Origin of the sequence: Pseudomonas sp. MIL9, assembly GCF_016887925.1 — a bacterium.
Lineage (GTDB): Bacteria > Pseudomonadota > Gammaproteobacteria > Pseudomonadales > Pseudomonadaceae > Aquipseudomonas > Aquipseudomonas mohnii.
In genome coordinates this window covers 56,744-112,910 of sequence record NZ_JAFEHE010000005.1, presented here as the reverse complement: position 1 = coordinate 112,910, position 56,167 = coordinate 56,744, and the positions used below count along the sequence as shown (strand labels likewise).

Here is a 56,167-nt window from a genome sequence, read left to right as displayed (position 1 = left end):
AGAGTTGTCGAACAGGTCGACGAACAGGAAGGCGAAGATCACGCTGAACAGACCGATGTCCAGTGCGCCCTTGATGTCCAGTTGCAGGAAGGTCGGCGCCAGCGACGGGGGCATCGACATCACGCCGCCGAACGCGCTGAAACCCATCGCGATCGAAACAATGGTCACGACCAGAATGCCGATCAGCACGGCGCCACGCACGGCCAGTGCTTCGAGGGCGACGATCAGGGCAAAGCCGAGGGTGGCGAGGATCGGTGCCGGTTGTTTAAGGTCACCGAGGCCGACCATGGTCGCCGGGTTGCTGACTACGATGCCGGCTTTGTTCAGGGCGATCAACGCCAGGAACAGGCCGATGCCGGCGGCAATCGCCGAGCGCAATGGCAACGGGATGCTGTTGATGATCCATTCACGGATGCGGAAGATCGACAGCAGGAAGAAGCACACCGCCGAAATGAACACCGCGCCCAGCGCCACTTGCCAGGTGTGACCCATGTGCAGGACCACGGTGTAGGTGAAGAAGGCGTTCAGGCCCATGCCCGGCGCGAGGGCGATCGGGTAGTTGGCGATCAACCCCATGACTGTGGAGCCGATGGCGGCCGCCAGGCAGGTCGCGACAAATACCGCGCCCTTGTCCATGCCGGTCTCGCCGAGGATGCTCGGGTTGACGAACAGGATGTAGGCCATGGCTAAAAAGGTCGTGACGCCCGCCAGTATCTCGGTGCGTACGTTGGTGTTGTGTGCCTTGAGTTGAAACAGCCTTTCCAGCATGTCTGCTCCCCGTGGCGCGCCCGGCGCCGTGAATGTATCGACCTCAACAGCAAAGCACAGACCGCTGTTGGCGCCTGGGAATTTTCTGTGGGTCGGAAAAAGCCGCGCATCATACCAGCCGCGTAGGGTTATGGCTGCTTATGGCGGTGATCGTCGTCGATGTTTTGCGTTTAGCCCAAGTCAGCCATACTGCGCGCTGTTTTTGGGGAGGGGTATCGCGTGAAGAAGCGTCTGTTTATCGGCATTGGAATGTTGCTGGCCTTGTGCCTGGGGGCACAAACCGCCTCGGCGGCCTCGGCGCCACCCTTGACTCAGTTGAAAGTGCTCAAAGTCGAATCGCCGGCCTGCGGCTTTGAAGACATTGCTGAAGGACAGGAGCGGACGCGCTGCAACCACTCCGGCCCTCACATCATGATCTACGTGTTGGAAGTCGGTTACGGTCGCGGGGCGCATGTCGGACTGGACGGTTTTGATGTGAACGGCACCCGGACTCCAGTCTGTGCTTTCAATAATGGCAACCTGACGGACTGCACTGTCGGCATGAAAACCGTTGGTTATCTGTATGTCTTCGATATGGCGGGTAAGCAGGAAGGCACGTTCACCTTCAGCAACACCTCGATCAATGCCCCGGGCAACACCCTGTCGACGCAGCTCTACATCAAGTAAGGCGGGGTTCGAACAAGGGGCGGGAAAGCTGACTACGCTTTAAGGATCATTCCGTGGATTGCCCTTATGACCTTTAGAGCCTTGATTACCCTCGCCGAGGGCATCGATGACCTGCAAGCCGTGACCCTGGTCGACGTCCTGCGCCGTGCCAAAGTGGAAGTGGTGGTGGCCAGCATCGAGGGGCGACGCATGCTCACCTGCGCCCGCGGCACCCGTCTGACCTGCGATGCGATGCTGGTGGACCTGCTGGCCCAGCCATTCGACCTGATCGTCCTGCCCGGCGGTGCGGTGGGCGCGCAGCATCTGTCGAACCATCAACCCCTGCAACAATTGATCAAGGACCAGGCCGCGGCCGGTCGCTGGTTCGCGGGCATTGCCGAGGCCCCCGCGCTGGCGTTGCAGGCCTTCGGCGTGTTGCGCCAGCGGCGCATGACGTGCCTGCCTTCGGCCAGCCATCAACTGTCAGGCTGCACCTTCGTCGATCAACCGGTGGTGGTCGATGGCAACTGCATCACGGCCCAGGGCTCGGGCGCCGCCCTGCCATTCGCCCTGGCGCTGGTGGAACAACTCTGCGGCAAGGCCACGCGAGCGGCGGTGGCGTCGGAGTTGGTGGTTTAGCGTCAGACCTTCGCCTCTTCGTTCGGCACATGCATGCGATCGCGGCTGGCCAGGCTCGGGAACAGTTTGATCCACACCCCGGTCACCACCAGTGTGCCGATACCGCCCATGACCACCGCCGGTACGGTTCCGAACCAGTGGGCGGTCAGGCCGGATTCGAATTCTCCCAATTGATTCGAAGCACCGATGAACAATCCGTTCACGGCGCTGACCCGGCCGCGCATTTCGTCCGGGGTTTCCAGTTGCACGAAGGACGCGCGGATCACCATGCTGATCATGTCGGCCGCGCCCAGGACCACCAGCACGGCCAGCGAGAACCAGAACGATGTCGACAGGCCGAAGGCGATGGTTGCCACACCAAATATGCCCACGGCGGTGAACATCACTCGCCCGACATTGCGGTCGACGGCAAATCGCGCCAGCCACAGCGACATCATCAGCGCGCCCACTGCGGGTGCCGAGCGCAGCAGGCCCAGGCCCCACGGGCCGGTCAGCAGGATGTCCTTGGCGAAAACCGGCAGCAACGCCGTCGCGCCACCCAGCAGGACGGCGAACAGGTCAAGGGAGATGGCCCCCAGTATGTCGGGGCGACTGCGAATGAAGCGGATGCCGGCCAGCAGTGAATCGAGGGTCGCCTTGCCCTTGTTCAGCGGCGTTTGGCGGGCGGGCAGGTTGAGCATCAGCGAGCAGGCAATGAGGTAAAGGATCACCGTCGGGCCATAGACCCAGACACTGCCGAAGGCGTAGAGCAAGCCACCGAGGGCCGGGGCGACGATGGTCGCTGACTGCTGGGCCGACTGTGCGGCGGCGACGGCCCGGGGAAACAGGGCGCTGGGCACGATACTCGGCAGCAGGGCCTGGGTGGTCGGCATCTCGAAGGAGCGAGCGGCACCGAGCACGAACGCGAGGATGAAGATCATTTCCCGGGTGACATGGTCGGTTGCGCTGCCGATCGCCAGCGACAGGGCGATCAGTGCCTGAATGGACTGGCAGATCGCCGCGACCCTGCGCCGGTCGTAGCGGTCCGCCACATGCCCGGTGTGCAGCATGAACAGTACGCGCGGGGCGAACTCCACCAGCCCGACCAGGCCCAGATCGAGCACGTTGCCGGTCAGTTGGTACAGGTTCCAGCCAATGGCCACCGTGAGCATTTGAAAGCCGCTGGCCGTAAAGATCCGGGCCAGCCAGAACGCGATGAAAGGGCGGTGATGACGTAACAGCAAGGGCTCTTGGCTGGGCATCTGGAGGCAGATCTGGGTGTGGGAAAGGGAGAGATTATCATTAAGCTGTAACAGGAAGTTGCCATCTTGGAAGATTTCGTTAGCTAGACATCTATTCATCTGGCTCGTCTCGGTGAGGCAACTTGTCACGCGGCAAAAGACCACGCGGTTCATCCTCACAAATGGGACTACTCTTTCAACGTTGCTTGATCCAGATCAATACCCTCGACAGGCGTTGATCCAGTGACCCGAGCGCCAGACTCCCTGCGTTGTGATGCTGGTAAAAAAAAGAACGAATTTGAATTCGCCGCACTCCATACCCGTGGGAACCGTGGATGCAGGCTTGCGCCGGCAGCCGTACTACCTGACAGAGGAAGACTTATGTTCGGTTTAGAGGCACTTGATCTCGCCCGAATTCAGTTCGCGTTCACTATCTCGTTCCACATCCTGTTTCCTGCCATCACCATTGGCCTGGCGAGTTACCTGGCGGTGCTCGAAGGCCTGTGGCTGAAAACCCACAACGACACCTACCGCGATCTCTACCACTTCTGGTCGAAGATCTTTGCGGTCAACTTCGGCATGGGTGTGGTTTCAGGGCTGGTCATGGCGTATCAGTTCGGCACCAACTGGAGCCGTTTCTCGGACTTCGCCGGATCGGTGACGGGGCCGTTGCTGACGTACGAAGTCCTGACCGCATTCTTCCTCGAAGCCGGTTTCCTCGGCGTCATGCTGTTTGGCTGGAACAAGGTGGGCCGCGGCCTGCACTTCTTCGCCACGGTGATGGTCGCCATCGGCACCTTGATTTCGACCTTCTGGATTCTCGCGTCCAACAGCTGGATGCAGACCCCGCAAGGCTTCGAGATCATCAACGGCCAGGTCATTCCGACCGACTGGCTGGCGGTGATCTTCAACCCGTCGTTCCCGTATCGCCTGATGCACATGGCCACGGCGGCGTTCGTCGCAACGGCTTTCTTCGTCGGTTCCTCGGCGGCCTGGCATTTGCTGCGCGGCAAAGACAACCCGGCGATTCGCACCATGCTCTCGATGGCCATGTGGATGGCGCTGATCGTGGCGCCGATTCAGGCGGTCATCGGTGACTTCCACGGCCTCAACACGCTCGAGCATCAGCCGGCCAAAATCGCCGCGATCGAGGGCCACTGGGAAAACAAAGGTAACGAGGCGACACCGTTGATCCTGTTCGGCTGGCCGGACATGAAAGAAGAGAAAACCAAATTCGCCGTCGAGATTCCGTACCTTGGCAGCTTGATCCTGACCCACTCCCTGGACAAACAGGTGCCCGCCCTCAAGGAGTTCCCGCCTGAAGACCGGCCGAATTCGACCATCGTCTTCTGGTCGTTCCGGATCATGGTCGGCCTGGGTTTCCTGATGATCTTCACCGGGTTGTGGAGCCTTTGGCTGCGCAAGCGCGACACGCTCTATACCTCGCGGCCGTTCCTGTATCTGGCATTGTGGATGGGGCCCTCCGGCCTGATCGCGATTCTCGCCGGCTGGTTCACCACTGAAATCGGTCGCCAACCGTGGGTGGTCTACGGGCTGATGCGTACGGCGGATGCGTCGTCCAACCATAGCTTCATGCAGATGAGCATCACCCTGATCCTGTTCGTCGTGGTGTATTTCGCCCTGTTCGGTGCCGGTCTGGGCTACATGATGCGCCTGGTGCGCAAAGGGCCGAAGATCGACGAGGGCAAGGAAACCAACGAAGGTGGTCCTGGCCAGAAACGCACACCGGCACGTCCGCTGTCCGCAGCCGACGATGAACATGCCGATGCCGACCACACCACGACCAAGGAGATTTGAATCATGGGTATTGATCTTCCGCTGATCTGGGCCGTGATCATCATCTTCGGCATCATGATGTACGTGGTCATGGACGGATTCGACCTGGGGATCGGGATTCTCTTCCCGTTCATCCCCGGCAAAAGTGACCGCGACGTGATGATGAACACCGTCGCTCCGGTCTGGGACGGCAACGAAACCTGGCTGGTACTGGGGGGCGCAGCATTGTTCGGTGCGTTCCCGCTGGCTTACTCGGTGGTGCTCTCGGCGTTGTACCTGCCGCTGATGTTCATGCTGATCGGCCTGATTTTCCGTGGCGTGGCCTTCGAGTTCCGCTTCAAGGCCAAAGATGCCAAGCGCCACCTGTGGGACAAGGCGTTCATCGGTGGTTCGGTGGCGGCCACCTTCTTCCAGGGCGTGGCGCTGGGGGCGTTCATCGATGGTTTGCCGGTGGTCAATCGTCAGTTCGCCGGAGGGTCACTGGACTGGCTGACACCGTTCACGATGTTCTGCGGAGCTGCATTGGTGGTGGCTTATGCGCTGCTCGGTTGCACCTGGTTGATCATGAAGACCGAAGGCAAGCTGCAGGAGCAAATGCATGACCTGGCGCGCCCCCTGGCGTTCGTATTGCTGGCGGTGATCGGCATCGTCAGCATCTGGACGCCACTGGCCCATGCCGAGATTGCGGCGCGCTGGTTCACGTTGCCGAACCTGTTCTGGTTCCTGCCGGTGCCGATCCTGGTGCTGGTGACTTTGTACGGCCTGATCCGTGCGGTGGCCCGCAATGCGCACTACACGCCGTTCCTGCTGACGCTGGTGTTGATCTTCCTCGGTTACAGCGGCCTGGGTATCAGCCTGTGGCCGAACATCGTGCCGCCGTCGATCTCGATCTGGGACGCCGCGGCACCGCCACAGAGCCAGGGCTTCATGCTGGTGGGCACGCTGTTCATCATCCCGTTCATCCTCGGGTACACCTTCTGGAGCTATTACGTGTTCCGCGGCAAGGTCACCCATGAAGATGGTTACCACTAGGCCTTTGCTGCGCGGACTTGTGGGCGCGAGCTCGCTCGCGATGGCGCCATGACAGGCGCCACCCACCTTCATTGGAGGATCAGGCTATGAGCAACAAACATTCCCTGCACGACATCGAGCAGGCCGAAAAAAAGCCGCTGTGGCAGCGGCTCGGCTGGTTGGCCATGATCTGGGCGGGAAGCGTCGGTGCATTGTTCATCGTCGCCAGCCTGATGCGGATGTTCATGAACGCCGCCGGCCTGACCACACACTGAATACCTGACATCCCATCCCGCAGCCTTGCGGCGCGGATTTACAACCCTCCTGATGGAGGGTTTTTTTTGCCCTGATTATTTGCGGGCCTTGAGGATCACGAATTTCGGCGTGGCGGCGACTTGCTCGACCCCGCGGAACAACCGCGCGAGCTTGCTGTGATACCCCAGGTGACGGTTGCCGACGATGTATAGCGCGCCGCCAGTCACCAAGGCTTCCCGGGCCTGCTGGAACATCCGCCAGGCCAGGAAGTCGCCCACCACCTGCTGCTGGTGAAACGGTGGATTGCACAGCACCACGTCCAGCGATTGAGGTTCCTGCCCGGCCAGACCATCGCCCGCCCGCACGATCACATCGCGCTCGCCCAGTGCGGCGCTCCAGTTTTCGGCGGCCGATTGCACGGCCATGAACGACTCGTCGACCAGGGTGTAATGGGCCTCGGGGTTTTGCAGGGCGCTGGCGATCGCCAGAACGCCGTTACCGCAACCGAGGTCGGCTACCCGTGCGCTGCCGAGGTTCTTCGGCAGGTGTGGGAGAAACGCCCGCGTGCCGATGTCCAGGCCTTCACGGCAGAATACGTTGGCGTGGTTGAGCAATTCGATGGCCGGTGCATCGAGTCGATAGCGCGTCGGGTAGGGCGAGACTACGGGGGCTTTTGCTTCGGTCGTGGCGATCAGCAGCCGTGCTTTCTTCGCCGCCAGGGTCGCCTGCACCGGGCCGATGTAGCGCTCCAGCAGATCGCCGGCGGCACGCGGCAGGTGTTTGATCATCGCGCCCGCGATCACCTGGGTGCCCGGAGCCAACTGGCCTTGCAGGCGGATCAGTTGTTCTTCCAGTAGGGCCAGCGTCTTCGGCACCCGGATCAGCACCCGGTCAAAGGGACCCTTGAGCGTTTCACTGGCGGGTATGTGGGGCACGGCATCAAACGGCAGGCCATTGCGCGCCAGGTTTTTTTCCAGACCCTGAAAGGCCAGGAACGAGTCGCCGCTGCTGGTGACGCTGACTTTGCCCGCGAGGCTGGCTGCCAGTGCACCGAAACTGTCGTTGAGCACCAGAACCCGCGTCTCGGTCGAAGGCTGCTGTTCGGCCAGATGGTTGAGCAGGTACTCGTCTGCCGCGTCAAAGGCTTGCAGCGGTTCGTTCTGCTGTTCGGGTTGGCGGATCAGGTCGAGGCTGGCGAAGGGTGTTTCGAGCAAGGGCATGGGGCGGGGCTCTGGGTAATCAACGGGTATCCCGCGGCCCGGGGGCGTCTTGGCGGCGGGGCCGTCCGAGTGGACTGCGTCGTGGACAAATCACACGGCATCACTCAGGAGGGACCGCGAATGGTACGTTTTTTTGGGGTGGATTACTCGCAGGTTTTTCCAGTCAACCCGTTGCGTTTCTGTCGAGGTAGCCAGCCTTGGCGGCGGCGATGACAGCTGAAATCTTATTGCTTACTCCGAATTTTCGGATGGTTTCCTGAACATGGAAATTGATCGTTCGCGGGCTGAGATTAAGAATCCTGGCGCTTTCGTAGGCCGTTTTGCCATCCGCGGCCAGTTTCAACACGTCGATTTCCCGCAGCGACAATTGCGGGTTGGACGGTGTGGCAGGCCTTTTGGGTAGCGATCGTACAGCCAGTTTGTGCAGGTGATGCCCCATGAACACGGAAAAGCCCAGATTTTCGTACACCTCCCACGCACTGATCGGGCGGTGGCTGCGCACCAGGCTCAATATGCTGCACAGATCGGTTTCCTCGTCGTGAATCGCTTGCGACCAACCGTGTTGCAATCCCTGTTGCTCCAGCCCATCCCAGAGACATCGCGCGTTGCTGAACTGCTCTTCGCTCCACAGGATAGGCATTGCTGATTGGTGGCAGTGAGCTACTATTGGATCAATGGCAGCAAGCTTCTTTTTCTCATAGACGGAGTTCCAGTCTGAGGGGTAATTGTTTAATCGCACGGTATTGAAATTTTCGGTTTTCGAAGTGTAACTGGTTGAAAAGGCAAAAAAATTGAACCCTATATTTTTTGCAAACCTGAGCGATACACCGTAGGCGATTTCAAGTTCTGCGGAGGCTGCCAATTGTTCAAGTTGGGATTCCTTCCATCTCTCCATGATGTGGCTCCTGTCGTATTGGTAAATTGGATCCACTGTTTGGGTGTGTTTTGGATTGTAGGATGAATCTTACAATTGAATTGATAATATTTGGCTTTATTGTGCATTAAAAAATTAATGTTTTGGTTCTAATAGTGGTTGATTTAAACGTTTGTATTATATGTATTCTTTAAATTAATCCTGTAAGGCTCCTTTATTGCGCGTTATTTAATTTTTTACGGCAAGAGTACTTTTGCTCTAAAAGACACTACAAATAATAGGTGTTTATGGTGGGCGCTTTACGAGACACTGGGCTATCTGTTGAATGGAGCGTCCCCATGACCGCCAGTGAAGAGAAATTTACTCGCCAGACACTGCTCGACGTCCAGCCATTGACACCGAATCTGTTCACGCTGCGTGCCACTCGAGATCCCGGTTTTCGTTTTCGCGCAGGGCAATTTGCCCGGTTAGGCGTCACCCGGGCCGATGGCAGTACGGTTTGGCGTGCCTATTCCATGGTGTCGTCACCCTTTGACGAGTTTCTTGAGTTCTTTTCCATCGTGGTTCCGGGGGGCGAGTTCACCAGCGAGCTGAGTCGTCTGGGTGTTGGCGACACACTGCTCGTCGACCGCCAGGCCTTCGGTTACCTGACGCTTGATCGCTTCGTTGACGGGCGTGATCTGTGGTTGTTATCCACGGGTACGGGGCTGGCGCCATTTCTGTCGATCCTGCAGGACTTCGAGGTCTGGGAGAAATTCGAGCGGATCATCCTGGTCTACAGCGTCCGTGAAACCCGGGAGCTGGCTTATCAGGACCTTATCGCGGGGCTGGCACAGCGTGAGTATCTGTCGGAATTCGCGCACAAGCTGCAACTCATCAACACGGTGACTCGCGAGCAACATCCTGGCGCCTTGAACGGGCGCATTACCACGCTGATCGAAAATGGCGAGCTGGAGCGCGTTGCCGGGGTGGCCCTGACGCCCGAGCACTCACGGGTCATGCTTTGCGGCAATCCGCAGATGATCGATGACACGCGCAAATTGCTCAAACAGCGCGATATGCACTTGAGCCTCAGCCGGCGACCCGGTCAGGTGGCGGTGGAAAACTTCTGGTAATAAAACGGCGCCGCAAGGGCGCCGTCCGTATTTCGCTCAAGCATTCAAGGCCGGTTGTTCTGGGCCTTGAGCAGATCGCGGATCTCGCCCAGCAACACTTCTTCCTTGGTCGGAACCGGCGGCACGGTTGGCGCCACCGCCTCCTCGCGTTTCAGGTGGTTTATGGCTTTGACGCCCATGAAGATCGCGAAGGCGACAATGATGAAGTCGATCAGGCTCTGGATGAATTTACCGTAGGCCAGCACTACCGCCGGGGCGTTGCCTTCGGCGGCCTTGAGCGTAATGGCCAGGTCACTGAAGTCCACCCCACCGATCAACAGCCCGATTGGCGGCATGATCACATCGCCGACAAACGACGTGACAATCTTGCCGAAGGCGGCGCCGATGATGATGCCCACGGCCATGTCGACCACATTGCCCTTGACCGCGAAGGCCTTGAACTCACTTATCACGCCCATAGGTTATTTCCTTGTTACAGATGAGGTTGGTGAACGCAGTGTAAATCAGCAAGACGCATCTTGCTCGAAACACCTGCTTACAAGTACCGCCTGCTGTCGACCGGAGTATCGGGAAAAAGTTTGAAAATGCCACCCGCGCAGGGTGAGCGAGAAAGGGCTTGGAGGCTTTTTCGCGATCCTGTCGTTGTGCTGCTCTACTGTCGAAAACCAGGCGTGTGGTGAAGGTCAGCTGGAATGAAATGATAGTGGCAACATAAATAAAATTTCACTTTGGGTTGTTTGGATTTTGAGATTTCAGCGGGGAGGCGAGAGCAAGGACAAGATTTAAGGGCGTGCTTGGTCAGTCTTACTATTTATATTGATGGCGGATTTTGCGCTTACTGTACGTTGAGGCGGTAGTTGTAGTGGATGTGTACAGGTATATGTGGGGTGTTTGGTGTTAGTTGTAAGAAATTGTAAAAATATTTTTAATTGACCATATCGTTACATGTGCTAATCGATCATGACAAGTTGTCGGCGGTAACTCGGCGGACACCCGCGTCGCACTGATTTGCTCCACCTGGGTTATCATCGCGATTTTTGCCGGGAGTTCCGATGGCCAAGGCCAAGCGCATGTATGGCTGCACCGAGTGCGGCTCGACTTTTCCGAAGTGGGCTGGCCAGTGCGGCGAGTGCGGCGCCTGGAACACGCTGACTGAAACCATGGTGGAAAGCGGCGGGGCGGCAGCGCCCAGCGGTCGCACCGGCTGGACCGGCCAACAGGCGCAGATCAAGACCCTGGCCGAAGTCAGTGTCGAGGAGATTCCACGTTTTTCCACGGCGTCCAGTGAACTGGACCGGGTGCTGGGCGGTGGTCTGGTGGACGGTTCGGTGGTGCTGATCGGTGGTGATCCCGGTATCGGCAAGTCGACCATTCTGTTGCAAACCTTGTGCAACCTCGCCAAGAGCATGCCGGCGCTGTACGTCACCGGCGAAGAGTCCCAACAGCAAGTGGCCATGCGTGCCCGACGCCTCGGGTTGCCTCAGGATCAGTTGCGGGTCATGACCGAGACCTGTATCGAAACCATCATCGCCACGGCCCGGCAGGAAAAGCCCAAGGTGATGGTGATCGACTCGATCCAGACGATTTTCACCGAGCAATTGCAATCGGCACCGGGCGGCGTGTCTCAGGTCCGGGAAAGCGCGGCATTGCTGGTGCGTTATGCCAAGCAGAGCGGCACGGCGATTTTCCTGGTCGGTCATGTCACCAAGGAGGGGGCGCTGGCTGGTCCCCGTGTGTTGGAGCACATGGTCGACACGGTCCTGTATTTCGAAGGCGAATCCGATGGTCGTCTGCGCCTGCTGCGGGCAGTGAAAAACCGTTTCGGTGCGGTTAACGAACTGGGCGTGTTCGGCATGACCGACAAGGGCCTGAAAGAAGTCTCCAATCCCTCGGCGATTTTTCTGACCCGGGCTCAGGAAGAAGTCCCGGGCAGTGTGGTCATGGCGACGTGGGAAGGTACCCGACCGATGCTGGTGGAAGTCCAGGCGTTGGTGGACGACAGCCATCTGGCCAATCCACGCCGGGTAACCCTGGGTCTGGATCAGAATCGCCTGGCGATGTTACTGGCGGTGTTGCATCGTCATGGCGGTATTCCGACCCACGATCAGGACGTATTCCTCAACGTCGTCGGTGGTGTGAAAGTGTTGGAAACGGCTTCCGACCTGGCGTTGATGGCGGCGGTCATGTCCAGCTTGCGCAACCGGCCGTTGCCTCATGATCTGCTGGTGTTCGGTGAGGTGGGGCTGTCCGGCGAAGTGCGTCCGGTACCGAGCGGTCAGGAGCGTTTGAAAGAAGCCGCCAAACACGGCTTCAAGCGCGCCATCGTGCCCAAGGGCAATGCACCGAAAGAGGCTCCGCCGGGTTTGCAGATCATTGCCGTCACCCGTCTGGAGCAGGCGCTGGACGCCTTGTTCGAATAAGTTTGCGGGCCGGACTTGATCCCAGTGGGATGGTGTCGGGTCTTCAGATTTCGATCAGGGCACCCAGCTCTCGTTCAAGTTCAGCTGCGTCACCCAGGTTGAGCTCGATCAACCGCCGCAGGCTCGCAATCGATTCCAGGCTGATATGCCGGCAGACAAAGCCGAGCTGGCCTTTGTCTTCGTGGGTCAGTTCGACCTCCATGGCGATGTCGGTGTCATCGGACAGGTGAATGCCGACGGAAAAGTTCTGCTGCGGATTACCCAGCCACGCGGCAGGGCGTTCAATCAGCAAGCCCTTGAGTGACAGGTCGATCAGCTTTACCGTCCAGGTGTGTTCACCCTGACGGAGCTCGGTTCGGGCATCGAATCCAATACGTTTGAAACGGCGGCGGTCGGCAGGGTGGTCGCTCATGGCGTAATCCTCGATAGATTCGCTGACTATAGACCCGCCTTTCGCAAGACAGCCAGCAAGAGAGGCGCCAGACCAATATCGGGTATGCCCTTTGTCGTCAGGGGCGCTAAACTCGAGGTGGCTTTCTTTCTTGTCCACTCTGGCTGGAATAATAAAATGAAAAATAATAATAGCCCGCTACGCCATCTACCCTGGCTGGTGCTGGCAATCATAGGTGCGTGCGCCCTGGGTGTCGTGGCATTGCGCCGAGGCGAGGCGATCAACGCCTTGTGGATTGTGGTCGCTGCCGTGGCCATTTATCTGGTCGCGTATCGCTACTACAGTCTGTTCATCGCTAACAACGTGATGCAACTCGATGCGCGACGGGCCACTCCCGCCGTGCTCAATAACGACGGTCTGGATTACGTCCCCACCAATAAACATATCCTCTTCGGTCACCACTTCGCGGCCATTGCCGGCGCGGGTCCACTGGTTGGCCCAGTGCTGGCGGCGCAAATGGGCTACCTGCCCGGCACGCTGTGGCTGATCGCCGGTGTGGTACTGGCCGGTGCGGTGCAGGACTTCATGGTCCTGTTCATGTCCACCCGCCGCAACGGCCGCTCCCTGGGCGACATGGTCCGTGAAGAAATGGGCCGCATTCCCGGCACCATCGCGCTGTTCGGCTGCTTCCTGATCATGATCATCATCCTCGCCGTGCTGGCGCTGATCGTGGTCAAGGCCCTGGCCGAAAGTCCGTGGGGTATTTTCACGGTGATGGCGACCATCCCGATCGCGATGTTCATGGGCATCTACATGCGCTACATCCGCCCGGGCCGCATCGGTGAAATTTCGGTGATCGGCGTGGTATTGCTCCTGGGTTCGATCTGGCTGGGCGGGCAAATTGCTGCCGATCCGGTGTGGGCCAAGGCCTTTTCCTTCACCGGTATCCAGATCACCTGGATGTTGATCGGCTACGGCTTCGTCGCTGCCGTGCTGCCGGTGTGGCTGATCCTGGCACCGCGCGATTACCTGTCGACCTTCCTGAAAATCGGCACCATCGTCGCCCTGGCGATCGGCATCCTGATCACCATGCCCGAGCTGAAAATGCCGGCAGTGACCCAGTTCATCGACGGTACCGGGCCGGTGTGGAAGGGCGGGCTGTTCCCGTTCCTGTTCATCACCATCGCCTGTGGCGCGGTGTCCGGTTTCCACGCGCTGATCTCCTCCGGCACAACGCCGAAGCTGCTGGATAACGAAACCAACGCCCGCTATATCGGCTACGGCGGCATGCTGATGGAGTCTTTCGTGGCCATCATGGCCATGGTCGCTGCGTCGGTGATCGAGCCAGGCGTGTATTTCGCCATGAACAGCCCGGCCGCCGTGGTCGGCGGTGATGTCGTGGCCGTTGCGCAAGCCGTCAGCAGCTGGGGCTTTGCCATTACTCCGGAGGCCCTGCAAGCAGTGGCCAAGGACATCGGTGAAACCACCATCCTGGCCCGTGCCGGTGGTGCGCCGACCCTGGCCGTGGGGATCGCGCAGATCCTGCACAGCGTGCTGCCGGGTGAAAACACCATGGCATTCTGGTACCACTTCGCGATCCTGTTCGAGGCGCTGTTCATCCTGACCGCAGTCGACGCCGGCACCCGCGCCGGTCGCTTCATGCTGCAGGACCTGCTGGGCTCCTTCGTGCCAGCGCTGCGCCGCACGGAATCCTGGACCGCCAACCTGATCGCGACCGCCGGGTGCGTGGCAATGTGGGGCTGGCTGTTGTACCAGGGTGTGATCGATCCATTGGGTGGTATCAACACCTTGTGGCCGCTGTTCGGCATCTCCAACCAGATGCTGGCCGGTATCGCGCTGATGCTCGGCACCGTCGTGTTGATCAAGATGAAACGCCAGCGCTACATCTGGGTGACCTTGTTGCCTGCGGCCTGGCTGCTGGTCTGCACCACCACCGCCGGCTTCATCAAGCTGTTCGACGCCAACCCGGCGATCGGCTTCCTGTCCCTGGCGAAAAAATACAGCGATGCGCTGGCCAATGGTCAGATCCTCGCCCCGGCCAAGGACATCACGCAGATGCAGCACGTGATCTTCAATGCCTATACCAACGCAACACTGACCGCGCTGTTCCTGTTCGTGGTGTTCAGTATCCTGTTCTATGCGCTCAAGGTCGGCATTGCCGCCTGGGGTAAAAAAGAACGTACGGATAAAGAATCGCCATTCCAGGCGCTGCCGGATGCTTGATCGAGGATTGCAGCATGTTCAATGACCTGAGTCGCCTCGGTAAATACCTCGGTCAGGCCGCGCGCCTGATGGTCGGCATGCCCGACTACGACAACTACGTCGAGCACATGCAAACCAAGCACCCGGACAAACCGGTGATGAGCTACGAGGCGTTCTTCCGCGAACGCCAGGAAGCCCGTTACGGTGGCAAGGGTGGGCCGAAGTGCTGTTGATCCGGATGGCGGGTTAACGGCAAAACCTGTGGGAGCGAGCTTGCTCGCGATGGCGGACTGTCAATCAACAGTGATGTTGAATGTCAAACCGCTATCGCGAGCAAGCTCGCTCTCACTTTTGTTTTGTGTTGTTTATCAGTTTTGTGAAACAGGAGATCAATTTTGTCCTCTCCCATCCCCGTCACGATCCTCAGCGGCTTCCTCGGCGCCGGCAAGACCACGCTGTTGCGCCACCTGCTCAAAGCCGAGCACGGTCTGAAAATCGCGGTGATCGAAAACGAATTCAGCGATGCCGGCATCGATACCCAGCTGTTGGGCGACGAGCCGGTACAAGTGATGACGCTGTCCAACGGCTGCGTCTGCTGCACCATTCACACGGACCTGACCAAAGCGTTGTATCTGCTGCTCGAACGCCTGGACAGCGGCGATATCGCCTTCGACCGTCTGGTGATCGAATGCACGGGGCTGGCGGATCCGGCCCCGGTGGCGCAAACCTTCTTCATCGACGAAGAACTGCGCGAGCGCTACATCCTCGACGGCATCATCACCCTGGTCGACGCGGCACACGCCGAGCTGCACCTGACCCAGACCATTGCCCAGGCGCAGATCGGTTTCGCCGACCGTTTGCTGGTGAGCAAGCGCGACCTGGTGGACGAGCCGACCTTCACCGCGTTGAGCGAGCGCCTGACCCGGATCAATCGTCGCGCCCCGATTCGTGTGGTTGATCACGGCAAGATCGATCTGGCCGAGTTGCTCGACGTGCGCGGCTTCAATCTCAATGCCGACCTCGGGGGTGGCGTGAGTTTGCGGCCCGTGACCAAGGCGCCGTCCATCGACCGCATTTCCAGCCTGGTGCTGCGCACCGACAAACCGCTGGATATCGACAAGCTCAGCGAGTTCATGAACGAACTGCTGGAAGACCACGGCAAGCAATTGCTGCGCTACAAAGGCGTGTTGAACATCCTTGGCGAACCGCGACGCATGGTGTTTCAGGGCGTGCTGAAGCTGTACGGTTTTGACTGGGACACCGAATGGGCGGAGGGCGAAGTGCGCGAGAGTGTGATTGTGTTCATTGCCGATGATTTGCCGGAAGAGAACATCCGTGAGGGGTTTGCTCGGGTGGCGGCGCAGTAAGGGCCGCCCTGTTCACTGAGGCTGATGTCGCAATCGCCAACTGTAAATGAGATGCCCCGGTCAAGCGAATCACCGGGGCGGCTATCCGTGTAGTGGTTTTCGCTGCCGATCAGCGCGCGCAGGCGATTCAGAGCTTCTGGCTGAGGTCGCTGCAGAAGGTCTTTTTTCAAACATTGAAGGGCATTTCAGGAGGGGGCATGAGGTGCTTTTCTTTGAAGAATACTCAGGATGAAAGTTATCTTTGAACGCTCTTCGGTTTTGCCAAGGTAAATATACGGCGAGCCATTTAGTTTGAGTCCGCCCATGTAGTGTTTGTCTTTGATCTTGAGTGAAACGGCTGAATGAGTGTTGCGCAGATTATCCAGTGTAATAGGCTTGCCTTGTTGGTTGACAAGGGTAAAGACAGTCGGGTGATCAGCGTCGGAGTCAATGACTCCAAAAGTATCCAGCGCCTTTTCACTGATGATGTGATTGTAATACTCGCCTGTGTTTTTTATTGAAAGTATGTAGCCATCGGCCGTATGCCGGAAGTGTAGCGTTAATGGCTTCACCTCACCGATCTGCTCGTTGGGACGTATGCCGAGCCGCTTCGAGTGGTCCTGGGTCTGCGGCCTGCCGGTAAAGAAGCCGCCGCTGAAGTGTGTGATGGTGGCCAGCGCCGGTTTGCCATGGAGTTGTTCAAGTAGATTTACTTTGTGGTCAAACATTCTCAATATTGCGATGAAAGATTTTTCGGTGTCGCTATTCATGATGTAACCCGTTCATTAAGTTTGTTGGATGAAGCGGGTTTTAGGTTAAGTGGTTTTTGTGGGTTCTTGGAGTTGTGTGTGTTGCAAGGGTTTAAATTGGGCGGTGTTGGAATGAGCGGTCTGAGTTATTTGTGGGTCGTTTTATTGGTGCATTGCTTGTATTAATTCTGACAATAAAAAACCGGCCATCTCTGGCCGGTTCTTTTACTGCGGTCTAGCGGGGCTTATCAAGCACCGTATACCGGCAGCTTCTTGCAGATGGCTTTGACTTTCTCACGAACGGCGTCGATCACCGCTTCGTTGTTCAGGTCAGCCAGGATGTCGCAGATCCAGCCAGCCAGTTCCTTGCACTCTGCTTCCTTGAAGCCGCGAGTGGTCACGGCCGGAGTGCCGAAGCGCAGGCCGGAGGTGACGAACGGGGAGCGTGGGTCGTTTGGCACGGAGTTTTTGTTCACGGTGATGAACGCCTTGCCCAGCGCGGCGTCAGCGTCTTTACCGGAGATTTCCTGCTTGATCAGCGACAGCAGGAACAGGTGGTTTTCAGTACCGCCCGATACAACGTCAAAACCGCGTTCGATGAACACACCGGCCATGGCCTTGGCGTTTTTCACCACTTGTTGCTGGTAAACCTTGAACTCAGGCTGCAGCGCTTCCTTGAAGCAGATCGCCTTGGCTGCGATCACGTGCTCCAGCGGGCCACCCTGGGCGCCCGGGAACACGGCGGAGTTCAGCTTTTTCTCGATGTCGGCGTTGGCGCGAGCCAGGATCAGGCCGCCACGTGGACCGCGCAGGGTCTTGTGGGTGGTGGTGGTCACGACGTCAGCGAAAGGAACCGGGTTCGGGTAGACGCCAGCGGCGACCAGACCGGCCACGTGGGCCATGTCGACGAACAGGTAGGCGCCCACCTTGTCGGCGATTGCGCGGAAACGCGGGAAGTCCAGGATCTGCGAGTAGGCAGAGAAACCGGCCACGATCATTTTCGGCTTGTGCTCAACCGCCAGGCGCTCGACTTCGTCGTAGTCGATCAGGCCGTTGCCGTCGATGCCGTACTGGATGGCGTTGTACAGCTTGCCGGAGGACGAAACGCTGGCACCGTGGGTCAGGTGACCACCGTGGGCCAGGCTCATGCCCAGGATGGTGTCGCCAGCCGACAGCAGGGCCAGGTAAACAGCGGCGTTGGCCTGGGAGCCAGCGTGTGGCTGGACGTTGGCGTAATCGGCACCGAACAGCTCTTTTGCGCGGTCGATGGCCAGTTGCTCGACCACGTCGACGTACTCGCAGCCACCGTAGTAGCGCTTGCCCGGGTAGCCTTCGGCGTACTTGTTGGTCAGTACCGAGCCTTGAGCTTCCATCACCGCAGGGCTGGTGTAGTTTTCCGAAGCGATCAGCTCAATGTGCTCTTCCTGGCGCTGAGCTTCTTGCTCCATGGCGGCAAAGAGATCGGCGTCGTACTTGGCAATAGTCAAATCACGGCTGAACATGGCGGTCCTCAAGGATCGGGGGCGGAAAAGGGGGGCATTCTAACCCAATGGGTTTTAGATGGCATATGAAACGACATCATGTCGCAGACAAGTGGTGTTCATGCGGGGATCGGCGGTGATCATGCCTGCCTCTTCGCGAGCAGGCTCGCTCCCACAGGGTTTAGCGTTGTGCGCGAACACCGAAAATCCACTGTGGGAACGAGCCTGCTCGCGATAGGGACAGCAGCAGCACCGAAAAACTTCAGTCAAACATGAACAACGCATCATTGCTGAACTGCGATGCAAACTTGTTGGCCGGCATCGGGCGGCCGAACAGGTAGCCTTGAACCTCATCGCAACCGTGTTCGCGCAGGAAATCCAGTTGTTCCTGGGTTTCCACGCCCTCGGCGATCACTGCCAGGTTGAGACTGTGGGCCATGGCGATGATCGCGCGGGCAATCTGTGCATCCTGTTCACCCGAGGGCAGGCCGTCGACGAAGGTTCGGTCGATTTTCAGTACGTCGATCGGGAACTGCTTGAGGTAGTTGAGCGATGAATACCCGGTGCCGAAGTCGTCGACCGCAATGCTCAGGCCGAGGTTCTTCAGGCCGTCGAGGATCTGCATCGCCTCGCAGACTTCGCGCATCAGGATACTCTCGGTCAACTCCAGTTCCAGGCAGGCCGGCGGCAGGCCGGTTTCCTTGAGAATGGTGGCGATCCGCGTACCGAGCTGACCATCCGAGAACTGCCGGGCGGAAATGTTCACCGAGACCTTCGGCACGCGCACCTTGGTCTGGTGCCAGTTTTTCAGCTGGCGACAAGCCTCGCTGATCACCCAGTCGCCGACATCCACCACCAAACCGAGTTCTTCGAGCACCGGAATGAAGTCCCCCGGCGGCACCAGGCCACGTCGTGGATGGCGCCAGCGCAGCAGGGCTTCGGTGCCGGTCAAGCGTTTGCCGTCGCCACTGAATTGTGGCTGGTAATACAGCACGAATTCGTTTTGCTCCAGGGCGTGGCGCAAGTCGCTTTCCAGCTCCAGTCGCTCCAGGGCACTGGCGTTCATGTCCGCCTGGTAGAACTGGAAGTTGTTCTTGCCTCTTTCCTTGGCGTGGTACATCGCGGTGTCGGCGTTCTTCATCAACTGGCTGAGTTCGTTACCGTCCTGCGGGCTGAGGGCGATCCCGATACTGGCGGTCACGAAGAATTCGCGGCCTTCGAGTACAAAGGGTTTCACCAGGCTGGCGAGTATCTGCTCTGCCACATGAATCGCCCGGTTCAAGGCGATTTGGCGGTTGGCTCGCGGTTGCAGGAGCAAAGTGAACTCGTCGCCACCCATGCGCGCCACGGTGTCGTCATCGTCGACGCAACCGAGCAGGCGCGTGGCCATGTCCTTGAGCATGCGATCACCGGCGGCATGGCCCAGGGAGTCGTTGATCGGCTTGAAGCGGTCCAGGTCGAGGAACATCAGCACCACCCAGGACTTTTGCCGTTCCGCCGCTTGCAATGCGGTGTGCAGACGGTCCTGGAACAATGTGCGGTTGGGCAGGTGCGTCAGGGCGTCGTAATAGGCGAGGCGGTGAATCCGCTGCTCGCTGGCCTTGCGCTCACTGATGTCGGTGAAGAAACACACGTAACTGGCCAGATCGCCCTCATCATCCAGAACGGCGGTGATGCCGACCCAGGCCGGATAGTGCTCACCATTGCGGCGCTTGAGCCAGACTTCGCCTTCCCAGGTGCTGTGCTGGCTCAGTTGCTTGAGTACATAACGCAGATGGGCTTCCTGCTGCTCGTCGACGGTCAGCATGTTCGGCAACTGGTCGAGTACTTGCTCCACCGCATAACCACTGACGCGGCTGAACGCCTCGTTGGCCTGGACGATATAGCCGGCCGGGTCGGTGATCAGGATCGCCGAGGTCGAGTGTTCAAAAACCGTAGCCGCCATGCGCAGGTCTTTCTCGGCGCGGCGTTGCTGGCTGATATCGCGACCGACCCCCAATACGCCTTCAAATGCACCGTGCTCATCCCAGACCAGCACCAGCCGCAACTCGATGGGAATCTTGCGCCCGTCGGCCCGCAGGCAGTCGAACAGGAACAATTGGGTCTGCACCTGGCTGCGCAACAATGCCAGTTGATCGGGTTTATCCAGCGCTTTGCTGACCCGGTCCATGAGCTGGAATATGCCGGTCAACTGCTGCGGGTTGGCGATGGTCGATTGCCAGCCATTGTTGAAAATCCACTCGACGTCGTAGCCCAGCACCGATTGCACCGACGGGCTGACATAGTTGAGTGCCAAACGGCTATCGGTGGAGAAAATCACGTCGCTGATGCTTTCCGCGAGCATCCGGTAACGCTGTTCGCTGTCGCGCAGGGATTCACTGGCTTCGATCTGGTCGGTGATGTCCTTGGCTACGCCGATAATCCGCGTGACCTGGTCGTTCTTGTCCCGTGCCAGAGCCTGCTCGCGAATCTCGAAGCGCCGCCATCCGCCGTTGCGGTGACGGAAGCGCAACTGACACTGCATCAATTGCCGATAACCGGCTTGTCTCTGGATCTGGCGCGAACGGTGATAGAAGTCGGCGTCTTCGGGGTGCAGGAGGATTTCCCAGAAATACTCGCCCATCTGTTGCAGTTCGGTGCGGTTGTATCCCAGCGTCTGGCCCAGATGGTGGTTGCTGAAGATCATTCGTTGGCTGATCACGTCCTGCACGTACAAGTGATCGGGCACGGTTCTCACCACGTCGGACCAGAATCCTTCGCGCTCCAGCAGAGACAGCTCGATGAGTTTACGGCTGGTGATGTCGGTGATGCTCAGGATCACCGCTTTGTAGTCCTCGGGATTTTCCGGCAGGCGCAGCACCAGCCACAGATGCTGGTCCCGACCACTGGCGTTCTCCAGTTTGATTTCCAGTTCAAGCTGCTTCTGTTGGTTGAGGACCGCCTCGAGCACCTGATTGCCAATGGCACTGTCCCCAAGCGGGTTGCCGTCGATCAGCAACTTCCAGGCTTGAGCGGGGGTCGTGACGTTGAGCAGTTGCAGTGCAACCTGATTGACTTCGGTGATGCGCAATTCCTGCAACAATTGCTGGCGCTTTTGCGGGACCGCCAGCCACGCTTGCAGTTGCTCGTTGTTCTGCAATTGAGCCTTGTCGAATGCGTTTTTGAGGCCGGACATGTTGAGCACGCACAGCGCGACGCCGGTGCCTTCGAAGATCTCCTGATAGCGTCGACGCCCTTCGTGCAACTGGCACTGGCGGCGGCGCATGTTCAGCAAGACGATAAACGGCAGCATGGAAAAGGCCAGGCCCAGCAGGCACTTGCCAATGAAGACCGGCAGCAGTTCTTCAAGTACACGTTGCCGATCGAACAATCCACGTAGTTGCCAGTCGCTGCTGCTCAAGGGCACGGTCAGCACGCTGTTGGCCACATCGTCCTGGGTCAGCGTGCCCGGGTTGACCAGGGGAAGCGCTTCATCGCGACTGATGATCTGGTGGTTGAAGCGGTTTTCCACCAGCCACTGCGGTCGGCCGGCCACTTCATTCAGATGGGTCAGTGACGAAAGAAATGTCGGCTTCAGGCGCAAGGCCCAGTAGCCACGGGTACTGCCGCTGGCCTGATGCAACAGCAGATGCACCACCGAGCCGTCGATGGCATTGCTGAAGTAGTGACGCTGGGCACCGCTGCGCCGGACCAGTTCGCTCAGGAAATTGGCGTCTTCGCTGTTCGCGGCGCTGTCATTGAGGATGATTCCGGACGGGCTGAGCAATGCCAGGCTGACCAGGTCGGGCAGGGACTTTTGCAGTTTGCGCAGCAGCTCCTGCTGTTCGTCGGGACTTTGCGGTTGTTCGACGATCGGTAGCAGGTTAAGGGCGATCTGCGCGTTGAGCGCCATGTTCAGGCTAACTTGTGCGGCCAGATCAGCGGTGTAGTCGATGGTGTACTGACGCTGGTTTTTCTGTGTTTCGCGCAACTGATCCAGCAGCTGCCAGAACAGCAACGCGAGCAGCAATAGTACAAGCGTCGCCAGCGCGCCTATGAGCGTTCCGCGCAGGGGAGAGCCGGGCGCCGTTATCGGTGCGCTGGTGGTCAGGGGCGGAGGGACGTTGGACAAACTTTGATCCTGCGGTTTGGCTTGACTGGCGCGACGTGCACTATAAGCCGGACGCCCGAAGGGCGGCTAGCATGCCTTGAGTTGTGGCAAAGTGCCAGTCCCGCTCGGCTGGACGGCCATCTGTCATTCAGGTAGCTTTGCCGGTTACGCGGGAGCGTTCCAGCTCCCAGGGCTTTTTCAGCGCGCACCACCTTGAACGCTTTCAATCGGGCGACGCGCACGGCCTGGCCAGGCATCGCCTGAGCCCTGATCATTCATCTGTCACTGACCCTAGGTTCTCCATGGCTCAATACGTATTCACCATGCATCGGCTGGGCAAAGTTGTGCCGCCGAAGCGGGAAATCCTGAAAAACATCTCCTTGTCCTTCTTTCCTGGCGCCAAGATCGGCGTGCTCGGCCTCAACGGTTCGGGTAAATCCACGCTGCTGAAAATCATGGCGGGCGTCGACACCGAGTTCGACGGCGAAGCCCGTCCGATGCCGGACCTGAACATCGGCTACCTCCCGCAAGAGCCGCAACTGGATCCGACCAAGACCGTGCGTGAAGTGGTCGAGGAAGCCGTCAGCGTGATCAAGGACGCGCAAGCGCGCCTGGACGAGGTCTACGCTGCCTATGCCGATCCGGATGCCGACTTCGACAAACTGGCTGCCGAACAGGCCAAGCTCGAAGCGATCCTGCAGGCCAGCGACGGTCACAACCTGGATCGCCAACTGGAAGTCGCCGCCGATGCACTGCGTCTGCCGGCCTGGGATGCCAAAGTCGAACACCTGTCCGGTGGCGAGAAGCGTCGTGTGGCCCTGTGCCGCCTGCTGCTGTCCGCCCCCGACATGCTATTGCTCGACGAACCGACCAACCACCTGGACGCCGATTCCGTCGCCTGGCTGGAGCACTTCCTGCACGACTTCCCGGGCACCGTGGTAGCGATCACGCACGACCGTTACTTCCTGGACAACGTGGCTGGCTGGATCCTCGAACTCGACCGTGGCGCGGGCATTCCTTACGAGGGCAACTATTCGGGTTGGCTGGAAGCCAAGTCCGATCGTCTGGCCCAGGAGTCCAAGCAGCAGTCGGCCCACGAAAAGGCCATGAAGGAAGAACTGGAGTGGGTGCGCAAAGGCGCCAAGGCCCGCCAGTCGAAATCCAAGGCTCGTCTGCAACGCTTCGAGGAAATGCAATCGCAGGAATTCCAGAAGCGCAGCGAAACCAACGAGATCTACATCCCGGCCGGTCCGCGCCTGGGCGACAAGGTCATCGAGTTCAAGAACGTCACCAAGGGCTACGGCGATCGCGTGCTGATCGACAACCTGTCGTTCTCCATGCCTAAAGGCGCCATCGTCGGTGTGATCGGCGGTAACGGTGCCGGTAAATCGACCCTGTTCCGCATGCTGATGGGTAAGGAAACGCCGGATTCGGGCAGCATCGAAGTCGGCGAAACCGTGCAGCTGGCGTGCGTCGACCAGAGCCGCGAAGACCTGGACGGCAGCAAGACCGTGTTCCAGCAAATCTCCGATGGCTCCGACCAGATCCGCATCGGCAACTACGAGATCCCGTCGCGTACCTACGTCGGTCGCTTCAACTTCAAGGGCGGCGATCAGCAGAAGTTCGTCAAGGACCTGTCCGGTGGTGAGCGCGGTCGCTTGCACCTGGCCCTGACCCTGAAAGAGGGCGGCAACGTGCTGCTGCTCGACGAACCGTCCAACGACCTCGACGTTGAAACCCTGCGTTCCCTGGAAGAAGCCCTGCTGGACTTCCCGGGCGCTGCCATTGTGATCTCTCACGATCGGTGGTTCCTTGACCGCGTCGCCACTCACATCCTGGCGTACGAAGACGACTCGCAAGCGGTGTTCTTCGAAGGCAACTACACCGAGTACGAAGCCGATCGCAAAAAACGCCTCGGCGAAGCGGCTGCCCAGCCGCATCGGGTACGGCACAAGAAGCTGGCCTGATTCGGGTTGGCGGCATGAAAAAACGGAGCCTTCGGGCTCCGTTTTTTTTTGCCCGTTTTTTTTCAGCGGGACCGAGTTGGATTCATCGCTGGCAAGCCAGCTCCCACAGGGTTTGTGTTGTGCCCGGAATGTGTGACCGCCGCTGAAACTGTGGGAGCTGGCTTGCCAGCGATGGCGGTATAACTGTTGGTGCAAAACTTGGATTCGATCTCACCATTCAGGTGCAAAAAAGGCCGGAAATCTCTCCTGATTTATATCCTGTGCACCATTTAATTTCACAAATGCGACATTTTGCTCTGTTCCTATGCGCGAATCGTTTGTTACAGTCCGGCCCAAACGCTTCCTACGACAAAAAATTTGCCGAGACTTTTCCATGATCGAATCCGTCGAATCCTTCCTTGCCCGCCTGAAAAAACGCGACCCGGATCAGCCTGAATTCCACCAGGCCGTCGAAGAAGTCCTGCGCAGTTTGTGGCCCTTTCTCGAAGCCAATCCGCACTATCTGACTTCCGGCATCCTGGAGCGCATTTGCGAGCCGGAGCGGGCGATCGTCTTTCGGGTTTCCTGGGTCGATGATCAGGGCAAGGTCCAGGTCAATCGCGGTTTCCGTATCCAGATGAACAGCGCCATCGGCCCGTACAAGGGCGGTTTGCGTTTCCATCCTTCGGTGAATCTCGGGGTGTTGAAGTTCCTGGCCTTCGAGCAGACCTTCAAGAACTCGCTGACGTCGTTGCCCATGGGCGGCGGCAAGGGGGGCTCGGACTTTGACCCTAAAGGCAAGAGCGACGCGGAGGTCATGCGCTTCTGCCAGGCCTTCATGAGCGAGCTGTATCGTCATATCGGCGCCGACGTTGATGTGCCGGCCGGTGATATCGGCGTCGGTGCCCGCGAGATCGGTTTCCTGTTCGGCCAGTACAAACGCCTGAGCAACCAGTTCACCAGCGTGCTGACCGGCAAGGGACCGAGCTACGGCGGCAGCCTGATTCGCCCCGAGGCCACCGGTTTCGGTTGCGTGTACTTCGCCGAAGAAATGCTCAAGCGTCGTGGTCAAACCGTCGAAGGCAAACGCGTGGCGATTTCAGGGTCGGGCAACGTCGCGCAGTACGCTGCGCGCAAGGTCATGGATCTGGGCGGCAAGGTGATTTCGCTGTCCGATTCCGAAGGCACGCTGTATTGCGAAAGCGGTTTGACCGAAGCGCAATGGCAAGCGGTGCTTGAACTGAAAAACGTCCAGCGTGGACGCATCAGCGAATTGGCGGGTCGTTTTGGCCTGGAGTTCCTCGCCGGCCAGCACCCTTGGGGGCTGAGCTGCGACATCGCGCTGCCATGCGCCACGCAAAATGAACTGGATGCCGAGGCGGCCCGTGCGCTGCTGCGCAATGGCTGCACCTGTGTGGCGGAAGGGGCGAACATGCCAACCACCCTGGAGGCTGTGGACCTGTTCATCGAGGCGGGCATCTTGTTCGCGCCGGGCAAGGCGTCGAACGCCGGCGGCGTGGCGGTGAGCGGGCTGGAGATGTCGCAGAATGCCATGCGCCTGCTGTGGACCGGCGGTGAAGTGGACAGCAAGCTTCACGCGATCATGCAGTCGATTCACCATGCGTGCGTGCATTACGGGGAAGAGAACGGCCAGGTCAACTACGTCAAGGGCGCGAACATCGCCGGCTTCGTCAAAGTCGCCGACGCCATGCTCGCCCAAGGCGTGGTTTAAGCCGGTTGGATGCGGATGATCTCGATCAGTTGATCGCCAGCGGGGCGTTGCCACAGCACCTCATCGCCCAGTTGTGCCCCGAGCAACGCCCGGCCCAGGGGTGAACTCCAGTTGATCAGGCCGGCTGCCGCGTCGGCCTGGTCCTCACCGACCAATTGCACGGTTTGTTCGTGGCTGTGCTCGTCTGCGAACGTCACGCGGCTGCCGATCTGCACCTTCGTCGTCGAACTGGCGGGGGTGACGACTTGGGCGCTTTGCAGGCGCTGGCTGAAATACCTCAAGTCGCGCTGAAGATCAGCTTCGCGCTGCTTGTCGGCCAGCTCACCCAGGGCGTTCAGTTCTCCCAGCAGGGTTTGCAACTGCGCGACCTTCGCCTGCAACTGGGTCAGGCCTGAGGGCGTAACGTAATTGGGTTGCACACTGACCTGCCGTTCGACCGGCTGATCGGCTTGCGCGGCGGCATTATCTTCATTGACGAAGGCACGACTCATGGTTTTCTCCCGATATAGGATTTGGGCCATGGTTGCAGGCTTTTAGTTTCGTGGGATGTCTGTCAGCGACCTGTGGCGAGTGAATGGCCCGCACAGCACGTCCGTTCCCACAGGGTGGCGCGCGGCGTGTGAGCTAGTAGTGATACCACTTCACCTCAAGCATCACTTCGTTCTCGGGCGTGGCCAGGTGGCTGAATTCGCGCTGGGCGCTCAGGCGCAAGCCCAGGTTGCGCGACAGTTCCCACTGCTGGTTCAGGCTCAGGCCACGGCGCACTTCGCCATTGGTGAAGTAATCGCCCTTGGCCTCAAGACTGAAGTTGCCCAGCGGGTTTTTCCACAGCAGGCCCGTGTTGAAACCCGCCGCCGGGGCGATAAAACCGGCGAAGTCATTGTTGTGCTCGATCCGCACCGTTCCCAAGGCAAAACCCAGCAGGTCGTCGCCCAGTTGCCAGGTGCCACCGCCACCGCCGTTAACGTGGCTGACCAGGGTTTCGTCGTCATGTTTGCCCGGGACCCGCTCCAGACCGCCGGTGACCTGCCACGACAGCGGTTGCAGCAACTCATTGCGCGGTGTCAGGGAGCGGATGGTCGCCAGATCCAGTTGCTGTAACTGCCAGTCATTGCCTTCGTACTGGCGCAATTTGAGCTGGAGGATTTCGATCTGCGCGCCGAGGGGGAAACTTTCGGCGTTGTCGTTGAGGTCGTGGTAGGCCATGCGCAGGCCGTATTCACCAAACGCCTTGTCGCCCCGGGTGCCGAGACCGGCCTGCCAGGTGCGGGATTCGTGACCGTCCTCCGGCAGGCCAGGTTGCGGGATGTCCAGTTCCGGCGCCGGGTTCTGATTGATCGCCCGCAGCAGTTCGAAGCTGCGCTGGGCCCGTGCGGGGTCGCGTTCCTGGCCATTGGCCCGGTAGCGCTCCAGTCGATAAGCGGCGTCGATGATCAGCGCCTGGCGGTCGCGGGGCTGTGCCTTGAACGCCGGGGCCTGCAACTGATTCTGGTCGGCGCTGACCTCCAGCACCCACTGTTGTTCTTCGGCGGTCAGCGGTTCGGCGCGGCTCAGCAGTTCCCGTTCACGCGACGGCCGATATTGAATGGACTCCACCAGCCCGGCCTCTTTCACCGCTTTGACGGTGTCGGTGGGAATGGCCGTCAGGGGGAATTGTTCGGTCAGGCTCAGGCTCGGGCGAGCCACTTGCAGCAGCTCCAGCAGGCGATAGGAACAGTTTTCGTCGAAGAAGAAATAGTCGAACTTGATCTGTTTCAGTTCCCAGACGTGCTCGACCATGCGCGCCGTTTCTGCCTGGGTCAGGTTGAGGCGGTATTCCCACAGGTCACGGTTTTCCAGGCTGCGGTATTCCGAGAGTTTTTCCTGGTAGGGCACCAGCGCAAACAGGCCGGGATACCCGCCCATCAAGCCTTTCCAGGCGTACAGGATGCTGTTGTCAGAACCTTCGATATACGCGCCGAAGTTGATCGCGTAGCTGAGCAGTGAAGTCTTGTCGGTCTGTACGTCAGCCTGATCGATGCGCAACAGGGTGTGGCCGAACATCGACGAGGGGCTGTTCAGGTAGGCAGCCGGAAAAATCATTACCGCGCTGTGGGGCGAAACATCCTTGAACCACTGCTTGAACTCAGCGCAGTCCACGGTCGGCAGGTCCGTCAGGTTGAGCTGCGCTTTCAGCCAGCGGGTGCGGGCCGGGTAAACGCATTGGGCATGCTGTTCGCCAGCACTGGCCGGGGCATACAGCGCTTGCACGGTGGCCGCCAGTTCGTGATCAGGGTGTTCATTGCCATCGGCGGCGAGGAAGAATTTTTTGTCACTGACGTAGCTGCGCCAGCCGCCGAGCTTGGCGGTTTCGTAATGACCCAGGGAAATCCAGAAAGGGTCGTTGGCCAGTTGCTGCAAACGTTGTGGATCGACTTGAGACGCGGCGGACAGCGGGGCGCAGATACTGAGCGCCAGCCAGGCAAGGCGTTTGAGCATAAGTGGCAACTTAATTCGAAAAAAACAAAGACCCAAAGAGGGGCAGGTCCAAAAAACAAAACCCGCTTCCCTGAAGAAGCGGGGTGGAGTCGAGCTTAAGCTTGGGTGGCGTACTTGGCCAGACGAGGGTCGTTTTTCAGAACGGCCAGGGTGTTGGTGTGCACATCTTCAGCGGTCACGTCGGCTTTGCTGAAGATCTGTTGGAAGTGTTCGTGAGTGACGGCGGCGAAGTGCGCACGGTCTTCCGGCGCCACGCCCAGTACCACGGCGTAAGTGGTCAGCGCTTCACCCTGGCCTTTAGCCATGTCTTCGGACAGCTCATTCATCATGCCATTCATGGCGAACCAGGATTTGCCGCCATAGGTCAGCGACGCGTTGGTCGCACAACCGTTGGTACCGGAAGTCATGCCGAAGGTGGCGTTACCGGAGGTGCCGTTGGTGGTGGATGCCAGGAAGTGAGCCGGAGTACCACGCTGACCTTCGAACAGCATGTTGCCCCAACCGCAATCCGGACCGCCTGGCGCCTGAGCCATGGCGTTGAGGGATGCAACGGTGAAGAGAGTACCGAGAAGAATCCGTTTCATAGCTTTGTTCTCTTTTAGATGCGTACCAATGGAAAAGGGGGTTTGGCCCGTTCCGGCGCCAGTTGGGCCGGTTATTAGTCCAGCCGCGCAGTTTGGAGTTTAGGCACGATCAAGCGGTTCCGTGATTTTTTGCAAAACATTCGTTGAAAACAGTGAATTGGCGCGGCTCTGTACCGGGGTTTCGACTTCTCTGTGCTTTGGGTAAGGCGCTCCTTGCCAGTCGGGCATGGGCAGCGCCAGAATGCCGCTATCTGCCCCGCCTGATGTAAGGAAGCCCGATGCCTGATCCTGTTGCTGCCAGCTTGCGTCTAGCGCCTGAAGCGCTGACCCGTCCGTTTTCCGCTGAACAGTTCAGCTTCTCTACCACTAATGATCTGGAGCCCTTCCGCGGTGTGCTTGGCCAGGAACGTGCGGTCGAAGCCTTGCAGTTCGGTGTGGCCATGCCACGCCCCGGTTACAACGTGTTCGTCATGGGTGAGCCCGGCACCGGCCGGTTTTCGTTCGTCAAACGCTACTTGAAGGCCGAAGCCAAACGCCAGCAGACCCCGGCGGACTGGGTCTACGTCAATAACTTCGATGAGCCGCGCGAACCCCGTGCGCTGGAGTTGCCGTCGGGTACCGCCGGTGCCTTCATCGGCGACATCAACGGTTTGATCGACAACCTGCTGGCCACCTTTCCAGCGGTGTTCGAGCACCCGTCCTATCAACAAAAGAAAAGTGCCATCGACCGCGCCTTCAACCAGCGCTACGACAAGGCGCTGGATATCATCGAGCGTCTGGCCCTGGAGAAGGATGTCGCGCTCTACCGAGACAGCAGCAACATCGCCTTCACCCCGATGGCCGAGGGCAAGGCGCTGGACGAGGCGGAATTCGCCCAGTTGCCGGAAGCCGAGCGTGAACGCTTCCATGACGACATTTCCGCTCTGGAAGAACGTCTGAACGAAGAGCTGGCCAGCCTGCCGCAATGGAAGCGCGAGTCGAGCAACCAGCTGCGCCACCTCAACGAAGAAACCATCACCCTGGCCTTGCAGCCGTTGCTTTCGCCGTTGTCGGAAAAGTACGCAGAGAACGCCGCCGTGTGCGGTTACCTGCAAGCGATGCAGGTGTACCTGCTCAAAACCGTGGTTGAGCAACTGGTGGACGACAGCAAGACTGACGCCGTCGCCCGCAAACTGCTGGAAGAACAGTACGCGCCGAGCCTGGTGGTCGGTCACGCCTCCAGCGGCGGTGCGCCCGTGGTGTTCGAGCCGCACCCGACTTACGAAAACCTGTTTGGCCGGATCGAATACAGCACCGATCAAGGCGCGCTGTACACCACCTATCGCCAGCTGCGGCCGGGTGCGTTGCATCGGGCCAACGGCGGTTTCCTGATCCTGGAAGCGGAAAAAATGCTCAGTGAGCCGTTCGTGTGGGACGCGCTGAAGCGCGCCCTGCAATCGCGCAAGCTGAAAATGGAATCGCCGCTCGGAGATCTGGGGCGCCTGGCCACTGTGACCCTGAACCCGCAACACATCCCATTGCAGGTCAAGGTCGTGATCATCGGTGCCCGCCAGCTTTACTACACGCTGCAGGACCTCGATCCGGACTTCCAGGAAATGTTCCGCGTCCTGGTGGATTTCGATGAAGATATCCCGATGGTCGACGAGAGCCTGGAACAGTTCGCCCAGTTGCTCAAAACCCGTACTTCGGAAGAAGGCATGGCGCCGTTGACCGCCGATGCGGTGGCACGGCTGGCGACTTACAGTGCTCGCCTGGCCGAGCATCAGGGGCGTTTGTCGGCACGCATTGGTGATCTGTTCCAGCTGGTCAGCGAGGCGGATTTCATTCGTCATCTGGCGAGTGATGAAATGACCGATGCCGGTCACATCGAACGAGCGCTCAAGGCCAAGGCCACCCGTACCGGGCGTGTGTCGGCGCGGATTCTCGACGACATGCTCGCCGGGATCATCCTGATCGACACCGATGGCGCGGCCGTCGGCAAGTGCAACGGCTTGACGGTGCTGGAAGTCGGCGATTCGGCCTTCGGTGTGCCGGCGCGGATTTCCGCCACGGTGTATCCGGGCGGCAGCGGTATCGTCGACATCGAGCGTGAGGTCAACCTGGGTCAGCCGATTCACTCCAAAGGCGTGATGATCCTCACCGGGTACCTGGGCAGTCGTTATGCCCAGGAATTCCCGTTGGCGATTTCCGCGAGTATTGCGCTGGAACAATCCTACGGTTACGTCGATGGCGACAGTGCGTCGCTGGGCGAGGCGTGCACGCTGATCTCGGCGCTGTCGAAAACCCCGCTCAAGCAGTGTTTTGCGATCACCGGCTCCATCAACCAGTTCGGTGAGGTGCAGGCGGTGGGCGGGGTCAACGAGAAGATCGAAGGGTTCTTCCGTCTCTGCGAAGCCCGTGGGCTGACCGGCGAGCAAGGGGCAATCATTCCCCATGCCAACGTCGCGACGCTGATGCTCGACGAAAAAGTGCTGACTGCGGTGCGCGCAGGGCTGTTCCATGTCTACGCGGTGCGCCAGGCGGACGAGGCCTTGAGCTTGCTGGTGGGCGAGCCGGCCGGTGAGCCGGATGAGAATGGCGAGTTTCCAGAAGGCAGTGTCAACGCGCGGGTGGTTGAGCGCTTGCGCGTCATCGCGGAAATGATCAGCGAAGACGATCTGAAGGAAGCCGAGAAAGAGGCGGCGCAGGAGGCACTGGTCGAAGCCAAACCGGCCTGATACAAAACAATCCAGGGATTAAACCGTTCCACTGTGGGAGCCTGCACGCGATGACGGATTAACATTCAGCATGTTTGTTGACTGTCAGTCTGTTATCGCGAGCAGGCTCGCTCCCACATTTGTTTGTGTGTATCCCAAAGTGCCATCACTCTGGCGTCAATATTCACACAATGACCATTCGGCGCCTTCTGGTCTTGCCTGACGTGCTAGTCAGACTTTTCTTCTATTCTCTGCTCAAGGATATCGACAGTAATCACTGGATCGAGACAGCCTTCCCGTGGGGGCTGAATACCGGATCTAACGAGGGTCGCCGCCATGTCGCGCAACCTCTGCCTCACCCGTCAATGCCTGGGTCTTGTGACCCGTATCGAATGCGCCATCAAGCCGTTGGCGGGCGATACGGGCATGTGGACGTTACTCTTCGCCGCCGGAATGGCGGGCGAACAACCTTCAGCCATCAAGGCTCAGGGCCCGTTTCATGGACCTTTTGTCGCTGAGTCGATACTCGACACCATTGTTGAAAGCCTGACCTTGCACGGTTATGAACTGGCCGATGACCCGCAGATCTGGTGCTTGCATCTGCAAGCCCAGTTGCGGGAAATCAACGGTGGTCGTTGCCGTAGCGTCGGTGGCTTCGAGTTCCGGCCCGAGCATTAAGCGCTATTGGACCAGATGGGACGTGTCGGCCTTGTCGAGCTTGACCTCGAAACCATATTGCACGGTGGTGAGGTCAGTTCGCTGATAGGTTTCCAACTGCGTGGGTTGCCCGTAGAAGTAATGCACGGCAAATAATCCGGGGCCTTCTGCACTCGCATCATGGTTGACCGCCAGAATTTCCTTCAGGTAGTTGCCGCTCTCATCCTTGGCGAAAAAACGCCAGTCCTGATCGGGAAACACTTTCAGGTCCACCACCAGTGCATTGCCCTTCAGCTCAAGTCCCTTGGGCAGCTGATGGACGTCGAGGGGCTTTTTCTCGACCGTGGCCAGGAACAGCGGCATGGAGCCCACCACGTAGGCCGGTGTTTCCGGAAACAGGTTCAGGTCATAGGTGATGGTGCCGCGCAGAGGGTCGACCTGGTAGGCCTCTGCGGGTAGTTCGATGGGCTCGTCGCGTTTGCCGCGACTGTCCTCGGTGAAGAAACTGACGGGGCTGTCGCCGGGGTTGAAGGACGAGCCGAGCAGTTCGTCATTGAAGCTTTTGAGGTGACTGAATTCGACCCTTGCAGCGCTGGGGTCATCGACCGATTGACTGATGTTGACCCCTTTCTTCAGTTGTTCCTCCGTCAATGCGGCGCCCTTGAGCCAGGTCGACGCCTGGTCGTCATACACCACCACAGGAAAGCTCAGTGGCTGGATGGTTTTCTCCGTGGTGTGGCGGTCGAGGCGACGCACCGGCAGGTTGAGGTCCTTGCGCGTTACGGTGGCTCCGGAAAAGTCCAGCAGGCTGACTTCGAGGGTTTCGATCGGCCCGTTGAAGTACACCTTCGAATAATGGTGGGTTTGTTGCTTTTCAAAGGCGCGTTGTTCTTCGTCGAGTTGTTTCCCGAACGCGTCGGTCCAGGTTTTCTGCTGCTGCATTTTTGCCAGCTGTTGTTGATAGAAGGCGATTTGCGAGGCGGTTTCGTTGATTGACCCCGAGCGCGTGAGAAATTGCCCGGTGGAGTCCCTGGCCTGGACGATCAGCGGGTTCAGTGGGGTTTCGCCAATCTCGGGTGCAAGCGGTGCGTTGTTGTTGAACTCTATTTCGGCGTAGTTGTGGGTCAGCTTCAGTAAGGTGACGCTGAGGTTGTCGTTGGTGCGAGTCTGGCCAACGTCCTTTTTCGTCAAGTCGAAGCTGTAGAGCCGGCGCGGTGCAATGACTTCCAGCTTGCCTTGCAGACTCACCGGTTGTGGCTGGTTCTTGTGGTCGATGTCCAGGCCTTCGATGAACGGGTAGGTAACGGTCAGGTCATCGGGGTTGGTCAGGTTGGAGCTCGACGGGCTCAATTGAATGCCAGGATCGGTTTCCGACCATTCCGGCTGGAAAGCGATGACGCGTTTGTTGTTCAGGGTGACCGACTGCCATTCCAGGCCATGGGGAAACAGGAACGCGGCGGGAATGTTGAAATTGAAGGGGAACACCGGTTGCAGGTCGATCAGGTAGTCGGAACTGGAGTCTTTGCGCAGCACGAACAGGCCGTTGATGTACGTATCGACCAGGGCCTGGGGCGTGGGGTAGTGCTTGAGTACGGCGAGGGCGTCGTCGCCGTACTCGGTTTCCACGGGTTTGCTGTCCAGCTTGAGTTGCGCTCGCTCCAGCAGCAACAGCGAGCCGCCCAGTTCAGCCACGGCATCCTTGAGTTTAGGGTCGGTGATGGCGTCCAGGGATTTTTCGAACTGCGCGGTCTTTTCCTCGAGGCTGACCTGACGTTTCTCTTCGCCGGGTGAGCAGGCGCCCAGCAGCAGGGCCAGGCAAACGCCAGCACTCGTTAACGTTAGTCGCACATCCATTTCCACTCTTCCTGTCCGATATCACGCGGCTGTCAATAGTTTGGACACTAGCAGAAAAAGTTTGATACATACGCGCAGGTGGCGGATTTCTCAACGGTTTCTGGCTGCTTTTGGGCATGGACAGGCGACTGTTATACTCGCGGCCATTTCAGACCACGTGTGAGATTCAATGGAACGCTTTATCGAAAATGCAATGTATGCATCCCGCTGGCTGCTGGCACCGATCTACTTCGGCCTGTCCCTGGGATTGTTGGCGCTGGCACTGAAATTCTTCCAGGAAGTCTTCCACGTCATTCCCAATGTCTTTTCGATGGCCGAGTCGGACCTGATCCTGGTGCTGCTGTCGCTGATCGACATGGCACTGGTGGGCGGTTTGCTGGTGATGGTGATGATTTCCGGCTACGAGAACTTCGTTTCCCAACTGGATATCGACGAACACAAGGAAAAGCTCAATTGGCTGGGCACCATGGATTCGTCTTCATTGAAGATGAAGGTGGCGGCGTCCATCGTGGCCATTTCCTCCATCCACTTGCTGCGGATTTTCATGGACGCCAAAAACGTCGATCCCGAGCATTTGAAGTGGTACGTGATCATTCACATGACGTTCGTGGTGTCGGCGTTTGCCATGGGTTATCTGGACAAGCTGACCAAGCACTGACACCGGGCATGCCCCTTGTGGCGAGCAAGCTCGTTCGCCCCAGGGGATTTTGCCCAAACAGACGGGCGGCATCGTTTGTGGCTTGTGCTTTGACGCGCCGAGGCATATCCCTGTAGATGTCTTGGCTCGCCAATGCGTGAGGTGCGTTCATGAACCTGCAAGAGTTGAATGCCTATGCCGTCGCCGGGAAGGTCGATGAGCTGAACCTGATCTCCATGGAAGGCGGTATCTACCTGCTGGAAGCGCGGATGCATGGCGCGGCATATCCATTGAGCGATGCTCGCGGGCAGATGTTTCACCTGCGTTCTGTCGAGCATGCGCGTGAAGTGCTGCATTCCTTTCCCAAGTTGAATTTCAACCTCGTGCACACCTTGGTCCATGACGAGATGTGCGGGCTGGGTGACGTCGAAGAACACCTGAAGGTGCCGATCGACCTTGGTTCTTCGCGACAGGGCTGACGTCCCTGATCAACACCGTGGCAACTGTGCTAGTCTGCTGGCCCTTTTGGTTCCGGGCGCTCCGGGACGCGCTGTGCACGCACGGCAAGTTCCAGGGCCGTCCGCACAGCGGAGCAGTGTCATGTCCGAAGTAAATCTGTCCACCGACGAAACCCGCGTCAGCTACGGTATTGGCCGTCAGCTGGGCGACCAACTGCGTGATAACCCGCCACCGGGCGTTAGCCTGGACGCGATCCTTGCCGGTCTGACCGACGCATTCGCCGGTAAGCCGAGCCGTGTGGGCCAGGAAGAAATGTCCGCCAGCTTCAAGGTCATCCGCGAAATCATGCAAGCCGAAGCGGCAGCCAAGGCTGAAGCGGCTGCTGGCGAAGGCCTGGCCTTCCTGGCCGAAAACGCCAAGCGTGAAGGCATCACCACCCTGGCTTCCGGCCTGCAGTTCGAAGTGCTGACTGCCGGCGAAGGCGCCAAGCCATCCCGTGAAGACACCGTGCGTACCCACTACCACGGCACCCTGATCGACGGCACTGTGTTCGACAGCTCCTATGAGCGTGGTCAGCCTGCAGAATTCCCGGTCGGCGGCGTGATCGCTGGCTGGACCGAAGCCCTGCAACTGATGAATGCCGGCAGCAAATGGCGTCTGTACGTGCCGAGCGAGCTGGCTTACGGCGCGCAAGGCGTTGGCAGCATTCCGCCGCACAGCGTACTGGTATTCGACGTCGAGCTGCTCGACGTACTGTAAGACCCGCTGATTACCTGTAGGAGCGAGCCTGCTCGCGATGGACGTCAACGATAATGCGGGCTGTCTGAATGCCCGCGTTGCCTGAACAACCATCGCGAGCGAGCTCGCTCCTACAGTGTTTTACGTATTTCATACTTCGATTTTATGGTGCGGTTCAGTGTGCGGGCGCAAGGCCCGGGCATAGCAGAACAGAAACAGATTGCGCACCAGTTCCTTGAGCACCATCGGCTCGCAGCAGCTCAGGCCATTGACGTCCAGATCACCCTGATCCTGCAGTTCGCTCAAGGCTTCCTCTTCAAGCACCGCACAGACTTCCCCGGTTTCCCGATGCAGGATTCGCAGGTAAGGGTGTGGGCGGTCCAGCCAGGCATCGATCAAATAAGTCATGTGTCATCTCCATTGAAAAAGGTTTCAATGAGAATAATTCTTATTAGCAGAATAGCAAGCGTCTATCGACGGATTGTGGTTTTTGCGGGGAAAAGACTGCGCAAGGTCAAAACGGCTGGCGCCTGGCTACTGCGAGAGCGGCGGGATGGGGGAGGGCGAAGCACCATCCCACGCTTGGCGCGGGATGGAATACAGCGGAATCAGACTTTTCTGACGAACTCGGATTTGAGTTTCATCGGGCCGATACCGTCGATCTTGCAGTCGATATCGTGATCGCCATCGCACAGGCGGATGTTCTTGACCTTGGTGCCGACCTTGACCACGAGGGATGTGCCCTTGACCTTGAGGTCCTTGATCACGGTGATGGTGTCGCCGTCCTGCAGCACATTGCCGACCGAATCCTTTTTAACGGTGTCATCGGACACGGCTTCGGCTTCACCGTTGGCGGACCATTCGTGGGCGCACTCGGGGCAAATCAGTTGGGCGCCATCTTCGTAGGTGTATTCGGAATTGCATTTCGGGCAGGGTGGCAACGTGCTCACTAAGGCTCCTTTGGATTCAGGATCGCTAAAAAGCGCACATTATATAGGGTTTTAGGCGGGAGCGGGCACAGCGCAGGAAAACCTGTGGGGATCAAGCCTGTGGGAGCGAGCTTGCTCGCGATTCGGTACTTGCATTCAACATTGTTGTTGTCTGAAAGGACGCTATCGCGAGCAAGCTCGCTCCCACAGTGTTTTGCGGTGTTTGTCAGTGCGTGCGGGCGACCGCGAACTCGCTCAGCTCGACCAGGGCATCGCGGTATTCGCTGGCAGGCAGCGCCTCGAGGCATTTGATCGCGCGGGCCACGTAGTCGCGGGCCAGTTGCGCGGTGTAGTCCAGGGAACCCGAGGCTTCCACGGCTTCGCGGATGCTTTCCAGGTCTTCGATACCCCCTTTCTGGATCGCCTTGCGCACCAGTGCAGCCTGTTCCGGCGTGCCCTCGCGCATGGTGTAGATCAGCGGCAGGGTCGGTTTGCCTTCGGCCAGATCGTCACCGACGTTCTTGCCCAGGGTTTCTGCGTCGCCCTTGTAGTCCAGCAAGTCGTCGACCAGCTGGAAGGCTACGCCCAGATGATCGCCGAACGTGCGCATGGCTTCAGCCTGCTCCGGCGTGGCTTCGCACAGGGCTGCGGCACTGTGGGTCGAGGCCTCGAAGAGCATCGCGGTCTTGCCGCGGATGACTTCCATGTAGGTTTCTTCGGTGGTGCTGGCGTCACGGACCTTCGACAGCTGCAGCACTTCGCCTTCGGCGATGATGCGCGTGGCTTGCGAGAGGATCTTCATCACCGGCATGGAGCCGAGCTCGACCATCATTTCGAAGGAGCGCGAATACAGGAAGTCGCCCACCAGCACGCTGGGGGCGTTGCCCCACATCGCGTTGGCGGTCGAGCGACCACGGCGCATGCCGGACATGTCCACCACGTCATCGTGCAACAGGGTCGCTGTATGCAGGAATTCGATGGTGGCTGCCAGCAGGCGCAGGTCATCGCCTTCGCGACCCAGTGCCTTGCCGCACAACAACACTAATAAAGGGCGCAGGCGTTTGCCGCCGGCCGAGGTGATGTAATCGCCGATTTTCGATACCAGCGGCACTCGGGAAGTCAGCTGCTTCTTGATGATGCCGTCGACGGCGCTAAAATCGTCCGCCACCGCGCGGTAGAAAGCTTGGGGTTGCATCAGCGACAGTTGCTCCAGAAGGGTTGCGCGGCATGCTAGGACCCACGTGGGCAGGTGTCAAGGCGCGATGGACGGCCTATTGCAAGGCGCTCGTGCCTTGCGTACAATCGCGCACCCTGAACTTCCTGGGCAGCACCTGCCTTACGCAATTGCAAGCGGGCCTTCCAGCCCCATGCAGCCATGCCAGCCAATACCTCTTCTTATAAAGAGCTGGGTGAGCAGGATTATCGGAGAAATACCATGTCTTATGCAGTAATCGTTACTGGCGGCAAGCAGTACAAAGTCGCCCCAGGTGAATACCTGAAGATCGAAAAACTGGAAATCGCTACCGGCGAATCCGTTACCTTTGATCGCGTTCTGTTGGTTGCCAACGGTGACGACGTGAATATCGGTGCTCCAGTTGTTGCTGGCGCTACCGTTGTGGCTGAAGTGATCTCCCAAGGTCGTCACGATAAAGTCCGCATCATCAAGTTCCGTCGCCGTAAGCACCACATGAAGCGTATGGGCCACCGCCAGTGGTACACCGAGATCAAAATCACCGGTATTCAGGCTTAATTTCAGCCTAATTCCTCACTAGGAGAATTGAACTCATGGCACACAAAAAAGCTGGTGGTAGTACCCGTAACGGTCGCGACTCAGAAGCCAAACGCCTTGGCGTGAAGATGTATGGCGGCCAGGCTATCAAAGCAGGCAACATCATCGTGCGTCAGCGCGGCACCCAATTCCACGCTGGCTACGGCGTTGGCATGGGTAAAGATCACACCCTCTTCGCTAAAGTCGAAGGCGTGATCAAGTTCGAAGTAAAAGGCGCCTTCGGTCGTCGTTACGTGAGCGTAGTCGCAGCTTAATTGCGCGATCGCTGGAAAAGCCCTGTCTCGCGACGGGGCTTTTTCGTTTGTGGGGTGAGTCTCTTGCAAAACTGTTTGTATGGGCTGTCGGCGCGCTGGACTGGGCGGTCGTTGATTGAGGTCGCTGCGCTCATTTTTGCAAGAGTCTTATGTCTTAGTGTTTTTCGGCTCGTCCGTATGGCGAGAGGCGTTGTGTTATGAAGTTTGTTGATGAAGTATCGATTCGAGTAAAGGCTGGCGACGGCGGTAACGGTTGCATGAGTTTCCGGCGCGAGAAATTCATCGAGAACGGTGGTCCGAACGGTGGTGATGGTGGTGATGGCGGCTCGGTCTACATGATCGCCGACGAAAACCTCAATACCCTGGTGGATTACCGTTACACCCGGCACTTCGATGCCGAGCGTGGCTCCAACGGCGGCAGTACCGACTGCACCGGCAAGAAGGGTGAGGATCTGGTTCTACGTGTGCCGGTCGGCACCACCGTGATCGATTCCGCGACTCAGGAAGTGATCGGCGACCTGACCAAGGCTGGCCAGAAGTTGCTGGTGGCCCATGGTGGCTGGCACGGTCTGGGTAACACGCGTTTCAAGTCCAGTACCAACCGTGCGCCGCGCCAGACTACGCCGGGCAAGCCGGGCGAGCAGCGTGATCTCAAGCTGGAAATGAAAGTGCTGGCGGATGTGGGTCTGCTGGGCTTGCCGAACGCTGGCAAAAGTACCTTTATCCGTTCGGTATCGGCAGCCAAGCCGAAAGTTGCCGACTACCCGTTCACCACGCTGGTGCCAAACCTCGGTGTGGTCAGCGTCGATCGCTGGAAAAGCTTCGTGGTCGCGGACATTCCGGGTCTGATCGAAGGTGCTTCCGAAGGCGCTGGTCTGGGTATTCGCTTCCTCAAGCACTTGTCGCGTACCCGCCTGCTGTTGCACCTCGTCGACATGGCGCCGCTGGATGACACCAGTGCCCCGGACGCCGCAGAAGTCATCGTTAATGAATTGACCAAGTTCAGTCCGTCCCTGGCTGAGCGTGATCGTTGGTTGATCCTGAACAAATGCGACCAGATTCTTGAAGAAGAGCATGATGCGCGCGTCAAGGAAATCGTTGATCGCCTGGAGTGGACCGGTCCGGTCTATGTGATCTCGGCCATCGCCAAGCAGAACACCGAGCGCTTGTGCCACGACATCATGCGTTATCTGGAAGATCGTGCTGATCGTCTGGCCAATGATCCCGCCTACCGGGAGGAGCTGGCAGAGCTCGATCAGCGCATTGAAGATGAGGCGCGTGCGCAGCTGCAAGCGCTGGACGATCAGCGTGCCCTGCGTCGCAGCGGCGTGAAGTCGGTCCACGACATCGGCGACGATGATTGGGACGAAGAAGACGTGGATGACGAAGACGGTCCGGAAATCATTTACGTGCGTGACTGATTCGTTGCGATAAACTTAAGCGCCGCTCAATTGAGCGGCGTTTTGGTATCTGGAAATCGGTTGGTCACGAATAGCCACGAATAACGTCATGGGCAGTGCCAGGTCGCGCTGCCCTCAAGCTAAGGTTGAAGATGATGCGGAGCAAGGTGACAGGTGCGCAGCGTTGGGTCGTGAAGATCGGCAGCGCTTTGCTGACGGCGGACGGCAAGGGCCTGGATCGCGCGGCAATGGGTGTCTGGGTTGAGCAGATGGTGGCCTTGCATGAGGCGGGCGTCGAGCTGGTGCTGGTGTCCTCCGGGGCAGTAGCGGCCGGCATGAGCCGTCTGGGCTGGACTACGCGACCCAGTGCAATGCACGAGCTTCAGGCCGCCGCTGCAATCGGCCAGATGGGGCTGGTGCAGGCCTGGGAATCGAGCTTCGCCGAGCATGGTCTGCACACTGCGCAGATTCTCCTGACTCACGACGACCTGTCCGACCGCAAGCGCTACCTGAATGCCCGCAGTACCTTGCGTGCGCTGGTGGAGCTGAAGGTTATTCCGGTGATCAACGAGAACGACACCGTGGTGACCGACGAAATCCGTTTCGGCGACAACGATACGTTGGCGGCACTGGTGGCCAACCTGGTCGAGGCTGATCTGCTGGTGATCCTGACCGATCGCGATGGCATGTTCGACGCCGACCCGCGCAACAATCCCGACGCCAAGTTGATTTACGAAGCGCGTGCCGATGATCCTGCGCTTGATGCGGTAGCGGGTGGCACTGGTGGTGCGCTGGGGCGTGGCGGCATGCAGACCAAATTGCGCGCGGCGCGTCTGGCGGCGCGTTCGGGTGCTCATACGATCATCGTTGGCGGGCGCCTTGAGCGCGTGCTGGATCGCCTGAAGGCGGGCGAGCGCATCGGCACCTTGCTCTCGCCTGAGCGCGGCATGCTGGCGGCGCGCAAACAATGGCTGGCCGGGCATCTGCAAACCCGCGGCACGTTGGTGCTGGATGAGGGGGCGGTGGTGGCGTTGTCCCAGGGCAACAAGAGCTTGCTGCCGGTCGGGGTCAAGCTGGTTCAGGGTAGCTTCCGTCGCGGTGAGATGGTGGTGTGCGTGGCGCCGGACGGTCGTGAAATCGCCCGTGGCCTGGCCAACTACAGTGCGCTGGAAGCACAAAAAATCATCGGTCAGTCGTCCGAGGCGATTGTCGGTCTGTTGGGTTACATGGCAGAGCCGGAACTGGTTCACCGCGATAACCTGATTCTGGTCTGAAGGAATATCTGCATGCGCGTGGCAAAAGGATTGTTGGGCTTGCTGTTGGCGATGCCCTTGCTGGCTTCGGCGGAAGAAATCGGCCAGGTCTCGACGGTGTTCAAGTTCGTTGGGCCAAATGACCGGATCGTGGTCGAGGCTTTTGATGATCCCAAGGTCGATGGCGTGACCTGCTATCTCTCACGCGCCAAGACCGGCGGTGTGAAGGGTGGTCTTGGATTGGCCGAGGATCGCGCCGAAGCGTCCATTGCTTGCCGGCAGGTCGGGCCGATCAGCTTCAAGGGTGAGCTGAAGGATGGTGACGAAGTATTCAAGGAGCGCACTTCGCTGGTCTTCAAGACCATGCAGGTGGTGCGTTTCCTCGACAAGAAGCGCAATACGCTGGTGTATCTGGTGTACAGCGACCGCTTGATCGAGGGCAGTCCGCAGAATGCCGTCACGGCGATTCCGATTTTGCCGTGGGCCCACGCTCAATAACCTGATGTAAGTCGAACTCTGTAGGAGCGAGCCTGCTCGCGATGGACGCGTGGGCGACGCGGGCTGTCTGGTGCCCCGTGTTATCGTTGACGCCCATCGCGAGCAGGCTCGCTCCTGCAGTTTTTTTGTGTGTTCATCAAATTGCAGGCAATAAAAAACCGACCCTGAGGTCGGTTTTTTAATGAGCGTGTCGCTTAGGCAGCAGCGGCAACGTTCAGGGCCTTGACGTGGCCATTCAGGCGGCTCTTATGACGAGCGGCTTTGTTCTTGTGGATGATGCCTTTATCGGCCATACGGTCGATAACTGGCACGGCCAGAACGTAAGCAGCTTGAGCTTTTTCAGCGTCTTTTGCGTCGATGGCCTTAACTACATTCTTGATGTAGGTACGAACCATGGAACGCAGGCTGGCGTTGTGGCTGCGACGCTTCTCAGCCTGTTTTGCACGTTTTTTGGCGGAAGGTGAGTTGGCCACCGTCGAGCTCCTCGAAAGACTTTTAGGAAATAGCAATCAAAATAGGCCGCGAATCATGCCGATGAGTTGAAGTGTTGTCAAGGGCGGAGGAAACGTTCCGCTAAGTGGTAGGTCCTAACCCCTTGAAAACTACTGCGCTCGGCAATACAGCGTTGAAAACAGTCTCGAAATGCTCATTGACGTTCGTCAACTCCGCTTTCTCGCCTGTTTTCGCCTTGTCTTGCCTTCGCTCGTCACGTTTTCATGAGGTCGGTGGCACAGAATATTTCTTTCCGGCGTGCGACCTGTAAACTCGCGAGCTTTGGCTCTGTGCTGTTGCGGCGCGGAGTATCGCATAAGTAGGCGCTCAGTTCGCCTGCTGTTTATCGACAGGCACAAACTCTTTCAATGAATCTGCTCAAATCGTTAGCCGCCGTCAGCTCTATCACGATGCTTTCCCGGATCCTGGGCTTCGTTCGTGACACCCTCATTGCGCGCATATTTGGTGCAGGAATGGCGACCGACGCCTTCTTCATCGCCTTCAAATTGCCCAATCTGTTGCGGCGTATCTTCGCGGAAGGCGCGTTCTCCCAGGCTTTTGTGCCGATTCTTGCCGAATACAAAAGCCAGAAGGGCGAGGAGGCGACGCGAACGTTCATTGCTTACGTCTCGGGTCTGCTGACGCTGGTGCTGGCCCTGGTGACTGCGCTGGGGATGATTGCCGCCCCCTGGGTCATCTGGGTGACGGCGCCGGGCTTTACCGATACGCCGGAAAAATTCGAGCTGACCTCCAGTCTGCTGCGGGTGACCTTTCCTTACATCCTGCTGATTTCCCTGTCCTCGCTGGCGGGCGCGATCCTCAACACCTGGAACCGCTTTTCGGTGCCGGCCTTTGTGCCGACCCTGTTGAACGTCAGCATGATCATTTTTGCGGTGTTCCTGACGCCGTGCTTCGACCCGCCGGTGATGGCGCTGGGCTGGGCGGTACTGGCCGGCGGCCTGGCGCAGCTGTTGTATCAACTGCCACACCTGAAAAAGATCGGCATGCTGGTGCTGCCGCGCCTGAATCTGCGTGATACGGGGGTCTGGCGGGTCATGAAGCAGATGCTGCCGGCGATTCTCGGGGTGTCCGTGAGTCAGATCTCGCTGATCATCAACACCATTTTTGCTTCGTTCCTGGTCGCCGGTTCAGTGTCCTGGATGTACTACGCCGACCGTTTGATGGAGCTGCCATCCGGCGTGCTGGGCGTGGCATTGGGCACGATCCTGTTGCCGACCCTGGCCAAGACCTACGCCAGCAAGGATCGCCATGAATATTCGCGAATCCTCGATTGGGGCCTGCGCCTGTGTTTCGTGCTGGTGTTGCCATGTTCCCTGGCGCTGGGGATTCTGGCCGAGCCGTTGACGGTTTCGCTGTTCCAGTACGGTCAATTCAATGCATTTGATGCGGCCATGACCCAGCGTGCGTTGATCGCCTATTCGGTCGGGTTGCTCGGGATCATCGTGATTAAAGTGCTGGCACCGGGCTTTTATGCGCAACAAAACATCCGCACGCCGGTAAAGATCGCAATTTTCACCTTGATCATCACCCAACTGTTCAACCTCATGCTGATCGGTCCGCTGGCTCACGCTGGTTTGGCGCTCGCCATCAGTGGTGGTGCCTGTATCAACGCCGGGTTGCTCTTCTATCAGCTGCGCAAGCAGCAGATGTACCAGCCACAACCGGGCTGGGGGGTATTCGGCTTGAAGCTGGTGATCGCGGTGGCGGTGATGTCAGGCGTGTTGCTGGGTGCGATGCACTTTATGCCAGCCTGGGATCAAGGGCATATGCTCGAGCGGTTCCTGCGCCTTGGGGCATTGGTGGTCGCCGGTGTGGTGGCTTATTTCGGGATGTTAGTGTTGATGGGTTTTCGCTTGCGCGACTTCAATCGCAAGGCATTGGGCTAAGGCCCAGGCCTCGATAAACACGGGTGGGCCGGCGTTTTTGTCGGCTCGATCACTTTGGGATACGGTGTTGCCTGTCGTCGGCCGCCGGGTGTGGTTATAATCGACCACTTTATGAGCAAGAAGCGCGTTATGCAGCTGGTTCGAGGCCTCCACAATCTGCGCCCCCAGCATCGGGGCTGTGTCGCCACTATTGGCAACTTTGACGGTGTACACCGTGGCCACCAGGCTATCCTGGCGCGACTGCGTGAGCGTGCGCTTGAATTGGGCGTGCCCAGCTGCGTGGTGATTTTCGAGCCGCAGCCGCGAGAGTTTTTTGCGCCGGACACGGCACCGGCCCGTTTGGCACGCCTGCGCGACAAGTTGCAGCTGCTCGCTGCCGAAGGCGTTGACCGGGTCTTGTGCCTCGCCTTCAACCAGCGCCTGAGCAAGCTCAGCGCCAGCGAGTTCGTCGACACCATCCTGGTGGATGGCTTGGGCGTGCAGCATCTTGAAGTCGGCGACGACTTCCGTTTCGGCTGTGACCGGGTAGGGGATTTCGATTTCCTGCAACAGGCCGGCGTCATGCAGGGCTTTACCGTCGAAGCGGCGCAGACTGTCGAACTCGACGGTATCCGGGTCAGCAGCACCCAGGTGCGTAATGCGCTGGCCGCTGCAGACTTTGCCCTTGCCGAACGTCTGCTCGGTCGCCCGTACCGGATTGCCGGTCGGGTATTGCATGGCCAGAAACTGGCGCGCCAGTTGGGTACGCCAACGGCCAACATTCAACTCAAGCGCCGTCGCGTGCCGTTTACCGGGGTTTACCTGGTCAGCGTCGACCTCGACGGCAAGACCTGGCCAGGCGTCGCCAATATCGGCGTTCGACCTACGGTCCAGGGAGATGGCAAAGCCCACCTCGAAGTACATCTTTTAGATTTTGCCGGCGATCTGTATGACCGGCGTATGACGGTGGTTTTCCACCAAAAGCTGCGTGAAGAGCAGCGTTTCGCCTCTCTGGAGGCGCTTAAGACGGCGATCAATGCGGATGTCGCCGCCGCCCGTGCCCTGTCGCACCTAGCGCCAATCGCTAATGAAGAGCCTTAAATGACCGACTATAAAGCCACGCTAAACCTTCCGGACACCGCCTTCCCAATGAAGGCCGGCCTGCCACAGCGCGAACCGCAGATTCTGCAGCGCTGGGACAGTATTGGCCTGTACGGAAAGTTGCGCGAGATTGGCAAGGATCGTCCGAAGTTCGTACTGCACGACGGTCCTCCGTACGCCAACGGCACGATTCACATCGGTCATGCGCTGAACAAGATTCTCAAGGACATGATCATCCGCTCGAAGACCCTGTCGGGCTTTGACGCGCCTTATGTTCCGGGCTGGGACTGCCACGGTCTGCCGATCGAGCACAAAGTCGAAGTGACCCACGGCAAGAACCTGGGCGCGGACAAGACCCGTGAACTCTGCCGTGCGTATGCCACCGAGCAGATCGAAGGCCAGAAGTCCGAATTCATCCGTCTGGGCGTGTTGGGCGATTTCGCCAACCCCTACAAGACCATGGACTTCAAGAACGAGGCCGGTGAAATCCGCGCCCTGGCAGAAATCGTCAAGGGCGGTTTCGTGTTCAAGGGCCTCAAGCCCGTGAACTGGTGCTTCGATTGCGGCTCGGCCCTGGCCGAAGCGGAAGTCGAGTACGAGAACAAGAAGTCCTCGACCATCGACGTGGCCTTCCCGATTGCCGATGAAGCCAAGCTGGCTGCCGCATTCGGTCTGCCATCGCTGGCCAAACCGGCTTCGATCGTGATCTGGACCACCACCCCGTGGACCATCCCGGCCAACCAGGCGCTGAACGTTCACCCGGAATTCAACTACGCCCTGGTCGATGTCGGCGACAAATTGCTGGTGCTGGCTGAAGAGCTGGTCGAGTCGTGCCTGGCACGTTACTCGCTGGAAGGCTCGGTGATCGCCACCGCCACCGGTTCCGACCTGGAGCTGATCAATTTCCGTCACCCGTTCTACGACCGTCTGTCGCCGGTTTACCTGGCTGATTACGTCGAACTGGGCGCCGGTACTGGCGTGGTTCACTCTGCACCGGCCTACGGCGTCGACGACTTCGTGACGTGCAAGAAATACGGCATGGTCAACGACGACATCCTCAATCCGGTACAAAGCAACGGCGTTTATGTGCCATCGCTGGAATTCTTCGGCGGCCAGTTCATCTGGAAGGCCAACCCGGCCATCGTCGACAAGCTGAGCGAAGTGGGTGCGCTGCTGCACACCACCATCATCGAGCACAGCTACATGCACTGCTGGCGCCACAAGACGCCATTGATCTACCGCGCCACCGCGCAGTGGTTCATCGGCATGGACAAGCAGCCAACCACCGGCGACACCCTGCGCCAGCGCTCGCTCAAAGCCATCGAAGACACCAAGTTCGTGCCGGCCTGGGGCCAGGCGCGACTGCACTCGATGATCGCCAACCGTCCGGACTGGTGCATCTCCCGTCAGCGCAACTGGGGTGTACCGATCCCGTTCTTCCTGAACAAGGAAAGCGGCGAGCTGCACCCACGTACCGTCGAACTGATGGAAGAAGTCGCCAAGCGCGTCGAAGTCGAAGGCATCGAAGCCTGGTTCAAGCTGGATGCCGCCGAGCTGCTCGGTGATGAAGCGCCACAGTACGACAAGATCAGCGACACCCTGGACGTCTGGTTCGACTCGGGCACCACGCATTGGCACGTCCTGCGCGGCTCGCACCCGATGGGCCACGAAACCGGGCCACGCGCCGACCTGTACCTGGAAGGCTCGGACCAGCACCGTGGCTGGTTCCACTCGTCGCTGCTGACCGGTTGCGCCATCGACAACCACGCGCCGTACCGCGAATTGCTGACCCACGGTTTCACCGTCGACGAGTCCGGCCGCAAGATGTCCAAGTCCTTGGGCAACGTCATTGCACCGCAGAAAGTCAACGACACCCTGGGTGCGGACATCATGCGCCTGTGGGTCGCGTCGACCGATTATTCGGGCGAAATGGCGGTTTCCGAGCAGATCCTGCAACGCAGTGCGGACGCCTACCGGCGTATCCGTAACACCGCGCGCTTCCTGCTCTCGAACCTGACCGGCTTCAACCCGGCCACCGACCTGCTGCCGGCCGACGAAATGCTGGCACTGGACCGTTGGGCCGTGGACCGCACCTTGCTGCTGCAACGCGAGCTGCAAGAGCACTACGGCGAGTACCGCTTCTGGAACGTCTACTCCAAGATCCACAACTTCTGCGTGCAGGAGCTGGGCGGTTTCTACCTGGACATCATCAAGGACCGCCAGTACACCACCGGCGCCGACAGCAAGGCCCGTCGTTCGTGCCAGACCGCGCTGTTCCACATCTCCGAAGCGCTGGTGCGCTGGATCGCGCCGATCCTGGCGTTCACCGCCGACGAGCTGTGGCAATACCTGCCGGGCGAGCGCAACGAATCGGTGATGCTCAATACCTGGTACGAAGGCCTGACCGAATTGCCGGAAGGTTTCGAGCTCGGTCGCGCCTACTGGGATCGCATCATGGAAGTGAAGGTGGCGGTCAACAAAGAGATGGAAATCCAGCGCGCGGCGAAAGCCGTCGGTGGCAACCTGCAGGCTGAAGTGACGCTGTTCGCCGAAGACGCGCTGAGCGCCGACCTGGCCAAGCTGAGCAACGAACTGCGTTTCGTGCTGATCACCTCCACCGCCAGCGTCGCACCATTCGTGCAGGCGCCGGCCGATGCAGTGGTCACCGAAGTCAGCGGCCTGAAGTTGAAGATCGTCAAGTCGGCCTTCGCCAAGTGCGCCCGTTGCTGGCACTGCCGTGAAGACGTCGGCGTGAATCCGGAGCATCCGGAAATCTGCGGTCGTTGCGTCGACAACATCAGCGGCGCTGGCGAGGTTCGTCACTATGCCTAATGCCATTGGCCGTTTCGGACGGCTGAGCTGGCTCTGGTTGAGTTTGCTGGTCCTGGTCATCGACCAGGCCAGCAAGTTCTACTTCGAAGGCAAGCTTGCGATGTACCAGCAAATCGTGGTGATCCCCGATTACTTCAGTTGGACCCTGGCCTACAACACTGGCGCGGCGTTCAGTTTCCTGGCTGACAGTTCCGGTTGGCAGCGCTGGCTGTTTGCACTGATCGCGGTGGTGGTCAGTGCGGTGCTGGTGGTCTGGCTCAAGCGCCTGGGGCGCAACGAAACCTGGCTGGCCATCGCCCTGGCGTTGGTGCTCGGTGGTGCGTTGGGCAATCTGTATGACCGCATTGCCTTGGGGCATGTGATCGATTTCATCCTGGTGCATTGGCAGAACCGCTGGTATTTCCCGGCGTTCAACTTTGCCGACAGTGCAATTACCGTCGGTGCCGTGATGCTGGCACTGGATATGTTCAAAAGTAAAAAGACCGGAGAAGCCGTTCATGACTGAACAGGTATTGGCTGAGCAACGCATTGGCCAGAACACGGAAGTCACCTTGCATTTCGCATTGCGCCTGGAGAATGGCGACACGGTGGACAGCACCTTCGACAAAGCCCCGGCGACCTTCAAGGTCGGTGACGGCAACCTGTTGCCAGGTTTCGAAGCGGCGTTGTTCGGTTTCAAGGCTGGCGACAAGCGTACTCTGAGCATCGAGCCGGAAAACGCCTTCGGCCAGCCCAACCCGCAAAACGTACAGATCATTCCGCGCTCTCAGTTCCAGGACATGGAGCTGTCGCCTGGTCTGTTGGTGATCTTTAATGATGCGGCCAATACTGAATTGCCAGGTGTGGTCAAAGAGTTCGATGATGCTCAAGTGACCATCGACTTCAACCACCCGCTGGCAGGCAAGACGCTGACCTTTGACGTGGAAATCATTTCCGTCAAAGCGCTGTAACTGACCAAACCGGCCCGTTGTAGGAGCGAGCCCGCTCGCGAAGGACTCAAAGACACCGCTTTCATTCAGAATGATCGCGTTGTCATTGACGCCCATCGCGAGCGGGCTCACTCCTACAGGGCAAGACACGAGGCACAGCATGCAAATCAAACTCGCCAACCCCCGTGGCTTCTGCGCCGGTGTGGACCGCGCGATCGAAATCGTCAACCGCGCCCTGGAAGTGTTCGGTCCGCCGATCTACGTACGCCACGAAGTGGTCCATAACAAATTCGTTGTCGAAGACCTGCGCGCGCGCGGGGCGATTTTCGTCGAGGAACTGGATCAGGTGCCGGACGATGTGATCGTGATCTTCAGTGCCCACGGTGTTTCCCAGGCCGTTCGCACTGAAGCTGCCGGCCGGGGCCTGAAAGTGTTCGACGCCACCTGCCCACTGGTGACCAAGGTGCACATCGAAGTGGCGCGCTACAGCCGCGACGGTCGCGAATGCATTCTTATCGGCCACGCCGGTCACCCGGAAGTCGAAGGCACCATGGGCCAATACGACGCCAGCAATGGTGGTGCGATCTATTTGGTCGAGGACGAAAAAGACGTCGCCGAACTGCAAGTGCACAACCCCGAGAAACTGGCTTTCGTCACCCAGACCACCCTGTCCATGGACGATACCAGCCGTGTCATCGACGCCCTGCGTACGCGGTTCCCGGCCATCGGTGGTCCGCGCAAGGACGACATCTGCTACGCCACGCAAAACCGTCAGGATGCGGTCAAGCAACTGGCCGACGAATGTGATGTCGTGTTGGTGGTTGGCAGTCCGAACAGCTCCAACTCCAATCGCCTGCGTGAGCTCGCCGAGCGCATGGCGACCCCGGCCTACCTGATTGACGGTGCTGAAGACCTGCAAAAGAGCTGGTTCGACGGCGTCGAGCGCATCGGCATCACGGCGGGCGCTTCTGCGCCGGAAGTCCTGGTGCGTGGCGTAATCCAGCAGTTGCAAGCCTGGGGGGCTACCGGTGCTGATGAACTGGCCGGTCGCGAGGAGAACATCACGTTCTCCATGCCTAAAGAGTTGCGCGTTCGTTCCCTGCTCTGATTCCGCTCCCCCCTGCGCATAATGCCTGTTCAGCTTTATCGCTGCGCAGGCTGACGCGGCCGCTGGACGCCAGCACCAGCTGGTGCCGGCTCACCGGTTTGCGGGTGGCGCAAACGTGTAACGTCCCCGATTGAAAGCCTTTGCTCGCCGGTTCGCCCAAATGGCTGAAGCGAACCGACGTCTTGACATATAGATTGCCGAACACCGGCACTCGCGTGCCGCTTCGGTGCTCCATCAGCAGCGGGTTGCTGATGTCCTCATGCCCCTTGCCGCTGACATCCAGAACGATTCGCCAGCCCTGGCTCCAGTCATCGTTTATGCCGTGAATGACGACGGACTGGTTTCGTGTGATCGCGGCAACTCTTGCACTGCGCATACCGCTGGCAAGTGACTTGGCCGTCTCCTCGCGATAGGTCGACTCTGACAGTGCCGCAAACGCCGGACTGACCAAGTGCAGAACAATCCCGACAATTGTCAGTCCCATGAGCAGTTCGATCAGGCTGAAGCCGCGCTGATGCATGACATTTCCCTCCCTGAAATTTTCTCAGCCGAGCAATCCATGCGCGGGCGATGGCAATGCAACCGGGTTTTCGCGGTCGCATGTTCTGGCGAGCAACAGCAGGTATAGCCAACGGCAGCAGAGGGCAGCGATGGAACATCGTTCAAAAGGTTTCACGTTGCTGGAGTTGCTGGTGGCGATTGCGGTCTTTCTGGTCCTGATCGCTCTGGCCGTGCCGGCGTTTACGCGTTCGGCGCAAATCACCAGGGCCGATACCGAGATCGGTGATCTGCAACATGCTCTTAATTTCGCGCGACTGGAGGCGATCAATCGCGGAGTGACGACCCGCGTGCGCCCGACGGCGGGTGGCAGCGCATGGACCGGGGAGTTGTCGGTGTATGACGGAACCAGTACGCCGGCGAATGTATTACGGGTTGTGCCGGCGATGAGCAGTGGCGCGACGCTGACGCTAACCTCGGGGGTGTCGGCCATCGATTTCAACAATCTGGGAGGGTTGTCGTCACCGTCTACGGCGGTGGTGATCAGTTATGTATTGGGCGCGCAAAGCAGGACGCTGAACCTGTGTTTGAACGGACGAATTCTATTGGGTGGAAGTTGCGGATGAGGCAATGGCGCAAAGGTGCACAGGAGGGCATGACACTGATCGAGGTCCTGGTTGCATTGTTGATTCTGAGCGTGGGTCTGTTGGGGGCGGCGGCATTGCAGCTGAATGCACTCAAGTACACGGACAGTGCGCGCATGACCAGCCAGGCCAGTTTTATCGCCTACGACATGATGGACCGCATTCGCGCCAATGCGGCCGCCGACTACACCGTTACACCACCGACCTCGGGCAATCTGAGCGTCGCCCGGGACCAGGACCTCTACGATTTCACCCGCAACATCATCAGTTTTGGCGGCGCCAGTGCGACCGGCAGCGTCAGCCTCAATCAGGGCGTGTACACCATCACCATTACCTGGGACGACTCGCGGGCCGCCAACAGCGCCGATTCCCGTCGCAGCTTCGTCCTGAGCAGCCGGGCCACAGTTGACCCGGTGGGCGCGCCATGAAGGAGTCCAGTCGAGGGTTCGGCCTGATCGAATTGCTCATCGCCCTGGCGTTGAGCCTGGTTGTGGTGTTGGGCGTGGTGCAGGTGTTCATCGCCGCCAAAAACACCTACGTCAGTCAGAACGCCGCTGCCGCGATGCAGGAAGATGCGCGTTTCGTGTTGAGCAAAATGATTCAGGAAATCCGTATGGTCGGCATGTTCGGCTGTCTGGAGAGCATTACCGCTGAGAGTTCGGCGGGTGATTTCAATGCCAGTCGGATAACGCCGATCAGTTGGGACAGTGCCCGCCAAAGCCTGACGCTGGTGACGGCGGATGTTGGCAGCAACGGGGGAACACCGACATGGACCGTGGTCTCCGATTGTCGGACCCGTGCGACGGCTTACAGTGAGTCGCGTACGCCGGGTCCCGGCCAACTGGCATTTCCGATCCGGCGGATAGCCTATGGCTTGAGACAGGATCAGCTGACGATTGCCGTCGGCAGTGGCGCACAGCGCCGGCAGACGCTGGTGGATAACGTCAAAGCCTTCGACGTGAGCTTTGGCATTGCCAGCTCTGCCACAGACATCGCCGCGTCCAGCTATAGCAGCAATCCGTCTGACCCGGCACGCATTCGCAGCGTGCGGCTGAGCCTGACGCTCTTCGATCCTCACCATCGGGTGAGCGATCAAACCTTCAACGTGGTTGCCGCTCTGCGCAATCGCCTGCCATGAAGGGAAGGGCGATGAATTTTTCATCCGTGATTGCTTATCACCAGCGCGGCATGGCGTTGCTGGTCAGCCTGGTATTCCTGTTGTTGCTGACGCTGATAGGTATCTCTTCGATGCAGAACGCCACCCTGCAGGAAAAAATGGCCGGCAGCGTGAGCCTGCGCAATCAGTCGTTTCAAGGCGCCGAGGCTGCATTGCGGGTGGGCGAAAGCGCGGTGCAACGCAGCGGTTTTGCGCTGCCGGAGTGCAGCGGTCACCTTCAATGCGCTCCACCGGCCGAGTCGCTGACTGTTACTTCTGCGGGTTTCAACGCTACCTCCGGGGTGATGTGGGTGGCGTCGGGCAAGGGCTTTTATGGCGTGCAAAACATCGGCGTCAGCCGCGATGCCGTGAATGTGCCGATCAATACACAGGCAACCTTGTATCGGATAACGGCGGTAGGCATCGCGGGCCATTCTCGTAGTGTGGTGGAGAGCATTTATGCCAAGTACTGAGCGGCCTGCCAGGTTCTCGCGGTTGTTGTGCGGTGTGATCGTCGCGCTGACCCTGTCGGTGCCAGCCCAGGCCATCACGCCGCCGGATTCACCGGCGCTGGACCGGCGAACCTGTCTGGCCAATGGCAACTGGTACGGTTTTTATCGCAACAATCATGGGTTGATACCCATCTGCCTCAAGCTGCCCGAAGCGATCAGCGCTAAGATGCTCGACAGCAACGACGATGGCGTGGTCGACGGTAACGATTTGCTTTCGAACGGCGTGACCTTCATCGGAGAAAATTCGCCCCGGGACGCCGATGACAATGGTGCGGCTGCGCACGAATCCATTGGCGAAGATACCCCGGGGATGGAAAAATCCGGCGGCAGCCGTCGCATCATGTGGCGACAAATTCAGTAAGTGAGAGTTGAGGCATGCACAGATCCAACCGCGGTTTTACCCTGATCGAAATCATGATCGTGATTGCAATCATCGGGATTGTCATGACCATTGCTGCCCCGAGCTTCACCGAATACCTGAACAAGGGCCGCCGTACCGAAGTGGCCAGTCTGCTTTCCGAGCAGGCGCAAATCCTTGAGCGCTTCTATTCGCAAAAGAATGCCTACACCGATGCCACCGGTCTTAGCGCCGGCAACGATTACTACACCATTACCCCAACCCTGACGGATCAGACGTTCCTGCTGACCGCGGTGCGCAAGCCGGGCACGAGCATGGCTGCGGACAAGTGCGGAGATTTCACTATGACCAATACCGGTGTCCGTGGCATGGTCAACGCCACGGCTGGCCTGACCGCCAAGGATTGCTGGGGTCGCTGAGTTTCCTTTTCGGACGCCCCTTTGCGTCCACTGTCTATTTATCGGTTGGATCAGAACATGAGCACGCAACAGCAAGTGGTGATTGTCGGTGGCGGGGTAATCGGGCTGCTGACGGCATTCAATCTCGCGTCCGAAGTGCAGAGCGTTGTGCTGCTGGATCGCTCGAACGTGGGCCAGGAATCGTCCTGGGCAGGCGGCGGGATCGTTTCGCCGCTTTATCCATGGCGTTACAGCCCGGCGGTCACGGCACTGGCCCATTGGTCCCAGGATTTTTATCCACAGCTGGGTGAGCGCCTGTTTGCGGCCACCGGGGTTGATCCCGAGGTGCACATCACCGGTCTGTACTGGCTGGATCTGGATGACGAGGCCGAGGCGCTGGCGTGGGCTGCACGAGAGAACCGTCCATTGCGGGCTGTGGATATCTCGGCGGCACACGATGCAGTGCCGGTGCTGGGCGGCGGTTTTTCCCGGGCGATCTACATGGCTGATGTGGCCAACGTGCGCAATCCACGGCTGGTGAAGTCGCTCAAGACTGCGTTGTCGGCGCTGCCGAACGTGACGATCCACGAGCAGTGTGAAGTCAGCGGGTTTATCCGTGAAGGCGATAAAGTCGTTGGCGTGCACACCTCGACAGGGAGTGTCCATGCGGATCAGGTGGTCCTGACGGCGGGCGCCTGGAGCGGCGACTTGCTCAAGGGGTTGGGGCTGGAGTTGCCGGTCGAGCCGGTAAAGGGCCAGATGATTCTCTACAAGTGCGCCGCTGACTTTCTGCCGAGCATGGTGCTGGCCAAGGGGCGTTACGCGATTCCGCGGCGCGACGGACACATTCTGATTGGCAGTACCCTGGAGCATGAAGGCTATGACAAGACGCCGACCGAGTCGGCTCTGGAGAGCCTCAAGGCGTCGGCGGTGGAGCTGATTCCGGCACTGGCGGATGCTGAAGTGGTGGGGCATTGGGCCGGATTGCGCCCAGGTTCGCCGGAAGGCATTCCTTATATTGGTCGGGTGCCTGGATTTGATGGGTTGTGGCTCAACTGCGGGCACTACCGCAACGGTCTGGTACTGGCGCCGGCGTCGTGTCAGTTGTTCGCTGATGTGATGTTGGGGCGTGAGCCGATTATCGATCCTGCACCCTATGCGCCGACCGGTCGGATCTGAGACAAGATCAAGAGCCGTTCAATCCAGGCCGAATTTCTTCAGCCTGTAGCGCATCGACCGGAACGACAGATTCAACCGCTGAGCCGCTGCCGTGCGGTTCCAGCGGGTTTCTTCCAGGGCCTGGAGAATGAGCTGGCGTTCGATGTTTTCCAGGTACGCTTCCAGGTTGTCGATCTGTGTCAGGTCGAGTAATCCCCCCTCGATAGAGCAGTTGCCCTCGGCCAGGCGCAGGTCGCTGGCCTCGATCTGTTTGTTTTCGCACAGGGTGTGAGCCCGTTCGAGCATGTTCTCCAGTTCCCGCACATTGCCTGGAAAGCGGTAGCTTTTCAGCGCGTCGAGGGCGTGCGGGTGGAGTTTTGCCGCCGGTTGCCCGGTGTCGGCGGCCAGGCGCATGAGCACGTGGCTGGCCAGCGGTTCTATGTCGTCGCGGCGCTCGCGCAGCGGCGGAACCCGCAGCTCGATCACATTCAAGCGGTAGTACAAGTCCTGGCGAAAGCGTTCAGCGGCGACTTCGGCATCGAGGTCTTTGTGGGTCGCGCACAGGATGCGCACATCGACCACCTCTTCCTGTTGCCCGCCGACGCTGCGTACGGCTTTCTCCTGAATCGCGCGTAGCAGTTTGACCTGCATCGGCAGCGGCAGATCAGCCACTTCGTCAAGGAACAGGGTGCCGCCGTGCGCGGCCTGGAACAGTCCGGGTTTGTCTTCGATGGCACCGCTGAAGCTGCCTTTGCGATGGCCGAAAAACTCGCTTTCCATCAACTCCGATGGAATCGCCCCGCAGTTGACCGGCACGAAGGGGTGATTGGCCCGTGGTCCTCGCTCATGGATCAGACGCGCAACCAGTTCCTTGCCGCTGCCGGACTCGCCGCTGATGTAGACCGGCGCCTGGCTGCGTGCCAGTTTGTCGATCTGTTTGCGCAGAT

Annotated in this window: 54 protein-coding genes (2 of these 54 cut by a window edge); 35 read left to right on the top strand and 19 right to left on the bottom strand. The window is 59.2% G+C overall.

Annotated elements, in window-relative coordinates:
* A protein-coding gene (locus JQF37_RS07100; protein ID WP_130204733.1) for an NCS2 family permease crosses the window boundary here: on the bottom strand, positions 1-768 show its 5' portion. Its footprint begins 528 nt before the window's first position; 768 of the gene's 1,296 nt are visible here — the first part of the coding sequence; the start codon lies at positions 766-768; the stop codon falls past the left edge of the window.
* Positions 769-987: 219 nt separating this feature from the next.
* Between JQF37_RS07100 and JQF37_RS07095 the strand changes: the two genes are divergently transcribed.
* Together JQF37_RS07095 and JQF37_RS07090 are read left to right on the top strand one after the other, a co-directional pair.
* On the top strand, positions 988-1,434 hold the full coding sequence (locus tag JQF37_RS07095; protein ID WP_130204735.1) for a DUF4879 domain-containing protein: 447 nt from the start codon (positions 988-990) through the stop codon (positions 1,432-1,434).
* Positions 1,435-1,500: 66 nt separating this feature from the next.
* The gene (locus JQF37_RS07090; RefSeq protein ID WP_130204737.1) at positions 1,501-2,052 is read left to right on the top strand and encodes a DJ-1 family glyoxalase III; all 552 of its coding nucleotides are present in this window, start codon (positions 1,501-1,503) and stop codon (positions 2,050-2,052) included.
* Between the two features lie 2 nt (positions 2,053-2,054).
* Here JQF37_RS07090 and JQF37_RS07085 read toward each other — a convergent pair whose 3' ends face one another.
* Positions 2,055-3,293 (bottom strand): MFS transporter, encoded by a 1,239-nt coding sequence (locus tag JQF37_RS07085; RefSeq protein WP_103403484.1) that lies wholly within the window; start codon positions 3,291-3,293, stop codon positions 2,055-2,057.
* 360 nt (positions 3,294-3,653) lie between these two features.
* Here JQF37_RS07085 and JQF37_RS07080 point away from each other — a divergent pair, with 360 nt between their 5' ends.
* The 3 genes from JQF37_RS07080 to JQF37_RS07070 all read left to right on the top strand — a co-directional run bounded on the left by JQF37_RS07080 (position 3,654) and on the right by JQF37_RS07070 (position 6,355).
* Positions 3,654-5,090: a cytochrome ubiquinol oxidase subunit I gene (locus JQF37_RS07080; RefSeq protein ID WP_130204739.1), complete on the top strand. Its 1,437-nt coding sequence runs from the start codon at positions 3,654-3,656 to the stop codon at positions 5,088-5,090.
* 3 nt (positions 5,091-5,093) lie between these two features.
* Positions 5,094-6,101 (top strand): cytochrome d ubiquinol oxidase subunit II, encoded by a 1,008-nt coding sequence (gene cydB, locus JQF37_RS07075; protein ID WP_130204741.1) that lies wholly within the window; start codon positions 5,094-5,096, stop codon positions 6,099-6,101.
* 86 nt (positions 6,102-6,187) lie between these two features.
* Entirely contained in the window at positions 6,188-6,355 is a 168-nt protein-coding gene (locus JQF37_RS07070; protein WP_081997949.1) for a DUF2474 domain-containing protein, read from the top strand.
* A 75-nt stretch (positions 6,356-6,430) separates the two neighbouring features.
* On the opposite strand, the gene JQF37_RS07065 is transcribed toward JQF37_RS07070, so the two are convergent.
* Together JQF37_RS07065 and JQF37_RS07060 are read right to left on the bottom strand one after the other, a co-directional pair.
* The gene (locus tag JQF37_RS07065; protein ID WP_130204743.1) at positions 6,431-7,555 is read right to left on the bottom strand and encodes a methyltransferase; all 1,125 of its coding nucleotides are present in this window, start codon (positions 7,553-7,555) and stop codon (positions 6,431-6,433) included.
* Positions 7,556-7,718: 163 nt separating this feature from the next.
* The gene (locus JQF37_RS07060; RefSeq protein ID WP_130204745.1) at positions 7,719-8,450 is read right to left on the bottom strand and encodes an autoinducer binding domain-containing protein; all 732 of its coding nucleotides are present in this window, start codon (positions 8,448-8,450) and stop codon (positions 7,719-7,721) included.
* Positions 8,451-8,767: 317 nt separating this feature from the next.
* Here JQF37_RS07060 and JQF37_RS07055 point away from each other — a divergent pair, with 317 nt between their 5' ends.
* Positions 8,768-9,544 (top strand): ferredoxin--NADP reductase, encoded by a 777-nt coding sequence (locus tag JQF37_RS07055; protein ID WP_047533526.1) that lies wholly within the window; start codon positions 8,768-8,770, stop codon positions 9,542-9,544.
* Positions 9,545-9,588: 44 nt separating this feature from the next.
* Here JQF37_RS07055 and mscL read toward each other — a convergent pair whose 3' ends face one another.
* Positions 9,589-10,002, bottom strand: coding sequence for a large-conductance mechanosensitive channel protein MscL (gene mscL, locus JQF37_RS07050; protein WP_130204747.1), 414 nt, complete (start codon positions 10,000-10,002; stop codon positions 9,589-9,591).
* A gap of 594 nt (positions 10,003-10,596) precedes the next feature.
* On the opposite strand from mscL, the gene radA reads away from it, so the two are divergent.
* Positions 10,597-11,964, top strand: coding sequence for a DNA repair protein RadA (gene radA, locus JQF37_RS07045; protein ID WP_007937264.1), 1,368 nt, complete (start codon positions 10,597-10,599; stop codon positions 11,962-11,964).
* Positions 11,965-12,007: 43 nt separating this feature from the next.
* On the opposite strand, the gene JQF37_RS07040 is transcribed toward radA, so the two are convergent.
* Positions 12,008-12,376, bottom strand: a complete 369-nt coding sequence (locus JQF37_RS07040; RefSeq protein WP_130204759.1) for a PilZ domain-containing protein — start codon at positions 12,374-12,376, stop codon at positions 12,008-12,010.
* A gap of 156 nt (positions 12,377-12,532) precedes the next feature.
* Between JQF37_RS07040 and JQF37_RS07035 the strand changes: the two genes are divergently transcribed.
* The 3 genes from JQF37_RS07035 to yjiA all read left to right on the top strand — a co-directional run bounded on the left by JQF37_RS07035 (position 12,533) and on the right by yjiA (position 15,945).
* Positions 12,533-14,599 carry a carbon starvation CstA family protein gene (locus tag JQF37_RS07035; RefSeq protein ID WP_130204761.1) on the top strand — a complete coding sequence of 689 codons (2,067 nt, stop codon included), beginning with the start codon at positions 12,533-12,535 and terminating at the stop codon, positions 14,597-14,599.
* A gap of 14 nt (positions 14,600-14,613) precedes the next feature.
* Positions 14,614-14,811 (top strand): YbdD/YjiX family protein, encoded by a 198-nt coding sequence (locus tag JQF37_RS07030; protein WP_007937254.1) that lies wholly within the window; start codon positions 14,614-14,616, stop codon positions 14,809-14,811.
* A 162-nt stretch (positions 14,812-14,973) separates the two neighbouring features.
* Complete coding sequence (yjiA, locus tag JQF37_RS07025; RefSeq protein ID WP_130204763.1) at positions 14,974-15,945, top strand: GTPase; 972 nt, start codon at positions 14,974-14,976, stop codon at positions 15,943-15,945.
* A 185-nt stretch (positions 15,946-16,130) separates the two neighbouring features.
* Here yjiA and JQF37_RS07020 read toward each other — a convergent pair whose 3' ends face one another.
* The 3 genes from JQF37_RS07020 to JQF37_RS07010 form a co-directional block, all read right to left on the bottom strand.
* On the bottom strand, positions 16,131-16,694 hold the full coding sequence (locus JQF37_RS07020; protein ID WP_130204765.1) for a hypothetical protein: 564 nt from the start codon (positions 16,692-16,694) through the stop codon (positions 16,131-16,133).
* Between the two features lie 227 nt (positions 16,695-16,921).
* On the bottom strand, positions 16,922-18,175 hold the full coding sequence (glyA, locus tag JQF37_RS07015; RefSeq protein WP_130204767.1) for a serine hydroxymethyltransferase: 1,254 nt from the start codon (positions 18,173-18,175) through the stop codon (positions 16,922-16,924).
* Positions 18,176-18,416: 241 nt separating this feature from the next.
* A complete protein-coding gene (locus JQF37_RS07010; protein WP_130204769.1) occupies positions 18,417-22,265 on the bottom strand; it encodes a bifunctional diguanylate cyclase/phosphodiesterase in 3,849 nt (1,282 codons plus the stop codon).
* A 281-nt stretch (positions 22,266-22,546) separates the two neighbouring features.
* On the opposite strand from JQF37_RS07010, the gene ettA reads away from it, so the two are divergent.
* Both ettA and gdhA read left to right on the top strand, forming a co-directional pair.
* Positions 22,547-24,211 (top strand): energy-dependent translational throttle protein EttA, encoded by a 1,665-nt coding sequence (gene ettA / locus JQF37_RS07005; RefSeq protein ID WP_130204771.1) that lies wholly within the window; start codon positions 22,547-22,549, stop codon positions 24,209-24,211.
* 373 nt (positions 24,212-24,584) lie between these two features.
* Entirely contained in the window at positions 24,585-25,922 is a 1,338-nt protein-coding gene (gdhA, locus tag JQF37_RS07000) for an NADP-specific glutamate dehydrogenase (protein WP_130204773.1), read from the top strand.
* Here gdhA and JQF37_RS06995 read toward each other — a convergent pair.
* The 3 genes from JQF37_RS06995 to JQF37_RS06985 all read right to left on the bottom strand — a co-directional run bounded on the left by JQF37_RS06995 (position 25,919) and on the right by JQF37_RS06985 (position 28,984).
* Positions 25,919-26,413 carry a GreA/GreB family elongation factor gene (locus tag JQF37_RS06995; RefSeq protein ID WP_130204775.1) on the bottom strand — a complete coding sequence of 165 codons (495 nt, stop codon included), beginning with the start codon at positions 26,411-26,413 and terminating at the stop codon, positions 25,919-25,921. The two genes, gdhA and JQF37_RS06995, sit on opposite strands and share 4 nt — an antisense overlap.
* 133 nt (positions 26,414-26,546) lie before the next feature.
* Positions 26,547-28,400: a DUF4105 domain-containing protein gene (locus JQF37_RS06990; RefSeq protein ID WP_130204777.1), complete on the bottom strand. Its 1,854-nt coding sequence runs from the start codon at positions 28,398-28,400 to the stop codon at positions 26,547-26,549.
* Positions 28,401-28,495: 95 nt separating this feature from the next.
* Positions 28,496-28,984 carry a DUF3015 domain-containing protein gene (locus tag JQF37_RS06985; RefSeq protein ID WP_047533482.1) on the bottom strand — a complete coding sequence of 163 codons (489 nt, stop codon included), beginning with the start codon at positions 28,982-28,984 and terminating at the stop codon, positions 28,496-28,498.
* Between the two features lie 278 nt (positions 28,985-29,262).
* Between JQF37_RS06985 and JQF37_RS06980 the strand changes: the two genes are divergently transcribed.
* Positions 29,263-31,701 (top strand): ATP-binding protein, encoded by a 2,439-nt coding sequence (locus JQF37_RS06980; protein WP_130204779.1) that lies wholly within the window; start codon positions 29,263-29,265, stop codon positions 31,699-31,701.
* 315 nt (positions 31,702-32,016) lie between these two features.
* Positions 32,017-32,358, top strand: a complete 342-nt coding sequence (locus JQF37_RS06975; protein ID WP_047533476.1) for a hypothetical protein — start codon at positions 32,017-32,019, stop codon at positions 32,356-32,358.
* A 3-nt stretch (positions 32,359-32,361) separates the two neighbouring features.
* On the opposite strand, the gene JQF37_RS06970 is transcribed toward JQF37_RS06975, so the two are convergent.
* Positions 32,362-34,191, bottom strand: a complete 1,830-nt coding sequence (locus JQF37_RS06970) for a hypothetical protein (RefSeq protein WP_130204781.1) — start codon at positions 34,189-34,191, stop codon at positions 32,362-32,364.
* A 169-nt stretch (positions 34,192-34,360) separates the two neighbouring features.
* Here JQF37_RS06970 and JQF37_RS06965 point away from each other — a divergent pair, with 169 nt between their 5' ends.
* From JQF37_RS06965 to JQF37_RS06955, 3 genes are all read left to right on the top strand, one after another.
* Entirely contained in the window at positions 34,361-34,849 is a 489-nt protein-coding gene (locus JQF37_RS06965; protein ID WP_047533470.1) for a TIGR00645 family protein, read from the top strand.
* Between the two features lie 149 nt (positions 34,850-34,998).
* Positions 34,999-35,307, top strand: coding sequence for a DUF6482 family protein (locus tag JQF37_RS06960; RefSeq protein WP_103403500.1), 309 nt, complete (start codon positions 34,999-35,001; stop codon positions 35,305-35,307).
* A gap of 121 nt (positions 35,308-35,428) precedes the next feature.
* Complete coding sequence (locus JQF37_RS06955; RefSeq protein WP_047533466.1) at positions 35,429-36,046, top strand: FKBP-type peptidyl-prolyl cis-trans isomerase; 618 nt, start codon at positions 35,429-35,431, stop codon at positions 36,044-36,046.
* A 129-nt stretch (positions 36,047-36,175) separates the two neighbouring features.
* Here JQF37_RS06955 and JQF37_RS06950 read toward each other — a convergent pair whose 3' ends face one another.
* The 3 genes from JQF37_RS06950 to JQF37_RS06940 all read right to left on the bottom strand — a co-directional run bounded on the left by JQF37_RS06950 (position 36,176) and on the right by JQF37_RS06940 (position 38,149).
* Positions 36,176-36,433: a hypothetical protein gene (locus JQF37_RS06950; RefSeq protein ID WP_130204783.1), complete on the bottom strand. Its 258-nt coding sequence runs from the start codon at positions 36,431-36,433 to the stop codon at positions 36,176-36,178.
* 200 nt (positions 36,434-36,633) lie between these two features.
* The gene (locus tag JQF37_RS06945; RefSeq protein WP_047533463.1) at positions 36,634-36,975 is read right to left on the bottom strand and encodes a zinc ribbon domain-containing protein YjdM; all 342 of its coding nucleotides are present in this window, start codon (positions 36,973-36,975) and stop codon (positions 36,634-36,636) included.
* 205 nt (positions 36,976-37,180) lie between these two features.
* Complete coding sequence (locus JQF37_RS06940) at positions 37,181-38,149, bottom strand: polyprenyl synthetase family protein (protein WP_047533460.1); 969 nt, start codon at positions 38,147-38,149, stop codon at positions 37,181-37,183.
* Positions 38,150-38,389: 240 nt separating this feature from the next.
* Here JQF37_RS06940 and rplU point away from each other — a divergent pair, with 240 nt between their 5' ends.
* The 5 genes from rplU (at position 38,390) to JQF37_RS06915 (ending at position 42,148) form a co-directional block, all read left to right on the top strand.
* Positions 38,390-38,704: a 50S ribosomal protein L21 gene (rplU, locus tag JQF37_RS06935; RefSeq protein ID WP_003176051.1), complete on the top strand. Its 315-nt coding sequence runs from the start codon at positions 38,390-38,392 to the stop codon at positions 38,702-38,704.
* Positions 38,705-38,739: 35 nt separating this feature from the next.
* Positions 38,740-38,997, top strand: a complete 258-nt coding sequence (gene rpmA, locus JQF37_RS06930; protein WP_003281574.1) for a 50S ribosomal protein L27 — start codon at positions 38,740-38,742, stop codon at positions 38,995-38,997.
* Positions 38,998-39,194: 197 nt separating this feature from the next.
* Positions 39,195-40,418 (top strand): Obg family GTPase CgtA, encoded by a 1,224-nt coding sequence (gene cgtA, locus JQF37_RS06925; RefSeq protein ID WP_130204785.1) that lies wholly within the window; start codon positions 39,195-39,197, stop codon positions 40,416-40,418.
* A gap of 134 nt (positions 40,419-40,552) precedes the next feature.
* A complete protein-coding gene (proB, locus tag JQF37_RS06920) occupies positions 40,553-41,671 on the top strand; it encodes a glutamate 5-kinase (RefSeq protein ID WP_130204884.1) in 1,119 nt (372 codons plus the stop codon).
* Between the two features lie 12 nt (positions 41,672-41,683).
* Entirely contained in the window at positions 41,684-42,148 is a 465-nt protein-coding gene (locus JQF37_RS06915; protein WP_008022496.1) for a CreA family protein, read from the top strand.
* A 194-nt stretch (positions 42,149-42,342) separates the two neighbouring features.
* On the opposite strand, the gene rpsT is transcribed toward JQF37_RS06915, so the two are convergent.
* The gene (gene rpsT / locus JQF37_RS06910; protein WP_020798646.1) at positions 42,343-42,621 is read right to left on the bottom strand and encodes a 30S ribosomal protein S20; all 279 of its coding nucleotides are present in this window, start codon (positions 42,619-42,621) and stop codon (positions 42,343-42,345) included.
* Positions 42,622-43,008: 387 nt separating this feature from the next.
* Between rpsT and murJ the strand changes: the two genes are divergently transcribed.
* The 6 genes from murJ to ispH all read left to right on the top strand — a co-directional run bounded on the left by murJ (position 43,009) and on the right by ispH (position 50,496).
* The gene (gene murJ, locus JQF37_RS06905; protein ID WP_130204787.1) at positions 43,009-44,547 is read left to right on the top strand and encodes a murein biosynthesis integral membrane protein MurJ; all 1,539 of its coding nucleotides are present in this window, start codon (positions 43,009-43,011) and stop codon (positions 44,545-44,547) included.
* 129 nt (positions 44,548-44,676) lie between these two features.
* The gene (ribF, locus tag JQF37_RS06900) at positions 44,677-45,627 is read left to right on the top strand and encodes a bifunctional riboflavin kinase/FAD synthetase (RefSeq protein ID WP_008058292.1); all 951 of its coding nucleotides are present in this window, start codon (positions 44,677-44,679) and stop codon (positions 45,625-45,627) included.
* A complete protein-coding gene (gene ileS / locus JQF37_RS06895; RefSeq protein ID WP_130204789.1) occupies positions 45,628-48,459 on the top strand; it encodes an isoleucine--tRNA ligase in 2,832 nt (943 codons plus the stop codon).
* A complete protein-coding gene (gene lspA / locus JQF37_RS06890) occupies positions 48,452-48,964 on the top strand; it encodes a signal peptidase II (protein ID WP_130204791.1) in 513 nt (170 codons plus the stop codon). The genes ileS and lspA overlap by 8 nt, the downstream gene beginning before the upstream one ends.
* Positions 48,965-48,971: 7 nt before the next feature.
* Positions 48,972-49,409, top strand: coding sequence for an FKBP-type peptidyl-prolyl cis-trans isomerase (gene fkpB / locus JQF37_RS06885; protein WP_172435403.1), 438 nt, complete (start codon positions 48,972-48,974; stop codon positions 49,407-49,409).
* A 139-nt stretch (positions 49,410-49,548) separates the two neighbouring features.
* A complete protein-coding gene (gene ispH, locus JQF37_RS06880) occupies positions 49,549-50,496 on the top strand; it encodes a 4-hydroxy-3-methylbut-2-enyl diphosphate reductase (RefSeq protein WP_047533422.1) in 948 nt (315 codons plus the stop codon).
* Here ispH and JQF37_RS06875 read toward each other — a convergent pair.
* The gene (locus JQF37_RS06875) at positions 50,465-51,016 is read right to left on the bottom strand and encodes a GspH/FimT family pseudopilin (protein WP_130204795.1); all 552 of its coding nucleotides are present in this window, start codon (positions 51,014-51,016) and stop codon (positions 50,465-50,467) included. The two genes, ispH and JQF37_RS06875, sit on opposite strands and share 32 nt — an antisense overlap.
* A gap of 130 nt (positions 51,017-51,146) precedes the next feature.
* Here JQF37_RS06875 and JQF37_RS06870 point away from each other — a divergent pair, with 130 nt between their 5' ends.
* From JQF37_RS06870 to thiO, 7 genes are read left to right on the top strand one after another with little or no spacing between them, the layout of a single operon-like run.
* On the top strand, positions 51,147-51,620 hold the full coding sequence (locus tag JQF37_RS06870) for a GspH/FimT family pseudopilin (protein ID WP_130204797.1): 474 nt from the start codon (positions 51,147-51,149) through the stop codon (positions 51,618-51,620).
* Complete coding sequence (gene pilV, locus JQF37_RS06865) at positions 51,617-52,066, top strand: type IV pilus modification protein PilV (RefSeq protein WP_130204799.1); 450 nt, start codon at positions 51,617-51,619, stop codon at positions 52,064-52,066. Before JQF37_RS06870 ends, pilV begins: the two co-directional genes overlap by 4 nt.
* Positions 52,063-52,776, top strand: a complete 714-nt coding sequence (locus JQF37_RS06860) for a prepilin-type N-terminal cleavage/methylation domain-containing protein (protein ID WP_130204801.1) — start codon at positions 52,063-52,065, stop codon at positions 52,774-52,776. Before pilV ends, JQF37_RS06860 begins: the two co-directional genes overlap by 4 nt.
* A gap of 11 nt (positions 52,777-52,787) precedes the next feature.
* Positions 52,788-53,267 carry a PilX N-terminal domain-containing pilus assembly protein gene (locus tag JQF37_RS06855; protein WP_130204803.1) on the top strand — a complete coding sequence of 160 codons (480 nt, stop codon included), beginning with the start codon at positions 52,788-52,790 and terminating at the stop codon, positions 53,265-53,267.
* Positions 53,254-53,667, top strand: coding sequence for a hypothetical protein (locus JQF37_RS06850; protein ID WP_130204805.1), 414 nt, complete (start codon positions 53,254-53,256; stop codon positions 53,665-53,667). Before JQF37_RS06855 ends, JQF37_RS06850 begins: the two co-directional genes overlap by 14 nt.
* Before the next feature lie 14 nt (positions 53,668-53,681).
* Entirely contained in the window at positions 53,682-54,083 is a 402-nt protein-coding gene (locus JQF37_RS06845) for a type IV pilin protein (protein WP_130204807.1), read from the top strand.
* Between the two features lie 57 nt (positions 54,084-54,140).
* Positions 54,141-55,241 (top strand): glycine oxidase ThiO, encoded by a 1,101-nt coding sequence (gene thiO, locus JQF37_RS06840; protein ID WP_204149578.1) that lies wholly within the window; start codon positions 54,141-54,143, stop codon positions 55,239-55,241.
* An 18-nt stretch (positions 55,242-55,259) separates the two neighbouring features.
* Here thiO and JQF37_RS06835 read toward each other — a convergent pair whose 3' ends face one another.
* Positions 55,260-56,167, bottom strand: the 3' portion of a protein-coding gene (locus tag JQF37_RS06835; RefSeq protein WP_130204810.1) for a sigma-54 dependent transcriptional regulator. It continues 430 nt past the right edge of the window; 908 of the gene's 1,338 nt are visible here — the last part of the coding sequence; its start codon lies beyond the right edge, outside the window; its stop codon occupies positions 55,260-55,262.

Excerpts from the sequence above, each read along its gene's own strand:
- JQF37_RS06850 (WP_130204805.1), top strand. The coding sequence starts at position 53,254 with ATGCCAAGTACTGAGCGGCCTGCCAGGTTCTCGCGGTTGTTGTGCGGT.
- gdhA (WP_130204773.1), top strand. The coding sequence starts at position 24,585 with ATGATCGAATCCGTCGAATCCTTCCTTGCCCGCCTGAAAAAACGCGAC.
- JQF37_RS06855 (WP_130204803.1), top strand. The coding sequence starts at position 52,788 with ATGAATTTTTCATCCGTGATTGCTTATCACCAGCGCGGCATGGCGTTG.
- JQF37_RS07080 (WP_130204739.1), top strand. The coding sequence starts at position 3,654 with ATGTTCGGTTTAGAGGCACTTGATCTCGCCCGAATTCAGTTCGCGTTC.
- JQF37_RS06845 (WP_130204807.1), top strand. The coding sequence starts at position 53,682 with ATGCACAGATCCAACCGCGGTTTTACCCTGATCGAAATCATGATCGTG.
- mscL (WP_130204747.1), bottom strand. The coding sequence starts at position 10,002 with ATGGGCGTGATAAGTGAGTTCAAGGCCTTCGCGGTCAAGGGCAATGTG.
- JQF37_RS07040 (WP_130204759.1), bottom strand. The coding sequence starts at position 12,376 with ATGAGCGACCACCCTGCCGACCGCCGCCGTTTCAAACGTATTGGATTC.
- ispH (WP_047533422.1), top strand. The coding sequence starts at position 49,549 with ATGCAAATCAAACTCGCCAACCCCCGTGGCTTCTGCGCCGGTGTGGAC.
- cydB (WP_130204741.1), top strand. The coding sequence starts at position 5,094 with ATGGGTATTGATCTTCCGCTGATCTGGGCCGTGATCATCATCTTCGGC.
- JQF37_RS06860 (WP_130204801.1), top strand. The coding sequence starts at position 52,063 with ATGAAGGAGTCCAGTCGAGGGTTCGGCCTGATCGAATTGCTCATCGCC.
- JQF37_RS06970 (WP_130204781.1), bottom strand. The coding sequence starts at position 34,191 with ATGGATGTGCGACTAACGTTAACGAGTGCTGGCGTTTGCCTGGCCCTG.
- thiO (WP_204149578.1), top strand. The coding sequence starts at position 54,141 with ATGAGCACGCAACAGCAAGTGGTGATTGTCGGTGGCGGGGTAATCGGG.
- JQF37_RS07030 (WP_007937254.1), top strand. The coding sequence starts at position 14,614 with ATGTTCAATGACCTGAGTCGCCTCGGTAAATACCTCGGTCAGGCCGCG.
- JQF37_RS06980 (WP_130204779.1), top strand. The coding sequence starts at position 29,263 with ATGCCTGATCCTGTTGCTGCCAGCTTGCGTCTAGCGCCTGAAGCGCTG.
- JQF37_RS07085 (WP_103403484.1), bottom strand. The coding sequence starts at position 3,293 with ATGCCCAGCCAAGAGCCCTTGCTGTTACGTCATCACCGCCCTTTCATC.
- JQF37_RS07065 (WP_130204743.1), bottom strand. The coding sequence starts at position 7,555 with ATGCCCTTGCTCGAAACACCCTTCGCCAGCCTCGACCTGATCCGCCAA.
- JQF37_RS06870 (WP_130204797.1), top strand. The coding sequence starts at position 51,147 with ATGGAACATCGTTCAAAAGGTTTCACGTTGCTGGAGTTGCTGGTGGCG.
- JQF37_RS06990 (WP_130204777.1), bottom strand. The coding sequence starts at position 28,400 with ATGCTCAAACGCCTTGCCTGGCTGGCGCTCAGTATCTGCGCCCCGCTG.
- JQF37_RS06975 (WP_047533476.1), top strand. The coding sequence starts at position 32,017 with ATGTCGCGCAACCTCTGCCTCACCCGTCAATGCCTGGGTCTTGTGACC.
- JQF37_RS06875 (WP_130204795.1), bottom strand. The coding sequence starts at position 51,016 with ATGCATCAGCGCGGCTTCAGCCTGATCGAACTGCTCATGGGACTGACA.
- JQF37_RS06965 (WP_047533470.1), top strand. The coding sequence starts at position 34,361 with ATGGAACGCTTTATCGAAAATGCAATGTATGCATCCCGCTGGCTGCTG.
- JQF37_RS07055 (WP_047533526.1), top strand. The coding sequence starts at position 8,768 with ATGACCGCCAGTGAAGAGAAATTTACTCGCCAGACACTGCTCGACGTC.
- JQF37_RS06950 (WP_130204783.1), bottom strand. The coding sequence starts at position 36,433 with ATGACTTATTTGATCGATGCCTGGCTGGACCGCCCACACCCTTACCTG.
- JQF37_RS07060 (WP_130204745.1), bottom strand. The coding sequence starts at position 8,450 with ATGGAGAGATGGAAGGAATCCCAACTTGAACAATTGGCAGCCTCCGCA.
- glyA (WP_130204767.1), bottom strand. The coding sequence starts at position 18,175 with ATGTTCAGCCGTGATTTGACTATTGCCAAGTACGACGCCGATCTCTTT.
- JQF37_RS06960 (WP_103403500.1), top strand. The coding sequence starts at position 34,999 with ATGAACCTGCAAGAGTTGAATGCCTATGCCGTCGCCGGGAAGGTCGAT.
- pilV (WP_130204799.1), top strand. The coding sequence starts at position 51,617 with ATGAGGCAATGGCGCAAAGGTGCACAGGAGGGCATGACACTGATCGAG.
- JQF37_RS06995 (WP_130204775.1), bottom strand. The coding sequence starts at position 26,413 with ATGAGTCGTGCCTTCGTCAATGAAGATAATGCCGCCGCGCAAGCCGAT.
- radA (WP_007937264.1), top strand. The coding sequence starts at position 10,597 with ATGGCCAAGGCCAAGCGCATGTATGGCTGCACCGAGTGCGGCTCGACT.
- ribF (WP_008058292.1), top strand. The coding sequence starts at position 44,677 with ATGCAGCTGGTTCGAGGCCTCCACAATCTGCGCCCCCAGCATCGGGGC.
- JQF37_RS06985 (WP_047533482.1), bottom strand. The coding sequence starts at position 28,984 with ATGAAACGGATTCTTCTCGGTACTCTCTTCACCGTTGCATCCCTCAAC.
- cgtA (WP_130204785.1), top strand. The coding sequence starts at position 39,195 with ATGAAGTTTGTTGATGAAGTATCGATTCGAGTAAAGGCTGGCGACGGC.
- JQF37_RS07035 (WP_130204761.1), top strand. The coding sequence starts at position 12,533 with ATGAAAAATAATAATAGCCCGCTACGCCATCTACCCTGGCTGGTGCTG.
- murJ (WP_130204787.1), top strand. The coding sequence starts at position 43,009 with ATGAATCTGCTCAAATCGTTAGCCGCCGTCAGCTCTATCACGATGCTT.
- ileS (WP_130204789.1), top strand. The coding sequence starts at position 45,628 with ATGACCGACTATAAAGCCACGCTAAACCTTCCGGACACCGCCTTCCCA.
- JQF37_RS07090 (WP_130204737.1), top strand. The coding sequence starts at position 1,501 with ATGACCTTTAGAGCCTTGATTACCCTCGCCGAGGGCATCGATGACCTG.
- lspA (WP_130204791.1), top strand. The coding sequence starts at position 48,452 with ATGCCTAATGCCATTGGCCGTTTCGGACGGCTGAGCTGGCTCTGGTTG.
- JQF37_RS06915 (WP_008022496.1), top strand. The coding sequence starts at position 41,684 with ATGCGCGTGGCAAAAGGATTGTTGGGCTTGCTGTTGGCGATGCCCTTG.
- JQF37_RS07020 (WP_130204765.1), bottom strand. The coding sequence starts at position 16,694 with ATGAATAGCGACACCGAAAAATCTTTCATCGCAATATTGAGAATGTTT.
- JQF37_RS07070 (WP_081997949.1), top strand. The coding sequence starts at position 6,188 with ATGAGCAACAAACATTCCCTGCACGACATCGAGCAGGCCGAAAAAAAG.
- ettA (WP_130204771.1), top strand. The coding sequence starts at position 22,547 with ATGGCTCAATACGTATTCACCATGCATCGGCTGGGCAAAGTTGTGCCG.
- JQF37_RS06955 (WP_047533466.1), top strand. The coding sequence starts at position 35,429 with ATGTCCGAAGTAAATCTGTCCACCGACGAAACCCGCGTCAGCTACGGT.
- rpmA (WP_003281574.1), top strand. The coding sequence starts at position 38,740 with ATGGCACACAAAAAAGCTGGTGGTAGTACCCGTAACGGTCGCGACTCA.
- JQF37_RS06940 (WP_047533460.1), bottom strand. The coding sequence starts at position 38,149 with ATGCAACCCCAAGCTTTCTACCGCGCGGTGGCGGACGATTTTAGCGCC.
- proB (WP_130204884.1), top strand. The coding sequence starts at position 40,553 with ATGCGGAGCAAGGTGACAGGTGCGCAGCGTTGGGTCGTGAAGATCGGC.
- rplU (WP_003176051.1), top strand. The coding sequence starts at position 38,390 with ATGTCTTATGCAGTAATCGTTACTGGCGGCAAGCAGTACAAAGTCGCC.